Consider the following 57,671-nt stretch of genomic DNA (forward strand, 5'->3'; position numbering starts at 1 on the left):
CTCCTCCGGGAACGGGTCCAGAGCTTCCGGGATCTGCTCGTAGAGCATCTCTTGTAGAACTTGGGCGGTGATCTGCGCTCGGGCCGTTTCGATCAAGGCCAACTTCGTCGGAAAGTCCGGCTCCCGTCCGTACTCGCTCTTGAAGCGGGCCACCAACGGTCCCTGCGCCGTCCCCATCGACAGTTCGATCTGCGCCGATATTTCCGCGGTCCGCTCCTGCAGGAACTCCTGCTTCTCCGACTCCGTCATCGACTCCGGAAGACCGATCAAGTCCGTCCACACTCGACTGACCTCGGCGAATATCTGTCCGCTCATTGTGTTCCTCCATGTCGAAAAGGTCGAACTGATCGTTGTTGTTCTTGCTGGACGCCACAGCAGAGATCCCCACGAATTCCCACCGCACGGCACTCACCGACACCGAGCAGACTCAGTGCCGGCCCCGTACAGATCAACGGGCGGTGAGCACCACTACAAGGTCCCATCATGCCCGTAACCGACCCGCAGTCCCGTTTGTCGAGTCGCCGCGTCGGGGATCGAGTAGCGAGTTCTCTACTCGCCAGTAGCGTCCACATTCGTTTTCCTGTCGTCGATGCCCGAACCCCGCCCCTACCTCCCGACGAATGCAGAGGTAGAGGCAAGAGCCCTACGGGCCGGTCAGGGACTTCAAGTGCGCACTGACCACGTCCTGGACCCGCGTGGCCACGTCGACGTCCTCCCGCAGGGTGGCTGCGGCCTGGACCGCTCCCACCGTGCCCGAGCACAGATTCCATGCGAGCCGGTGCACCATCGGGCCGTCCACGCACTCACCGGCGGTGATCGCCGTTTCGACGATGTCACTGACGGCATCGACCCAGCGCGCGAAAGCTGCACCGTTGTCGATGCTGGGTTCGAGGGTCAGCTTCATCCCAGCGCGCAGGTTGGTGTCGTCAGCGATCTTGAGGGCAAGGGAAGAGAAGATCGCAGTCAACCGATCGGATCCGGTCCCTACGGCGGCATCTACCGCTGCGTCGTTGATGGATTCGTCGACCGCCAGGTTCCAGTCCGAGATGAGCTGTTGCGCGATCGCTTCCTTCGATGGGAAGTGGTAGTACATTGCGCCTTTGGCGAATTTCCCAGTGTGGGTGATGGTGTTCATGCTGGTGTGGCCGTAGCCATCGGTGTCGAAATGCCGTGCCGCAACGGCGATGATCGCTTCTCGTGTTCGGACGGCGCGTTCCTGCATTGCCGAGTTCTTGGTGCCGACAGGGCGGCCGATCCACGGGCGATTACTCACGATGGCGGCGCTTTCCGAGGTTTGTGCCGATTCGATGGGGCTGTTCACAGCGATGCTCCTTCGACCGTGCGGGCGGAGGCCGGGTCGGTTCCGCGCCATATCAGCAGCAGATCGTCGACCCGTCTGGTGATGGTGTGGTTCTCGTCGAGGCTAGCGGCAACCTGTACAGCGCCGACGAATCCGGCGCAGAGGGTGTCTGCGAGCCGCGACATGCTCTCGGCGCAGTCGAGAGCGCCGCAGCGGATCGCGTCGACGACGATCGGCGTGATCGCGTCGGTCCACGCTTCGTAGGTGGCGTGGGCCTCGCTGAGCGACTTGTCGACGCTCAGGATGAGTCCGGCGCGGACGATCGCCTCGTTTTGGGCGCGGCGGGCGAGTTCGCGGTAGATCATCAGTATTTGCCGGTCAGCGGGCTGCCCGGTCGCTGCCGCTTTCCCCACAGTCTCCGAGACGACGTTCTCCCAGCGGTGCAGCATTTCTCGGGCGATGGATTCTTTCTTCGAGAAGTGGAAGTACATCGCACCTTTGGTGGTCTCGGAGATCGCCAGGATGTCATTGATGCTGGTGCCCGCGTAACCCGTCCGGCCGAACAAGGTGGCGGAAACCTCGAGGATCGCTTCTCGGGTAATTTTCGCTCGTGGCTGCATAGGTGGTCGGCCGGTCTTTCCGTGGTCGACGCTTTCTGCGAGGTCGTTATGATCATTCATTGGTCACAGGTCCATTCTGTGGTCATCGGCCCTGACGGTGTTAGAGCACCGCCAGGGCCACCTTTTATCGGTGGGACTGGGTCAAACGGTGGTGAGTTCGTGTTCGGCGATGTTCTCGGCGGCGCGCAGGTCTGGTAGCGGCGGGCTCGTGAATCCTGCTGCACGGGCCTCTTTTTCGAACTGCTGGTAGCGGCGCCATGCAGTCGATATTGCGACAGGCGGCTTCGACTCCTGAGCGATCATCTCCCACGTGAGGCTCAGGTTCGTGAGCTTGCGGACTGCTGTGTCCTTCACGTTCGGCGCGAGATCCGACCCGGCGATGAAGGCCATGAGATCGTCTATGCCGGCATCGGTCTCGGTCTGCGTTTCTTCGGTGTCTCGGCCGCGACCGAATGCCGTACCAGTGTCTTGGGCATCAATGTCGTCGAGGCCCTCATCCGTCATTTCGTCGACGAAAAACGGCTCCGCAAAGTCCGCAACAACGTCGTGGCGGTCGGCCTGTGCATCCGCCGTTGAGGCGTCCTCGTTTCGTTTCGCTTCCACCGGATCCGCAACATCGCGGGCGATCGTGTTGCGAGGGTCGCGGATCGGTTCCCTGCCGGCGGCGAGGTCAGGCGCGACACTCTTTGCGTCCTCACTGTCGGTGGCGTTTTCAACGATCGAGCGGTAAGCGGCGTAGGCCATTCCAACTGCCTTCACCAGGATCGTGATTCCGTGCGTGAATGCTAAGACCAGGGCCGGCGGAATGATCGCAATGGCCGCTGCAATAGCCGGTGCGAGTGGGATGAACCCGAGGTCTCCCCCACCACCGATGAACTCCCGTGCGGCAATTGCTGCGTGATAGGCGTGGTACGCGTTTCCGAGGATGCTGATCACGACAACGCTGACGGCGAGTGCGATGTAGAAGCCTCGGTCGCGCTTGTTCATGTTGAGCTTGCTGATGATGACGATGGCGATGGTGGCGCCGAGGATGGCGCTGTCCACGATCGCAGGGAAAATCCAGGTCAGGTGTTCGGGGATCAGAGCTTGCCTGGCGAGGTCGCGTTGCACAGCGAAGGAAAGTACGAATGCGCCGGTGGTGATACCGAGTGCAATGACAATCGCGAGTGCGAGTGCGGCGAGCAATGCGCCTAGCTGAATACGAGCTGCCCGGAGGCTAAAGTCGGTCATGACTGGGTTCTTTCCTAATTGGTGTGTAGAAGCACGGACCGACGGGCTGCAACGCTCACGCTGGTCTGATGTTTCTGCCGGTGCACTGCCCGGCCGACTCCCGGTTTTTTCCCGGCGCACACGACGCCTTCTGGAAGAGAGACAGCGCCAGGCAGTGCACCATTCGACGTGGTGAAATGTCGTGGTACGAGCCCGCCACAGGGTCGATCTCTTCTTCTGCATTCCCGAGCCGTGAGCTCTTCGGCAGATCGAGTGCCCTGCGGTGCGCTGGTGACACGAACGGCTGGTGAGATGACGGACCGTCGAGTCCTGCAATTAGGTCGCCGCGTGCACCACACGGGTTCGCAACCTGCACATCGACATTGGGAGGCGCGGTGGGACTGTACTGCGGAATCGATTGGGCCGAAAACCATCACGACTTCGCAATCCTCAACGACCTGGGCGAAGTCGTGAGCCGGGGACGCGTCGACAACGACGCTGCCGGGTTCGCCCGGTTGCTCGAGGCATTCGCCGAAGCCGGCGACACCGCCGAAAACCTGATCCCGGTCGGGATCGAAACCGATCACGGCCTGTGGGTTGCCGGACTGCGCGCGAGTGGCCGGGTGATCTACCCGATCAATCCGCTCGCGGCCTCCCGGTACCGGTCCCGGCATTCGGTCTCCGGATCGAAATCCGATTCCGCCGACGCGGTCATGCTGGCGAATATCGTGCGCACCGACGCCGTCGCACACCGTCCGTTGCCGGCGGATACCGACAGCGCTCTGGCCATTCGGGTTCTCGCCCGCGCCCAGCAGGACGCGGTCTGGTCTCGGCAACGCTTCGGCAACGAGGTCCGCTCGCTGCTCAAGGAATATTTCCCGGCAGCGTTGACCGCGTTTCAGTCGCTCGAAGACGGGCTGACCCGCCCTGATGCCCGAAGCGTGCTCGCTGCGGCTCCGACTCCGACCGCAGCTGCCGCCCTGACCCGGCCCCAACTCAAAGCAGCACTCAAAAGAGCCGGACGTTCCCGATTCCTCGACCGAGACGTCGAACGACTGCGGGCCATCATGCGCGCCCCGGCGCTTCGCCAGCCACCGCAGATCGAAGCAGCGATGGGAATCAGTCTGATGGCCCTGTTGCGGCAGTTCGACGCTGCCTGCGCAGCCGCCGAGACCCTCGCCGCGCACGTGAGCGTGCTCTTCTCCGAACACCCGGATGCGAAGATCATCACCAGCTTCCCCGGGCTGGGGCCACTGGCCGGGGCCCGAGTTCTCGCCGAGATCGGTGACGACCGAAACAGGTTCGCCACCGCGCGCGGCCTCAAGGCCTACGCCGGCGCCGCCCCGATCACCCGTGCCAGCGGGAAAAAGACCTTCGTCCTGCACCGGCACGTCAAGAACCGAAGACTGGCTGCAGCAGGAACGATCTGGGCGTTCAGCGCCCTCCAAGCGTCCCCCGGAGCCCGACGACATTTCGATGCCCGACGCGCAGGCGGAGACTGGAACCACCAAGCTCAACGACACCTGTTCAACCGATTCCTCGGCCAACTCCACCACTGCCTCATCACCCGCGAATTCTTCGACGAACTGCACGCATTTCCACCTCCCCTCCCGATCGCGGCTTGACTCCTACACCCCGTGAGATGTCTTTCAGCGGGGTTCCCGGTCTGGAGCCTCGTCGGGTGCATCCGGCGGGGCTCCCTTTACTTCCAAGCGCTACTTCTGTTCGTCCTCGAGCAGTTGATGAATGTGCTTGATGAGCAGGTCCTGCATAGCGGTCTCGTTGCGGACCGCGTACTCCTTGAAACGTCGGTGAAGGTCTGCGTCGACGTTCACCTGGATCCTTTTCGTCCGTCCACTGGAATCGCTCATCATGTCTTCGATGGATTGTGGAGCGCGAGTGGCGGATGGTCGGCCAGCTCGGAGGTTGCCTGTCGCCATGACGTGGCCTTTCATTTCGTCAAACACTCATACACTCATACGCTCATAGCCAGTTTTGAGTTAATGAGTGAAGGTGGTTTGCCAGTTGAGTTCGCATGAACCGGGGATCTACGCCCCTCGACGTCATTGCTCGGTCATACGACGAGCTTCGCCTTTGTCTCGTCCGTCAGCCCTGCAAAGGCCGCAAGTTCACGAAAGAGCGACTTGACCTCGTCGGACGCCACCGAATCCGGTTCTGCGTCCAATACCGTCGTACCTGTGGCTGCAGTATTGGGGTAGCTGATGCGTTGAGTGATCCGCGCGTCAAGCACGGGCAGTCCGTAGTCGCGGAGCGCACCTGTCACCTCACGACCGATACGGGTGCCGGTGATCGCCCTACTGATAACAAACGCAGCCTTGAGTTTGCCGTCGGTGATCTCGATCCGCTGAAGCACGAGTTTGACCAGATCCTCTGCCGCCCAAATGTCGTACGGCGATGGCTGTACGGGAATGAGGACTACATCAGCGGCCTTTATCGCCGATACCGCCAGATCAGCCGCCTGAGGGGCTCCGTCGATAATGATGACTGGATGCGTAGTGACCCTCTTGAGGTCACGTTCGATCGTTGGTCGGTCGATCCCGACTACCGGAACAGGCTGTTCCTCGCAGGCCGCCGCCCAATCTCGCGCACTCCCCTGCGGATCGGAGTCCACGAGCAATGTTTCGTACCCGGCAAGCTGGGATGCGCGCGCCAAGTGAGTGGCGATCGTCGTCTTTCCTGCACCACCCTTTTGGTTCAGCACTGCAATGACCGTCATCTATGCCACCTCCGAGTAGATACTCACCAGCGCCCGCATTCGTTGCGGACGTACTCATAACATCTTATGCGCTATCACCCAAAGACACAAACACTCATATGAGTGTTTGTGTCTTTGGGTCGCACTCGACACTGCGTTACCGGGTCAGACACCCATTTGCGAGCACGCTCCTTGCAGGCTCGGAGCAAAGCAGTCTATGAGGGTATGAGTGTTCGAGTGTTTGAGTAAATGAGCAAAACAAAGTCCGCAAAATCGCTGGTCGATCCGCAAAGTCCCTCCGACCGGACTTGCCACAAACCGCGCACGTGGCGCGACGGCCGCCAGAACCTCGTCACATCGATCACGGACAGGAGGGGAGCCGATCGAGCGCCTGAATATAAGTCACCAATTACGGGGGAGCCGGAGAGTCATGGTGCAAGTCTCGATTGCGGATTTTGCCCATCAAGGATCGGTTTCAGTTGCCAATTGATTTCCCCGCAATGATTTTTGCGCATTCCCCGCAACTACGCCGGATGCATGCAACGACCGCAAAGCCCAAACACTCAAACACGCAAACACTCATTTAATGTTTTGTGTGTGCAGACACAGTGCCAGCAATCGCGTCGGGCCGAAGCCGTCAGGCTGCAAGGATTCGCGGAGACCTGTAGTTGGTCACGATCCGCCGTGCGGTCGCGTAGTCGGCGCGGCCGCCAATGGTGGGGAAGCGGCCGTACCTCGCTCGCGGTGATGCTTCAATCCGCAGCGCGACGGGTCAAGTCCCTGGGAGTGGTGTAGCCCTGCGTGACCCTGTCGGGTTCAGGCGGTGAGTGCGGGAATGTCCTCCTTGTCGATGTCGGCGTCGTTGGTTGCGACGATGGTCAGGCGGGACTTGGCGAGGATTTCGAGGCCGAGATAGCGGCGTCCTTCGGCCCATTCGTCGGTTTGCTCGGCAAGGACTGCGCCGACGAGGCGGATGATCGCGTCGCGGTTGGGGAAGATCCCGACGGAGTCTGTGCGGCGGCGGATCTCGCGATTGAGGCGCTCGTTGGGATTGTTCGACCAGATCTGCTGCCAGAGTCCCTCGGGGAAAGTCGTGAACGCGAGGATGTCGTCACGGGCGGCTGTGAGGTGCTCCGCGACGGCTGGCAGTTTGTCGTCGACGTAGTCGACGAGCCGGTCGAACTGGGCGGCCACCGCTGGTGCGTCGGGCTGGTCGTAGACGCTGTGGAGCATCGCCTTGACCGCCGGCCACATCGACTTCGGGGTCACGCTCATGAGGTTCGCCGCGTAGTGGGTGCGGCACCGTTGCCAGGCGGCGCCGGGCAGGTTTGCAGTGATCGCGTCCTTGAGTCCGGCGTGCGCGTCGCTGGTGACGAGTCGGACGCCGGCCAAACCGCGGGCCACGAGGTCGGCGAAGAACGTGTTCCACGCAGCCCCGGTCTCCGACGTGGCGACCTGCACTCCGAGGACTTCACGTCGTCCGTCGGCGTTGACACCGGTCGCGATCAGAACGACCGAGGCGACGACCCGGCCGCCTTCGCGGACCTTCATCGTGAGCGCGTCAGCAGCGACGAAGGTGAACGGGCCGGCGTCGCCGAGAGGCCGGTGACGGAACTCCGCAACCAACTGGTCGAGGTCGGTGGCCATCCGTGAGACCTGCGACTTCGACAGGCTGTTGATGCCCAATGTCTTGACGAGCTTGTCCATCCGGCGGGTGCTCACGCCGGCGAGGTAGCAATCGGCCACGACGGTGATCAGCGCGGTCTCAGCCCGTTTGCGACGCTCGAGCAGCCATTCCGGAAAGTAGGACCCCGCCCTGAGTTTGGGGACGGCGACGTCGATCGTGCCGACTCGGGTATCCAGGGGTCGATGCCGGTATCCGTTGCGCTGGGCCGTCCGATCAGGTGACGGGCGGCCGTACTCGGCACCGACAACAGCATCGGCATCAGCCGACAGAAGCGCGTTGATCATCGTCTGCAACAGGCTGCGCATCAGATCTGGCGAGGCATCGGCCAGAGCGTCGCCAAGCAGAGCTGCAGGGTCGACAATGTGTGGAGCGGTCATCGTTGTGTCCTCTTCAAGGTGGTTGTGAGAGATCTCTTGAAGAATCACGCGGTGGCCGCGTCCACGTCCAGCATCGGGACGATCTCGGCGACCGCGCTACACCACTATCCGGGACTCAACTGCGCGACGACTCCGGGGCGACTTAGTTTCGTATCAGTTCGCCGGCCTCACACCGACCGTAGACACTCAAACACGCAAACACTCATTTGATGTTTTGTGTGTGCAGACACAGTGCCAGCAATCGCGTCGGGCCGAAGCCGTCAGGCTGCAAGGATTCGCGGAGACCTGTAGTTGGTCACGATCCGCCGTGCGGTCGCGTAGTCGGCGCGGCCGCCAATGGTGGGGAAGCGGCCGTACCTCGCTCGCGGTGATGCTTCAATCGGCAGGGCAATCGCATCGAAGGCGTGCCTTCGGGGGCCGCTACGTTTCTTACCTGGTCGACGACGCCACTCCAGCTCGGCTGTCCACCAGGCGAACAGCTCACGCTCCGTCACATGACGTAAAGCCCTGGCGGCTAGGACCCCCGAAACGCCGATTTGCTGCGCTGCCGTGTGAAGTTGGAGTCGACGGGTCTGGTCTGTGGACCGTGTTGTCGGGAGAAGGCGCAAACGCTGAAACACACGTTTCGCCGACGCCACCGTCCTGAGCGAGTAGCCGGTCGTCGCCGCAAGCTCGCTGTCATCTTGAATCCCGGAAATCAGGTGCAGGTGAATCCGGGCATAGGCCGGCCCTAGTCCGGGTGCGGGGGTCCAGAGGTCGTGAGCGTGGTGGGTCAGGAGAGCTTCGGACAGTGCGGGAGCCGGGGCGTGAATTACTTGTGTTGCACCTGTGCAGTACTCAGTGGGCGGTTGATTCAGTTTCCATGTTGCACCGGCGGTTCCCGACCCCGCCTGGACCTGACTGATCCACGCGGACGCCTCAAGCGCCCTTAACCTTCTGGAGACGGTCGAAGCGTCCAGACCAGTGGCCCGCGCTAGTCGCCGGCAGTCGATGTCCAGGGTGGTGGTCCGAGCAGTGCGAGCGAGCTGAACTAGCGCATGGAGTATCCGTTCGTCGCTCGGGCCACCTGGCCGTGCAAACTTCGCGGACGCTTTGCACAAGCACTCAGTGATCGTGTCCAACTCAGCGTCAAGCTCGTCCGGTCTTGTCACGTTTTCATCTACTGCAGGAGCGAAGACCGCAGCTGCGGAGATTGCGCGTTCCCACTGCTTGGCGAGTGTGAAGGCATGACCGGTGGTTTTGTCTTCGTGGAGGCGAATCAGCCCTGGTGCAGTCAGTGCAGACTCAACGTCTCTGAGGGAGCGCCCGGCACCTGCCATCCCGAGAAGGATGCTGAACGCGACCGCACTACGGTCACACCCCTCGCTGAGTGGGGTCGCCATGAGGAGCTTCGTCCGCGCTGACAGCGGACGTTTCGGACGATCCAGACGAGGACCATCCACGGTCTGGATCACCCGAACCGGCGTCGACCGAGTGCCCGCTTCAGATAGGGGAGTGGTGTACGGGTGACGTGCCAGAAGCCACCCCACCACCTCAGAGGACGTCCCCTTACGCAGGGCGGCGAGCGACTCCGTGAGCGGGCGGCCGCGCAGACTCGGGAGTGCGTGCCCTCCAGCTCGGTGTGGAGCACCTGGTCCTCGTACTGCACCGGTAGTGGGGTTACACAGCGGGCTGACGTCGAGACTGGGGTAGTAAAGAGCCAGCGCATGAGCGAGCCCTTTAACGGCAGCGGGTTCAGCCGCGTCACTGAGAGCGACCCAGAGATGCTGTCCGCCAGTCGGTCCTGACGCGACGCGAAGGTGTCGTACTCCGAGTTCGGTCAGCTCGTGTGCGAGACGGTCTGCGTCTGCTAGTGCCACCTCCGGACCGTGCGCTCCGGTATCGAAATCGAATGCCAGCAGTTTGTATTGATGGTCCGAATCGGTCAGGTGAAGCGCCCATGGAACGTTCGGCGGAGCCGTCGGGGCGAGCACTGTTGCGCTGTAGTCGTGGGTGCTGGTCGGGTCGACCCGGATGCGGGTCCGCGGCGACATCCACATTGCAGTCGCATACAGGTCTGTGAGGAGTGGATCCTCATGAACGACGACACGCAGATTGATCGTAGAAATTTCATCAGGGCATGAGCTACCCTGAGACATGTCTGGCAAGACAAGTCCCTTCGGGGAATAGCAGTACCGCTGAGAAACGAGCTGGTAACTCGAATCTCACCAACTTCGATGAACCCTCGGCCTACCCGCCGGGGGTTTTTCAATTCTCAGCTGATTAGCGGCACCACAGGGGATGTGGCGGTCGGTGAGTCAGACTTTGGTCAGGTCCGCTCACGGTCGCTTTATGCGGAGAGTGGCAACACCCCCTGATCTAGTTCACGAACGAGTTCCTTATGGCCGGTGTGCAGGCACAGCAGGTCGGAGACGTACTGGCTGACAGAGCTTGCGCCAGCGTCTAATGCACGCTGCTCCAGGTCTCTGTAAACCACAGCGGGGACACGACCGAGCCGGCCACGGGGCCCTTTGCTTGGATTTGCCATCGCAGTCTCCTGTCTCTTCGTTGGTGGACGCCCCCTCATCCTGGACCAGGTTCAGGTTCCGGAGTGGTTGCGACACGCCAAAGCTGTCCAATATTCCGTAGCTCACCTGGGGTAGTTCGGGACGTTAGGGACTACTCACCCTGCTCGAAGTATGAGAGTGTGGGCAGCCTGCTTACGGCCCTTTGGCCTCAAGTTTGCGACCGGGTCCGGATCGGGAGTAGCGAGCGGAACCAGCTATCGCCATTCTTGCACAGGATTTGGCTTTAGTTTGTCTGTGTCTTTGCTTCACGGCTTTGGATGACCGGTTCATTTTGTCCGGGTTTAAGCTGTGGTCTTGGCTTGGCAGCGCGAAAGGGCCAGCTATTGGAGGTGGTGGATGTGTTTTCACAATTCACGCGCAGGGGGCGTGTCCAGGACGTGTTGTCGCAAATCCCTCTCAGCGCGCCGTGGACAGTGGGCGAGTTTCTGGACTGGATGTCCGAGCACGCCCAGAGTGAAGTCGTGCTCTCGCCGTGGAGTGGCCCACGTACGGAGTCCGGGGGCCGATGTGGACTACTGCTGGGCTCACCTGAGCGACTCATCATCAAATACGACCTGGACCACTCCGTACGGCATCAGCGGCAGCAGATATTCCACGAATGTGCGCACATTCTCTGCCAGCACGAGGGTGAGCCGTTCTGCCCGACCGAAAGCGTCCTGACCCAGGGGATCGATGTCAGATCCATTGAGTGGATGATGCGGCGTGACACTTTCGACACGCCTACGGAAAAAGAAGCCGAGGTCGTCGGAACGCAGTTGGCGATCCGTAGTAGAGGCCCGGTCGACGATTCCAGCCTCGGGGCGCTGCATCGCATCGCCGGCACCTTCGGACCTGAGGCGTGAGCGCGCAGCTCAGTCACGAGGCCACAGCGTCAATGCCGTACTGGATGACGCTTCCGATGATCACGATCCTCGCGATAATCATCGTCGCGCGGGTACTGCTGGTGTCGAAACGTCAACTCGACCGGAGCGTGACCCAAATTCTGATTTGGTGGCTCTGTGCGGCCGTCCTGCGCGAGTCTTGGTTTCAGAAGGCGGTCATTTCCCACAGTGACCTGACGTTGTCGGATATCCGGCTCGTCACCCACGCATCGGTGATCGCTTCTTCGGTCGCGGTGTATCTCGTCGTACGTTCATGGAGCCTTCGACCAGTACAGACGCGTACTGTCATCCGGCTCTATTGCGCCGGCCTGGTGGCGGCCGTCGTCCTGGGGTTCCTCAGTGCCCCAGCTCGCGCCCAAGGCATTGCAGTCGAAGAGCTTCACTCTTGGCGGACCGCTGTCTACATGATCATCTACTCGGCGCCGATGCCGTTGGCGTTGTTCGCAGTCGTGAAATGGTGTGTACGGCTCTATCGCCGTCCCGAGTCCACGCGTTCCCTTCGCGGCTGGCTCGTTATCGTGATCGCTGCTTGCACCGTCTCGCTCTACGACCACCTTTCACGGATGGCGAATGGCATCATGCTGTCACTGAACTGGCACAACGCGCTCACTGAGCTGCGATCCCAGTCCAACGACATCCTGTTTTTGCCAGCTGCGACATCGATGGCGATCGTGCTGGCAATCCCTGCCATCGCAGAGGCCAAAGTTCGCCTGCGTTCGGATTCCTCGTCACGAGCAGTCCGGCGTCTGGAGGACATGTGGAACGACCTCGTGACTATGGAACCCAAGGTGTCCGTCGAGAGCGTCGGAGTGTTCCACAGCAGCATCGAACTTGAGCACCGGATGTTGATCGAGTGCGAGGACGCTCTGTTCCTCGTCCTGCCGTATATGAGCCCTGAGGCTCTATCTGGAGACGCCGCGACGGAGGACCGGGTTCAAGCCATAGCTGACGCGATGCGTCTGTACAAAGCCGGTGATAGTGACCGTGCGCCAGTGGCTCCGCCGGAGTGGCTGGTCGACGAAGAGGAAATGCTCCGTATCGCGGATGCATGGGCTCGAATGTAAGACAACTGGAGGGGACCTGTATGCCCAGTACGACGACGATCCCGCACCCGCCTCGTCGGGTGCCAATTCTGGGGGATGTTTTCGGAATCGATCCGGAGACTCCCAACCAGACCACGCTCGTTCGGTTCGAGGAGCTTGGACCGATTTATCGGCGATCGATTCTCGGTACCGACCTGACCTTTGTCGGTTCGCCGGATCTCGCCGCTGAGATATTCGACGAGTCGACGTGGGAAAAGTTCGTCGGCCGGCCGCTTGAGCAACTGCGCCCTCTGATCGGTGACGGCCTGTTCACGGCCTACAGCTGGGAGTCGAATTGGTCGAAGGCCCACGAAGTTCTGATGCCGGCCTTCACAAAGGAGTCGATGGTCAGTTACCACGACACGATGGTCGCTGTCACTGACGAACTCTGTGCCCATCTCTCGTCTCAGGAGGGGGCACCGGTTCCGGTCGTTGACGCAATGGGAGGACTGACGCTGGAAGTCATCGGACGGTGCGGTTTCGGCTACTCGTTCGATTCGTTCCACCACTCGGACCATCCGTTCGTTGCAGCGTTGACGCGGTCGCTCACGTACGCCCAAAAGAGCGGGATACCGATTCCATTCATCGGCAAGTTGCTTCGTCGCACCGAGGAGAAGCAGAACACTGCTGATCGGGCGCTCCTCGTCGAGACTGTGGACGGAGTGATTGCTGAGCGGCAGCGAACGGGGGAGCGCCGCAACGATCTGCTGGATCGGATGTTGCATCCCGAGGGGGATGTGACGCTCGATCCGGAGAACATCCGAAATCAGGTGTTGACGTTCCTGATCGCCGGTCATGAGACCTCGGTGAACTCGCTGAGCTTCGCATTTCACTTCCTGGCCCAGCATCCTGATGTCGCGGAGAAAGTTCGCGCCGAAGCGTCGCAGGTATTCGGTGAGAGTGTCCCGAAGTACGAGGATGTTGCGCGGCTTCGCTACACACGCCAAGTCATCTCGGAAGCGATGAGGATCTGGCCAGCGGCACCGGGATTCTTTCGCGCTGCGAAGCGGGACACCACGGTCGGGGAGTATGCCTTCGCGGAAGGTGAGTGGGCATTTGTCCTGCTCCTGGCCGTTCAACGGGATAAGAAGGCGTGGGGTGAAGACGCTGACCAGTTCAATCCGGATCGGTTCAGCCCCGAAAATGCCCGAGGCAGAGCGCCAGAACTTTTCAAGCCGTTCGGAACTGGCATCCGATCATGTATCGGTCGCCAATTCGCTTTGCACGAGATGGCGCTGGCGATCGCGACTGTTCTGACCCAGTTCTCTGTAACAGCGGAACCGGGTTATGAGCTCGAAGTCGAAGAAACCTTGACTCTTCGGCCGAAGAACCTGAAGTTGAGTTTTACGCCTCGTTGACTGCGGTCGCCGGAGCGGCGGTCATGGTGCTGACCTGCGCGATCAGTTCTTCGAAGTCTGCTCGTGTCAGGTCAGCACTGCGGGCAGCGAAGTGATTCAGCCCGCGGTCGCGGATGAGAATCCAAAGACGTAGGCGCTGGTCGATGTCGATGTCGATGTCGCCGCTCAAGCGCAGGTATTCCCGGTCGACACCGATCGTGTCGCAAATTGCGTCTGCCACGGGTACGGGCAGGTTCTCGATTTCGCCACTCTGAACGCCTTCGAGTAGCTCAAGGGGAACGATCTCCTTGACCTTCTGCCCGACGACTGTTGCCAGCGCCTGCAACGTCAAGGCGGGCTCGTCACGGTGGTGATAGAAGTCCAGGAGCCGAGCAAGCTTCTGTGCTGTTGTCGGTGCTAGGTGCTTCATCGAGTCTTCTCCTGACGTGATTGCCACTGGGCGATAAAGGATTGCTCGGTCGCTTCATCGATGTCCCCGGCATGTCCGGTTAGCCATCGCAGGTACTGAAGTTCTCGCGCATCTTGTGCGGTGGGTGGCTCTGCCGCTCGGTTGAGATAGTCGCCAATTAGCATTTCGACCATCGGCTCTACCTGAATTGGCCCTGGCGGCGCTGTCTTGGACTCGACCTGGGCAATGAGCCAAGCTCGCAGTATCCGGTCGACGACAAGATCCAACTCACTGTTGATAGATCGCAGTTTGTCAGCTGTCGTTACGTCCGTCGTTGATTCGTACAGCTTCTCGTAGCGCTTGGCGATCTCGGAGATCGAGATGACGACGCTCAAAGGCAGCGTCACGGAGTCTTCGTTCGCGTCGACAACGCGTGCCACCGGCCTTGATCCCGGGACATCTTCTAGTGGAACTGGGTTGTCCCCGATGAAAGCTCGTGCGGCGGACCCTTCTGTCCACCGCAATCCTGCATCCAGTTTCTTGAACGTATTGACACTCGGTTGTTCGACCTGCGCTCGCTCGATTTTGCCCGTTGTCACATCTGACGGACCGCCGGCGGCCTGTAGTTGATCCAAGGTCAAGTTGAGCCAAGCCCGACGCTCCGAGACTATGCGCGCAAAACGCTGCCGAAGCTCACTCATTGTCAACACCTTACCGGCGACATGTTCCAGGAACACATCACGGGACAGGGAACTAGCTGGGGTTTCGCGCTCAAACGGCAGCACCGCTACGGTCACCTCCCACCACTCACCTTCGTGCTTTTTTTGCTTGGTTTTTGCTTCGACTCAGTATATAGTTTGCCATGTATTGGCGAACACCGATTCGGGATTTGACCGTACCGGGTGCGTCGTAGGCAAGAGACACAGGTGGGGGGTTCGCGATGTCACGCTCAGGCGGACAAGGAACCGGACGTGCGGCATTTGCCGATTCCGCATCAGCTGAGACTCGATCCCTTTGCGTATGGGAAGTCCGTTGCCCATGCCGACCGGTCGGGTACGCCTGTGTCCCATTCTGTGTGCCTAGAACGCGGACCTGCCCTCTCGGACATTCGCTAGTCCCCTACGGCGCAGCAGTCTTCGGCGGTGGGCGATGACCTCCCAAGCCCGCTCAGTAGTGCCGCGCGTCGACACATCAGCTTCCCAACGCCGTTCCGGCTGCGGGATCAACGACCACGCTGCTCCTGCCGCGCTGGTTTCCGTTTTCGCCCCGACTCTTGCGTTCCATCGCAAACACATTGAAGGAGAAGTGTTTTGACGAATCACCGTAATCGCGCCGGTACCGGTAGGCACCGGGCCGCACAACGCTCGGCAGTGGCAGGGGTGACATTCACCGCTCTGACCGCTCTGGTGGTTGGCAATGCAGGTGGGGCGCTGGCCGCTCCAGGTCAGCCCGGTGTGACTGCTCCCGCTCAGCAGCCGGGTGTCACCTCGCCGTCGCAGCAGCCTGGCGTCACCACCGAACAGACGGCGCCGCCTGCCGCTCCCGTTCAGACGTGGGTTCCGGCTCCTGTCGAGTACACGGCGCAGCCTGCGAAGCCGCTTCCGAACTGGGATTACGACACCAACGAGTACGTCGCGCCGACGTACAGCAACAACGACAACTATGTGGCACCGATCGACTACACGACGATCCACCTTCCTACCCAGCTCGATACGTTCACTGCACCGATTCAAGCTCCCGAGGACAAGATCCGAATCGGCCGGTATATCGCCGACCGTGAGGATTGGATTTCGAAGGACACCGCCGACCGAACCAACGGTCAGACAGCGATCATCGAAGCTCAGGTCACCGACTTCTGGCGCTCGACCGGCCTCGAAACGGACCAGGCTGAGCGTCTTGCTGCCGCACAGCTCGGTGGAGCCGCTGCGGGCGCTCTCGCGGGCGCTACCGCAGCTGGCGTTCCTGCTGCAACTGTGGGCGCATTGGTCGGTGGAACCATCGGCGGCACTTCAGCTTTGACCTTGTTCTCCCCGATCCTGACCCCGATCGGCGCGGTCCCTGCAGGCGTGGTCGGAACGGCAACGGGCGCGGGTATCGGCGCAGCTGTGCTCGGCGTTCCCGCCGCAATCGGCGGCGCTGTCGTCGGCGGCGCTGGCGGAGCACTTGCCGCATCCGCTTACGGTGCAGGCGATCTGGGCGAGCCGATCGAGTTCGATATTCCAGCGATTGATCAGCCTGCAATCACCGCGCAGACCGAAACCGTGCTCGATCAATGGTCGGCTAGCCCGCCGGTCGGAACCGCTGCCGCTGACACCGTCCGCAACGCCGTCGCCTCTGCGCCGGTTGTCGATCAGCAGATCCGCGACGCGGTCACCTCGCTGCCGGGCGGTGAAGGTGCTGTAGCTGCATTCGACCAGGCAGTGACCGATTTCCAGGCGAACACCGCCGTTCCCGGACTGCCGCTCGGAATGATCGCCGACGCCATCGGCGCTGGCATCCCGGCCTGATCGTCGCCCGCTACCAGTCAAGGAAGGAAACCGCATCGTGACGGATGAACGCCAACCATCGAAGTCGGTGCCTCCGCGTCGGCCTGGTGCTCGGCCATGGGAGCGTCCGGTTCAACCTGGAAACAGGGCGAACGGTGCTCCTGTGCGGGGAGCGGTGGCGAAGACTCCCGCCGCGCCCAAGCCTGCACCGGCTCAGGCTCCGGCGGCGAAAGCTTCGGCGGCAGCGCCGTCTTCACGGCTCGGGTCTCCTTCCCCTCGGATTACCGCCACACCTCGTCGTTCTCGTCGACCGCTCATCATCGGCGGCGCAATCACGGCCGCGATCGTGGTTCTCGGGGCGACGGGGTGGGCGGTGTCGTCGTCCTTCTCGGGCGAGAGCAGCGACGGTAGCGATTCCTTCATGGAGGGCATGGCTCCGCTGATGTCGACCACGTCAGCGGTGGCGACGACGCCTGCTTCACCGACCCCGGCTGCGCCCGCCGCGTGTGCGGAGAAGACAGAAAACGGTGTGGTCACCAGCGCAGGTCCTGGTGGGAACACCTCCGGTCCTGGAGTGATCGAAGCGTTCCAATACGGGTTCTACGTCCTGCGCGATGCAGTGAAGGCCCGCGAGGTGGTGGCCCCCGACGCCCGCGTGACACCGGTTGCCGACATTCAGGCAGGAATCAATGCCACCCCTGTCGGTACCACGCACTGCCTGACGATCACACCGCGTGAAAACGGCGTCTACGCAGTGGCTCTGACACAGACCGAACCCGGCGGCACCCCGGTGACTTGGTACCAGCTCGTCACCACAGCCCCGGCCGGAGACCGCACCACCATCACGGCGATCACCGCAGATACGGAGATGACACGATGAACGAAACCCTTGTTCCACCAGCACTTTCGGGAAGGTCCCCGCGCCCCTGGGCGCGTACCCAGCGAGTGGTGGTCAGCGCTGCGACCGTCTCGATCTTCATCGCGGCCGGCACCACCGGGGCACTCGCGCAGCCTTCGACGACGACCAGCCCGACCGCCTCGGCGTCGACGACCGCTCCGACGTCGTCGAGCACGACCACGTCCTCCAGTAGCGGAAACGTGCAGTGCTCGGTCCTGCATACGGTCATCGACCAAGGAACCACCGAATCGAACGAACAGACCGACCCGAAATCCGACTCGGGCACCTTGTCCGCCGCCGTGATTCCGGTCTTTCAGGAGTTCGGCAACGACAAAGCCAAATTCGACCGCACCTACGTGCCGTACCCGGCTGACTTCGGTTTCCAGGGAACGCCGTATGCGCAGTCCGCACAAACCGGTGTCGAGAACACCTTCGCCGTCATCGAGAAGATCAGCTCGGATTGCCCCGAAACACAGTTCGCGATCATCGGTTACTCCCAGGGCGCGCAGGTCGCATCGACTGTTCTTCGCCTGATCGGAGCTGGTCAGGGTCCGATCCCGTCGTCGAAGGTCGCCATGGGCATGTTGCTGTCCGACCCGTCGCGCCAGGAAGGATCGGCGCTCTTCCCCGGCCGTAGCGCCTCGCAGGTCACTCCCGATCCTGCTCCTGGAACCTCGGGGGCTGAGGTCAAAACAGTCGCCGCAGCGCCGCAATCAATCCCGGCTGGTGCAGGTATCGCACCGCCTCTCGACAACGCACCTTCCACGTTCGGGCAGTTGACGGGCCGGGTTGCCTCGAAGTGCGCAACAGGTGATCTCGCCTGCGACACACCCGCTGACGCACCTCTTGCACGACTGGTTGCCAATGTCGGTGGCCAGCTCAACCTCAACGGATCCGATCCGGTCGGGGTGCTGTCCTCCGTCGCGAACGTCTTCGGAACCACCGCGATCAAAACCGCTGCCGACGTCGTGAACAAGGACCTCACCTCGACGGACGGCACTCTCGCCGGCCTCGACTACCGCCCGTCGACGTCCCTGAGCGAGCGCGCCGCCACGGCATCCGATCCCGGATACGAAACAGACGTACTCGCAGCAGTGAGCAAGGTCGTCGGCCTCGGCGTGAACACAGCGATCACGTTGGCCCGCAAGGTGGTCACCCCGGAGAACATCGCACAGATCGCGGCAGTCGGCTTGGCTAATCCCGCCGCAGGTCTGGCGCTGTTCGGCGCCAAGCTCGGTCAGGCGACGTTCGAGATGCTGCCGGCCAACATCGCGGACCGAACCGCAACGACCGCGGTGAAGTTCATCAAGGACAACATCTCCGACAACGCCGGTCTGATCAAAATGGCGACCGACACGAAGTACTGGCAGGTCCAGGCCAATCACGGTTCCTACATGTCCGACGCCGTCACCAATGCCGGCGGCTCGACCATCGACTACGCGGCGCAGTGGTTGACCGCTCTCGTCAAGGACCTCACTCGCACCGACTCGTCGGCATCCACCGCAGATGCTGGTGCCTTCACCCGCACGGTCCCGGTCTCAGGACAGGGCTCTTACCAGGGACTTCCCGGCCTGAACATGCCTGTTTCCGGTACCGAAACCGGCGCAGTCTACGACCCGTTCAACACCTCGCAGAAGACCCCGGCGGCGACCACGCAGTACACATCCACCCCCGGTACGGCCTCGTCCACGACGTCGGCCCAACCCACCAGTGGGGTCGTGTGGCCGTCCTCGACGCAGACAACGTCGAGCACGTTCGTGTGGCCGTCCAGCACTGCTGCTGCGACGCCCACCAACTGAAAACGGAGTAGTCATGACCAACCCAGGATGGCTCGACGGACTCATGGACGAGTCGGAGAGCACCACCGACACCAACACAGCCGAAGCAGTCACCGAGGACACCGATACGGACGAGTTGCAACTGTTCGAGGGCTCGCCCGCAACGGATTCCGACCCTGATAGTGCGAACGAGACCCCGGCGAACGTGGTCCCGTTCGACCACAGCCCTGCCCGCGTTGTGTCATCGCAGCGCGGGCCGGTCCCGGCGTACCTCGCCGAACTTGCTGACCCCGACCTTGCTGCACCTGCAGTAACCGAACGCCCCTCGACGCCGACTGCGGTTGGCGCCGGGGGAGCGCCCGCCCGACGTCCGGCGGTTGTTGCCGGTGGCGACTTCGGTCGTCGACCGGGGATCGAGGAGTCTCTGCTCGTCGAGCAGGTTCGCCCGATTCCGGCGTCCGGATGGCGTCGGGTGCTCTACCGGGCTTCGTTCGGGACGATCAATCGGGGCGAGAATCCCGCCGACGTCCGTGAACGGCTCGTCGACGAACAGATCAGCGCCCCGATCCGCACCGACCACAAGGTCGCAGTCGTCTCCCTCAAGGGTGGCACCGGGAAGACCACGGTCACCGTCGGTATCGGCCACGCATTCGCCGACGCCCGCAACGATCGAGTCCTGGCAGTGGACGCCAACCCGGACGCCGGTGCCCTTGCCGACCGCATCAACCGGGTCGGTACGCACCCGGATACCGAACTGATCCCGACCGTCTACGACTTGATCGAGGACGGTCGGGGCGATCGCTACTCCGACATCCGCGCCTACACCCTCGAATCGGAAACCGGCCTCCAGGTTCTGGCCTCGCACGACGATCCGGCACGGTCCGAAGCATTCAGTGAAGCGGACTATCGCGACACCATGAAGCTCGTCCAGGACCACTACCAGGTGATTCTCTCGGACTGTGGCACCGGAATCACGCACCCGGCGATGAACGGGGTCCTCGATCTCGCGGACACCATCATCACCACCACCCGGCTCGATGTCGCATCCGTCCAACGTGCCGTTGCGGTTCTCGATTGGTTGGATGCCCACCAATACGGCGATCTCGTCGCCCGCTCGGTGCTGGTCATCAGCCACTTCGCACCGGGCAAGACACCGGTCTCCGAGCAGCAGGTCCGCGACTACTTCGGCACTCGCGTCCGAGCCGTGGTCACCGTGCCCTACGACCGTCACCTCGCCGAAGGCGACGCCGTGGTGTGGTCCCTGCTGCACAAACGCACCCGCGCAGCGTTCCGCGACCTCGCGTCGACCGTAGCCATCGACTTCCCCCGCGCAACAACCGCCGAGCGATTGGGACGGTTGGCCCGATGAGCACCGCCGCCGATTCCGGCTACCCGAGCGGGCCGATTCCCCAGGTGCACGGCGCCGACCCTGTGGGCCTGGTCCTGCCGCCGTCAGCGGATCGTCTTGTCGAGGTGTGGCCGGAACCGGTGTGGGTTCCCGAAGGCGAACGCCCACCGTCATGGTGGTTGATCGGCGCACACGGGGGAGCGGGAGTGTCGATGCTTGCCAGTTCCTGGTCGATCGCCGGCGATGCCATGGGAGCTTTCCCCGGCGGGTTCGAGGAAGAATCCCCGTTCCTGGTGGTCGTGGCCCGCGAATCGGCGTGGGGTCTGGACCGTGCCCATGATCTGTTGACCCAGCACCTGTCCGGATACGGCGGCGCCGGAATCCTCCTCGGACTGGTCACCGTCGCGGCGCATCCCGGCAAGATCCACCCCCGTCTGCGTCAACGCCGAGAAGTGATCGGCGGCCTCGTCGACGACCGGCTCTGGCGAATCCCCTGGATCGAGGACTGGATCTCGATGACCGCGGCCGAGCTCCCCGTCTGGACCCCGGCCACCCCGATCAGCACCGGACGTAAACGAGAACCAGCAGCGATCGCGGTACCTCGTGAAGTCGCCGAAGTCGGCGCAGACATCCGAGCCACGATCCTCGACCACCTCAGAGCCACCCAATGAACGCGCCACACAACGTCTTTGAAACTTCAGGAGAACCGACATGATCAGCCAACTCGCCCTCGACGCCGTCACCCTCGCCGAGAACGTTGAACAACCTCCCATCGCCACATCCGCACCCGACCTGATGTGGTTCGTCCAAGTCCTCCTGATCGCTGCCGCAGTCGTGGCCCTCTGCGCGGTGCTATTCGGCCTGGCAGTGGTAGCCGACGCCGCACAAGCACGTCGCACCGACCGCAAACCTCGCTTCTCCCCGAATATCGACGGCTGGCGTCTGGTGTCCGCCGCACTGGTCGGCCTCGTCATGGCCGTCGTTGCAACCGTGACCGTCACTTTCGTCGTCTGACGCGAATGGCCGTCCTCCCCAACCCTGTCTAGCGCCAACTCACGAAAAGGAAGAAAACATGTACACCCAACTCGCACTCGATCTGAGCAACCTCGCAATCGATCAGCCCGCGCCCGTGCAGCCACCCGGAGGCGACAAGATCCTCAAGATCGTCGGAATCATCTTGTGGGGCTTGGTTATCGGCGCAGTCGTCGGTGTGATGATCGGCGGCGGCGTGATGTGGATGGACCACGCGAACGGGCACGGAGCCACCGGCGGTAAAGGCATCAAGATCGTCGGCGGCGCATTGGTCGGCGTCGTGGTCATCTCCTCCGCTGCCGCCCTCGTGACGTTCGTGCTCTGACGATGCTCCACATGCAACCGGCACCGCCGAGCACTCCGATGCCCGAGGTGGCAACCGAAGCGATGGGCCAGCTTCTGGGCTTTCTCTTCTGGTTCGGGATCATCACTCTCGTTGCGGCTTTGATGATCGCCGGCGGCGTTCTCTGGCACGCCTTCCTGCATGGAACCGTCACCCGAGCGTCCCAGCGCATCTTCTGGATTCTCGGCTGCGCCGCAGCTCTCGGCGCCTCAGCAGCCATCGCCAACATGATCTTGCGCTGACACCGCATCCACACACCGTTAAGGACGACACCCACATGACTTCGACACTGCGACACCGGCTCCTGACGGCCGCGATCCTGTCCGCCACCGTTCTCGGTGTCGGCGCATGCTCGTCCGACCCGGCCGACGACACCGGCGCCGGAACGACATCGACCTCCGTCGACCCGTCGGCCGCACCGGCTGACATTTCCTGGAACTCCTGGCAGGGGGTGAACCTGCCGACCTCCGCTGTCGACGGACCGACCACGGTCGACGGTGATGTCGCCGCCGGATACGCGCACTCTCCGCAAGGCGCTGCGTTGGCCGCGATCCAGGGCACCCTGCGCCTGGCTATGGCGCCCGACACGAGCTGGCCTGCGGTCGCGAACAGCGTCGCTGCACCGGGCGAGGGACGCGACAGTTACGCCGTCAACCGGGCTCTGGTCACCGTGACCGGCCCTGCCCCGGCAGGCAGCGCACCGCAGGTCAAGGGATTCCGAGTCCAGGACTACACCCCGACCCGCACCGTGGTGAACATCGCTGCAGCGCAGCCTGATACCACCCTGGTCGCTGCTACACAGACCATGGTCTGGTCCGGTGAGGACTGGAAGATCCTCCTGCCCGCCCCCGGCTCCGAGACTGCACCGCAGACCTTGAGCGACCTGTCGGGCTACACAGTCCTCGAGGCCACCTCGTGAGCGCCAGGGAAGAGCAGAAGACCCGCAATCCGCTGGTGACCTTCGCCGCGATGGGATTCGTCGTTCTCATCGTGATTTGCATCGGAATCGCGGTGTGGCTGCGCACTTCCGGCGATGATTCACCTGCGCCGTCACAGCCGATCGCCACCGAAACCGCGCACCCCACTTCCGGACCCAAGCCTGGTTCGAGTGGAGATTCCGCCAACGAAGGATTGGGCACGCCGACGATCGATCGTCTCGGCCGACGCGTCGACGTTCCGAAGTGGATCGGCGGTTGGGCGTTGCCGCAAGAGTCGATCGAGCGAGGACCGTTCAACCGGGCCGTTGCCGTCGATCCGCCTGCCGGGATGATGTGGCAGAAGGTCAACGACGGTGCGATCGTGCCGTTTTCGACCTCGGACGGGCCGATCTCCGTGGACGGGTTGACCGCGATCGGTTTCGCGCACACCCCGCAGGGCGCAGCGCTGGCCGCATGGCAGATCGTCAGTCGGATCGCGGCAACGAACAACGAGACCGCACAGGGCATCTACGACCGCCAGGTGGTCATGACGGCCGATCAGCGTGCACAGGTGAACAAGGATCTCGCGGCGCAGGGACCGAGCTACCGGGGGCTGTCGTCGACCGCGCTGTCGTACATGACTCAAGCGGACGCCTTCCGAATCCGCGACTACGCCGACGATTTCGCGATCATCGAATTCGCCACCCCGGCCGAAAAGGCCGATGCATCCACACCGCAGTGGATGACGACCCGGCTTCTGACGACATGGGAGGGCGGCGACTGGAAGCTGCGCTTCCCCGAAACCCTGGCAGATCCCACCGGATCTACCACCGACCTCTCGGGGTGGACACGATGGTGAAGGCAGCACTGCGAACCGTCGCCGGGCTCATCGTGGCCGTGTTGCTCTCGGCACTGATGGTCATGGCGGCACCGATCGCCTCAGCACAGGAACCCGCACCGGCTCCCATTCCTGCTGCGCCGGAGGGCTTCACACTCGTCGACGAGGAACAGCGCACGGCGAACGACCTACCCGAAGGGGCACTGCTCCTCGGAGACGGTGTGCGGCCCCCTGCCGGATACACCAGCGTTCAGCGTCAGGTCGCCGGCACATGCCGCTCGATTCCCCTGGGCAACGGTGCATCGACGCAGGTGTGCAAAAGCTTCAGCTACGCCATTCCGGAGAACGGTCCCACCGGTGCGCCGGTACCCGAGACCGGGGGAGCAGCGCCGGGCACGCCCGCGTTGCCCGCAGTGGGAACGGGCGATCCGGGTTCGGGAACCTACGGTTTCGACGAGACCTGCGAAGACATGACCAAGGACACGGGCAGCTGGCTCAGCCCTTCCCAGGCGGCGTTGAAGATTTTCGCCAACGTCACCGAGCAGGGCTGCAAGGTCGCCAACGTCATCACTCACCCCGGCGATGCGCTGGCGAAGATGTGGGACTCCCAGTTCGGCAAGACCGTGAAGTCGATGATCGCCGGTGTCGCGGACGGGTTCGGAACGCTCTTGAACTGGTGGTTCTCGATCCCGACGCCGAAGCTCGCGAACGCGGACTACCTGACCGTGCTGCAGGCGTACATGCTTCCGATTCAAGCCGGGGTGCTTCTGGCCTCGATCATGATCGCCGTCATCCGTGTCGTGCTCGCCCATTCCGGTGGTGAGGGCGCGGCCTCTCAGGAACTGACCAAGATCATCGTCCGCACGATTTTCGCCTCTGCACTCTTCGGTGTCGCGATCACGGCCGGAACGACCATCGCGGACTCGGTCAGCTTGTGGCTTCTCAACGAGTCCAGTGGCGGTGACCTCGGCGAAAAGGTCAAAGCGATGCTCCTCGACGACAACTCGACGTGGGGTCCAGGCTGGATCTTGTTGATCTCGATACTCGGTATGGCCGGGGCACTGTTCCAGGCGCTGTTGCTGGTGATCCGGCAGGCGTTCCTGATTGTGATCGTCGGGTTCTTGCCGATGGCCGCCTCGGGATCGGGAACGGGCATGGGCTCGAGTGCCTATCAGAAGATGATCAATTGGACGGTCGCGTTCATCCTGTTCAAGCCGGTCGCGGCCGGAATCATGGCCACCGCGTTCTGGGCGGCTGACCCCGGTTCGGATGCCAGCAAGCTCCAAGGGCTGATGCTGCTCTCCGTCGCGGCCGTCGCATTGCCCGCAGTGATGCGCGTGCTCGGTGTCAGTTCCTCGAACAGTGGTTCCGGACTCGGGGCAGCAGGCCCGATGCTCGCCGGTGCAGGTATGGCAGCGGCAGTAGCCAGCGGCGGCACGTCGTTGGCAGTCAAGGCCGGAATGAGCGGCGGCAAGGCAGCTCTCGGCGGTCTGAGCGGCGGCGGCGGTTCACAGGGCGGCTACAGCGGCCAAGCTGCCGGTAGCGGTGCCCGCCAGATGTCCGCGGCCTCGGTGGGCAACACCTCGAGCCGTGGTGGCAGCGGAAACGGCGGAGGCGGTTCCCGGCCGCCGAGTAAACCCTCGACCCCGGCAGGTGGCGGCACACGTCCCGCCGGCCGCGGATCGACTGCCAAGGCCGCGGCATCGAACGCTCGCGCAGGACTGACCTCGGCAGCGCAAGGCGCCAATCACGCCGCCGCTGACATCAGCAACGACATTCCCCAACGAAGCATGGGATCGAACGAGGTGCCGCAATGAGTTCACGCGATCAAAAGCACTACATCGGCTGGTCACGACCGAAGTCCTCGTTCCTGTGGGGCATGGGCCGGGTGGCGAGCGTCTACTTCCTCGTCAGCGCGGTCGTCTCGATGCTCACGATCTTCAAATTGGGACCGCGAGCTCTCCTGGTCGCGCTCGCCTTCGCGCTCATCGGAGCGCCTCTGATCCTCAAATACAACGGCAAAACGCTCTACGAGTGGGCCGTCCTTTACAAGCAATGGCGCAAGCACGTCAGGAAAGGCGAAAACATGTATCGCTCTGGACTCTTCTCCCGCGTTCCTGGTCGAACCTGCCGACTTCCCGGCGTGGCCTACGAATCTGTCATGCACGAAGGCTGGGTGCAGCACGAGTCCCGCCAGACGTACGGCGTCATCGAATTCCCCAAGACCCACCAGACCACCGTCGTCATCGAGTGCTGGCCCCAGGGCAACGAAGCGATCGACCAGGACGCCGTGGACACCTCGGTGTTCAACTGGGCGAACTTCATGAACTTCGTCGGCCAATCCGGCGACGTCGACGGTGCAACCGTCGTCATCGAGACCGGACCCGAAACCGGAAACCGGTTGCGGCGCGAGGTCGTCGAAATGGGCCGGGGCGCCCTGGTCGGCGGAGCACTACCAGCGGCGATGATGTCCGAAGCTGCCACTCACCTTCCGCACGGTTCGGTGCGTATGTGGGCACGGGTGGCGATCACCTTCCGCGCCACGACGCCGCAGCGCCGCAACGATCCGAGCGAGCAGATCAAAGAACTCTCGCGCCGAATGGGCGGCATCTTGACCGTCCTGAACGAGGCCAACCTCAACCCGCGTCTCCTCCCACCCGAAGAGATCGTCTCGTTCACCAAGCGCGGCTACGCCCCTGCCACCCTCAACGACCTCGAACTCGGTGAGATGGAAGGCGGTCACGACGTGGGATGGGAAGACGCCGGTCCGATGGGCCACCAGGAATGGATCTCGACGTACTACCACGACGGTTGCTACTCCACGACGTGGGAGATGGCGGAAGCACCGAAAATGGCTGTCACAGAAACGGTTCTGCGCCCCCTCCTCGACGTCAACGGTGAACTCGTCCGCAAGCGGGTAGCGATCTGCTACCGCCCGCACTCACCGTCCGAGGCAGTCGACATCGTCGAATCCGATTACAAGAACGCCATTTCCGGCCGCAACTCCCAGCGCGGCGTCGGTTCCGTCGAAGCAGACATGCGCGTCGATGCCACCGAACAGCAGCGCGAAGAACAAGGACGCGGACACGGCCTGACCCGCCTCGGCATCCTCGTCACCGTCACCACCCCCGAAGACGGCGACCGTCCCCGCGCGGACTCGCTGACCAAGGAACTCGGCGTCCGGTCCCGATTGCTCTTGCGCAGAGTCTATTTCGATCAGGCAGCGGCATTCGCGGCCACGTTGGGTATCGGTGTCCTGATCCCCGAGCATGTCAGTGTCGACAAGAAGCTGGCGGGCTGAGCCATGTCATTGCATTCCCCCCAGAAGCCGTGGCAGCGCGCCACACACCGCCGCCGCGACACCTCGCACCTACCGGCGCACCGCGATGACGAGTTCACCGGCCACACTGTGGCCAGCGACCGTAAGGGACCGAAGCCACTGACACTGCTCGATCCGATCGAGCGCGCCGAGCTGCTTGCGGCAACCAAGTCGAAGAACAAGTTCATTGCCTTCAAAGCGCAGACACTGATCAAGTTCGACGACAACCGACGCATCGAGATGGCCCGGCGCAGCGCCGCACTCGGTGGACTGAGCCCCCTCAAGGGCAGCGATCGAGGACTGATCGGTGAGCGCGGCGGCCGGGTCGGACCGGTCAGCCCGCTCGTCGAGTACCGGGCCACGACGATCGCCGCCGCTGGTCTGTGGCCGTTCCCGGTCGGTGCCGGCGCACCGCTCGTCGGTGTCCCGGTCGGCTCGCACCTCTACACCGGCGCCCCGGTGTGCTTCGATCCCCTGTCGTGGATGACGCGGGCGAAGTTTCTGCATCAGCCGTCGATGATGCTGCTCGGGCTACCCGGTTTCGGGAAGTCCACGTTGGCACGCAAAATCATGCTCGGCCTGATCTACAACGGTGTCACCGCCCTCGTCCTGGGCGACCTCAAGCCGGACTACGTCAAACTCGTCGAGACCATCGACGGCGGTCAGAACATCAAACTCGGGCTCGGACTCGGGCAGATGAATCCCCTCGACATGGGTCCACTCGGGCAGATCCTTCCCGTGCTCGACGCGGCGGCTCGCGACGAATCCCGTCCTGCCGAGATGTGCGAGAAGGCCGCAGCGACGGCGCTGATCGTGCGTGCCCGTATCGGCGGCGACCGGCTCAGCCGCACCAAGGCTCTACTCGAACTGACCCGTAACCGGACGATCGAGGACTTCGAGGAAGCGGCACTGAGTGCGGCATTGGAGTTCTTGAACGAGACGATCACCGATCGTCAGCCGTTGCTCGAGGATCTGCTCGGTATTCTCAAGAACCCGCCCGCGAGCGTCGTCGATGCGTACCAAGAAGAGACACAACTCGACTACCTGCGCGAGTGCAAGCCGCTGCGCCGCACCCTCAATGCCCTGATGAAGGGCGCATTCGGTGAGGTGTTCAACGGACACACCACCGAACCGATCAACATCAATGCCCCGGCCGTGTGCGTGGACGTCTCGGGTATCTCGCGAGGCGCCCGCAAGCTCAAGGGCGCAGTCCTGCTCACCTGCTGGGAGCACGGTTTCGCCGCTACCGATGCCGCGCACTATCTCTCCGACGCAGGGCTCGGACCCAAGCGCAATTTCCTCGTCGTGCTCGACGAGATGTGGCAGGTCCTTCGCGCAGGCGTGGGCATGGTCGAACGAGTCGACGAACTCACCCGACTCAACCGCGTCTGGGGCACAGCACTGTTGATGTGCACCCACACCGTCTCGGACTTGCAGTCACTGCCCGATCCGGCAGATGTGGAGATCGCGAAGGGATTCGTCGAGCGTGCCGGCGCTCTCGTCGTGGGCGCGTTGCCTCGAAAGGAGATGGCGCGTCTGGCGGACATCAAACCGTTCACCGAAACGGAGATTGCGGACATCACCTCGTGGTCGTCTCCGCCCGCGTTGACCGGCGATTCTCGATCGCACAGTGCACCGCCCGGTCAGGGGAAGTTCTTCATCAAGGTCGGTGAGCAGGGCGCGCCCGGTATTCCACTGCGCACCGTGCTGTTCCCGAGCGAGATTGCTTCCGGCGTCCACGACACCAACACCCGTTTCGATCTCGATCGCGAGTGGGAGAAGGAATACGAATCCATGTGGGCGGCGGCGTGATGATGGGTCGACGTCGATACTCCGAGGACTTCCGTGCCCGCTGCTTGGCCATGGTCGAGGAATTGCTCGCCGAACGCGGGTCCTCACGTGAAGAAGTTGTCGTCGCCGTGGCCACGGCGATGGGGATGCCGGTCACGACCCTGCGGAACTGGGTCCGTGAAGAACGCGGCCCTGCTCGCGCCGGGGTCGTGCCCGCCGACAGCGAGCTTGTGGTCCGGCAGCTCGAACAGAAGGTTCGTGATCTCGTCCTCGCCAATCGGCATCTGAACGAATTGGCGGGGAGCTGATCGTATGAAGAGTTCCTCGTCGAAGGCCGTCGTCACCGGCCTGTGCCTCATTGCCGCGTTAGTGGTGTTGTTCACGATCATTCTCTCGCCCGAAGACGAAACGTCGACTTCGTGCGGCGGGCCGGGGATCTCGTCGACGGCACCGAACTTGCCTGCCGGCACCAAGGTCAAGCCGATGAAGGAGGGCACTTACCAGCTCACCTCTCCGTTCGGCCCTCGATGGGGAACCAACCACAACGGCCAGGACTTCGGGTCCGAGGCCGGAACACCGATCTACGCCTCCGCAGACGGCGTGGTCGCCGAAGCCGGACCCGCCAGCGGGTTCGGTGTGTGGATCGTCCTCGATCACAACATCGACGGCCAGGTCTGGTCGACGGTCTACGGCCACATGTTCGAGAAGGACTTGCTGGTCAAGACCGGCGATCAGGTCAAAGCAGGACAGCAGATCGCCAGCGTCGGCTACAACGGCGAAGTGTCCCCGCCCGGCCCCGGTGGCGCTCACCTGCACTTCGAGACGTGGCAAGGTGGACGCCTCTCCGGCGGCACCGCCGTCGATCCTGCACCGTGGGTGGCGGCCTCGACCGACATCGGCGCGGCACCGTCCGCTCCGAGCGACTCCTCGGTCAATGCGCTTCCGCCCTCGACCGGTGGGGATCTTCCTCCGCTCCCGGCGTCGATGGGATCGGAAGAGCACTGGCAGGTCGACACCATCCGTGTGGCCCGTGCGGTGGCGCAGAAGTTCCCCGAACTCAAGACCATCGGAGGATGGCGCGAGTTCGACGCCTTCGACGATCACCCGTCCGGCCGCGCGGCCGACATCATGATCCCGGACTACGACACCGGCGCCGGCAAAGAACTCGGAGACCGGATCGCCGAATATGTCGTGGCGAACAAAGACGCCTTCCACGTCGAATACGTCATCTGGCGGCAGGTCTACATCCCCGCTGACGGTCCCAGCAATCAGATGGACGACCGGGGCAGCCCCACCCAGAATCACTACGACCACGTTCACGTCACCACCGTCGGCGGCGGCCACCCGAACGAGCTGACCAGCTACGGATCTGCCCCTGGAGCGCAGGGAACCGCCGGTTCCGTTGCTGCCAAGTGCGCCCCGAACTCGTCGGTGAGCGGGGGAGAGAACAACCTCCAGGCCGGGAAAGTGCCGCCGGAGTTCGAACCGTGGATCATCAAGGCCGGCACCATGTGCCCGCAGATCAAGTCGAGTTTGATCGCTGCTCAGATCCAGCAGGAATCAGGATTCAACGTCAACGCCGTCAGCGAAACCGGCGCCCAAGGCCCGGCGCAGTTCATGCCAGGCACCTGGCCCGGATACGGCCAGGACGACGACGGAAACGGCACCGTCTCGCCCTACGACATCGGGGACGCCGTGATGGCCCAGGGACGGTACATGTGCGAACTGGCCGGACAGGTCGACGCCGGAATCGCCGCGGGAACCATCTCCGCACCGAACGGGCCGGTCGAGCTCTACCTCGCCGGATACAACGCTGGATTCGGCGCAGTCCAATCCAGCGGCGGATTCCCGACCGGCTCATCCGATTACGTCAACCAGACCCGCCCCTACGCCGACAAGATCCAGGCGTCGGCCCAGCAGTACGAACTCGCGGCCTGACAGTGCGTCCCGACAATAGGACACCATGGGCTAGCATTGGGACATCCCTAAGTTCGAGCATTCCTTCGCCGGACGACAGCAAAGGACGGGCTGATGAGCATCAACGAGAAAGCGAAGAAATAGCATGGGGAAAGTCGGAATTCTCACGGAAAAGCCCTCGGCAGCACGCAACTTCGCTGCTGCGTTGGGCGGCATGACCGGTACGTTCGACGGCACGGACTACGTGATCGTCAATGCCCGCGGGCATCTACTGGGGTTGAAGGACCCCTCGGCGATGGTTCCCGCGCCGCTCTCCGAGCGATACAAGAGCTGGGACCTGGAGCATCTGCCGTGGAATGCCGCCGACTTCCGGTGGGAGCGTGAGGTCCGGCGGAAGGTCTCTGGAAAGAAGCTGATCACCGACCCGGATGCGAAGAGTCTGCTCGACGAACTCGAATCCACTTTGTCGACGTGCGAGACGATCTGCAACGCCGCCGACCTCGACCCGACCGGCGAAGGTTCCCTGCTGGGCTGGGAAATCGTGGAATACCTGGGCCTGGAAGGCAAGAAGCTCGAACGGATGGAGTTCCTCGACGAAACGCCGACGTCACTGCGGAAAGCGTTCAGCGCCCGCCGATCGGTGACCTCGATCAAGGACGAGGGCGACTACCGCAAGGCCGACTTCCGCGACAAGTGGGACATGCTGTCGATGCAATTCACGCGGCTCGCGACAAAGGTGTCCAACTCGGGCACGGTATTACGCAACGGCCGACTCAAATCCGCGATGGTCGTGATCGTCGGTGACGGCCTCGACGCGCACAAGAGTTACGTGAAGAAACCCTTCTACGAGAACCGATTTCGAGACGAAAACGGCGTCACCTACACCGATCCCGACATCGACAGGTTCGTCGACAAAGGCGATGTCCCCGGCGGGCTGGAGTCCTCTCCAGTGGTTCACGACGGCACCACTCGCAAGAAAACCGCGCCGCCGAAGCTGATGGACCTCGCGGGTCTGTCCTCATTGCTGTCGAAGAAGAGCTTCGCCGCGAAGGATGTCCTCGCGACCTACCAGCGGATGTACGAGGCGCAGGTCGTGTCCTACCCTCGCACCGAGGACAAGTTCATCTCCGAGGAACAGTTCAACGAACTGCTACCGCTGGTCGACACGATCGCTGCCGTCGTCGGCGTGGACCCCGGAGTGCTCAGCCACCGAACCCCGCGCAAGAGCCACATCAAGTCCGGCGGCGCGCACGGTGCGAACCGCCCCGGTCCCAACGTCCCCCAAAGCTTGGCCGACGTCGCCGAAAAGTTCGGTGAACTGGGCAAAGAAATCTACGAACTCCTCGCCAGGAACTATCTGACGATGCTTGCTCCGGACTACGAGTACGACCAGCACCGCGGGCACGTCGAGAAGTACCCGAGTTTCGTCGGTTCACTGAACGTCCCCGCAGTGCTCGGCTGGAAAGGCGTGTTCGTAGCCGAGGACGACGAAGACGAACAGGACGAAACAACATCAGGTGCGACGGCTCTCGGGACGATCGCGAAACCGTTCGTCCACGAGGGATTTCCGACGCGGCCGCCGCACCCGACGATGGGGTGGCTGATGAAGCAGCTGGAAAAACGCAGCGTGGGCACCGGTGCCACCCGCACGAGCACCTACGCGGAAGTCACCAACAACGCCACAGGCAAGGCGCTGATGATCGAGCAGCGCGGCAAAATCACGCTCAGCGCGATCGGCGAACTCAACCACCGGATTCTGCCGGGCACGCACATCGGCGATCTGACGATCACCGAGCAGGTTTTCGAGCAGATGACCCAGGTCGAGGCAGGTACGAGTGCGGCTACCGAATTCCTGGCACTGGTGGAAGACCTGGTTCGCCACGACCTCGAGAAGATGAAAACGAACGCGAGCAGGTTGCCGGCCGAACTCAAAGAGCGAATGGCCAAGGCTGGAGTGACACGGCCGCCTGTCGAGAACATCACCTTGCCGCCTGCGCTGCACTTCACCCACGGCGACGCCGTGGTCACCACCGCGAAGCGCGTGTTCTGCGGGCACCGATTCACCGATGCCGAGGTGGCTGCACTCCTTGCTGGTCAGATCATCGAGATCACGGCGATAAGTCCCAAGTCGGGAAAGCCGTTCACCTGCAAGGGCACGCTCGAAGCCGCAGTGACGGAAAAGGGCCATCCGTTCGTCGGCTTCAAACCACAGTTCGAGGAACGTCCGCCGCGAACAGACCTGGTCAGCGGAGTGTGGAAGGGCAAGAAAGTCGAGTTCAAGGGACGCGGCTGGGGAGCCAACGCGCACTGGGCCGGCAAAGACTTCACCGAGCAGGAACTGGCAAAGCTGTTGGCCGGGGAGACCATCGAATTCGAGGCCACGAGTAAGGACGGCAAGAAGTACACGGCCAAGGGCGCGTTGGCGGTGAGTACTCACAACGGATACAAGAATTTCGGCTTCACCCTCAAATTCGACGACCGCGCGCCCGGAACCAAGACCAGGAGACGCAAGGCCACCAGGTAGCTGCGGCCGGCGGGCAGAGAGTTGCTGCCCGCTGGACGAATGACCCCACCGATCCGAATGACAAATCGCTTCTGAGCCGACGAGGAACCGCCATGACCACTTCACCTGCCATCCCTGCACGTGGTTCGAAAGAACCCTGGCGCAGCGACGATCACTGGAAAGCCGGCGACAAGGCCTGGTGGATCTCCCTGACCGGAGGCGGAGTCAGCAGGACGATGGTCGACATCGTCGATCCTGCAGAAGGAACGGTCCGCGACCCGCGCGTCACCTACAACGACGGAGTGTTCCGCCTTGCCGACAGGTTCGCAAGCGTTCGACACCGCGAAGGCTCGTGTACCTCCTGCGCCGACTCTGTGCTCGAATTACTCGCCGCTCGGCCGTGCAACGGAAAGAGTGAAAACTGATGACCACCAAACCGAGCACCGACGTACCCAATGGCGCCAGGCCCCGACGAGGCTGCCGATCACGGCTGACTGCGTTCGTCGCTTGTTCGGTCGCGGCGTTGGGCATCGCGTTGGCCGGATGCGGAACTGACCAGGCACCGGAAGTGAGCGGCACCGACGCTCACGTACACGTCGACGACGGCACACCAGAGACAGCGTCACCCGAAACGGTCGCAGGCCGCGCACTCTCCGCGATGTTCTCCTGGCAGCCCGTCATCGACCCGTCACCCGGCGCAGCCATGGGGCGGGCATTGCCGTGGCTCGGCGGTGACCTGGCTACAGAGGCGTCGATGCCGCCTGCAGAAGGAATCCGCCCGCTTCCATCCTGGCAGCTGTGGAAACAGTCCGGCGACGTGATCTCGGCATCGGCCACCGTCGAACCCGAACCGGTCCACAGCACTCCCGAGAAGCAGACGTGGCGCGTTCAGGTACGCCAGACAGTGCTCCACGCGGACGGATCGTCAACGCCGTACTCGCATCAGACGATGAGCGCGGACCTCGAGCACACCGATTCCGGATGGCGACTGGTCTCGTACAACGTCGTTCCCGGTTGACCCCTACCGCCGCTACGCAAGGAACACCTGACGTGAGCACCACCGTCACTCGATCGAACGGAGCCGACCATGGCACAAGCACGTAAGCACAAGACGAGCACCAACCGGACCGAACTGTTCAAAGTCCTCGCGCTCGTGGGCGTGATCGGCCTGGGCCTGACGGTGTGGGGAGCGTTGTCCGCCGGCAGCGCGATGGCAGGACTCGAAGTCAACCCGAATCCTCCGGCCGCGCTGCTCGAAGCCGTATCCGGTCGACGTCCATGGCCGTGGCAGTCCACGATGCTGATGGTCGTCTTCGCCGTGGTGGTCGCCGCAATCGCGGTCGTCGTCGTCCGGATGCGCCCGAAGGACCGCCGCCAGATCGACGATGCTGCCAGGACCATGGCATCACCGCGAGAGTTGGTGGAAATGACCGGCAAGGACGCCGAAAAGAAGTCCCGCCGCCTACGCCCGGACGCCGACCCCAGCGCGCACAAGAAGCCGGGTATCGAACTGGGACCGCTGGTGTGGGGGAGAACCTCGATCTGGATGAGCTGGGAAGACAACCTTGTCGGAGTCGGTGGCCAACGTACGGGTAAGTCAGCGGCCGTGGTGATTCCCACCATCGCCGAGGCGCCTGGAGCCTCATTGACATGCGGAAACAAGCCGGATGTCTATCAGGCGACGCGCGTGATCTGTGAGGAACGCGGCACGGTGTGGCTGTTCGATCTGCAAGGAGTGACCGGCCAACGAACCACCAACTTCTGGTGGAATCCGTTGCGGAGGATCGAACGGCTGGGCTCGGCTCGCGAACTAGCCGGATTCTTCGTCAGCGCATCGAAAGAGCCTGGTGCCCGCGCCGACGCGTACTTCGACGGCGGGGCGCAAGAATTGCTGGCGCTGTACATCCTCGCCGCTGCTGGAGTAGGCGGGGACCTGCTTCACGTTGTCGATTGGCTGGGCCGGGACCAGGACCCCACTCCGGCAGTCATCCTCGAATCGACCGGAAAGCGTCGTGCAGCTGCACGTATCCGCGACACTCAAGCTCTGACCTCGAAGCAGCGCGACGGACTGTACGACATGGCTCGCCGGTTCCTCAACGTCCTCTCCGACGACGACTACGCGCTTGCAGTCACGCCGCCGGTACGCCGAAAGATCATCGTCGAGAACACCCTCCATTCGTCCACCGGCTCTGCCACGGACAGCGATTCCGCGAGCGTACGGACGGAGACGGGTGAATACATGCACGCGCTACCGGAATTCGATCCGGTCGCGTTCGTGTCCTCGACCGACACTCTGTACGCCTTGTCGATGGAAGGTCCCGACTCGACAGCGCCGCTGACGACGGCGTTGATCGGACAGGTTCTGGCCGGCGCGGTGGAATTGAGCTTGAAGTCTCGCGGCGGTCGGTTGAAGGTTCCGTTCGTGGCGATGCTCGACGAGGCTGCGAATATCTGCCCGTTGAAGGATCTTCCGAAGTGGTACTCGCACTTCGGTTCCCGCGGAATCATTCTCGGCACGTTCTTGCAGTCGACGAAACAGGGCGTCCGGGTGTGGGGCAAGGAAGACACCGACGCGATGATCGCCGGTGCAATCCACTACTACGGCGGCAACGTCCAGGACACCGACTATCTGCGCACGCTCTCGGATCTCGTCGGCACCCACGAGGTGCCGGTGGAAAGCCGAAACCACGGCTCCGGAAGCAACAGCAGCTCGCTCTCGTACCGCACCGAACCGATCCTGTCCGTCAAAGACCTCGCCGCCCTGCCCGGCGATCGGGCGCTGGTGCGATTCCCGAAGAACCCGCCAGTTCTGATCCGAAAGGCGTTCTACTTCAACGGCCCTCACGCGGCCAAAATTCAGGAATCGAACGAGAAGTACGGCAATCCGGAGGGGCTGATCGACGTCGACCTCGACGGCACGGTCACCGTTCCGGCAGACGTTGATTCCACCGACGAACCGTACGAGTGGTGATGACCGATGGATGACTTCGGAGACCTCGAAACCTTGAACGACGGACTCGACGACCACGAAGACTTCGAAAACCTGGGCGAGATCGATGGTCTCGAAGACGACTACATGCCTGTCACAGCAGAGCCAGTAGCGGAGGAGCCGGTCGCGGAGAAGGTCGAACCGGTGTACTTCGGTGTCGAGGACTTCGTCACCGACTACCTCGCGGCCAACATCAACCGCAAGCTCTCCACCAAGCCTGGCAAAGGTCTGATGTGGGATGCGTACTGGTGGCGACACGACGAAGTGGTCGCACGACTGACCGCGCTGTGGTTCGCGTGGGAAGAAGCGTATGCGGACACCGATGATGCAGCAGCGGTGTCCGCATGGTGGATCCAGCACTGCGAGCCTCATATGCGGGTGCTCTTCGACGGCGAAACCGGACCGATGTCCGGTGCCCTGCCTGACGGAACCTGGAAGGGGCACGGTCCGCTACGGTCCGTGCCCGCACCTGCGGGGATACTTCCGGACGAGCCATGGAGATTCGAGGAGATCGAGCCCGTCTTCTCGGGCGTGGAGCAGTTCGTCAACGGCTATTTCGCCCGTGTCGTGAACCGCAACCTCTCCCCGGCCGCCGGTCGAGGGCTGATCTGGGACGCGAGATGGTGGCGATACCGGGAGGTCGTCACTCGTCTGACGACGCTGTGGCACGCATGGGAGAACGCCCGCGCCTCCGAAGACGGTTCAGCGATGTCGGCGTGGTGGATTCACCACGCCGACCCGCACCTACGGATTTTGTTGGACGGGGACACCGGGCCGATGTCCGGGTCGAGCAGCGACGGAACCTGGAGGGACCATGGTGCCCTGCCGTCGATCCAAGCACCGAGCGATCATTTCTCTGTGTGATTGGTTCGGTGCGGTTTTTAGGCTCCAAAGCGTAGTCCGGGTGTATCGAAGCTGTCGCCTCGACACACCCTCAAGATGGTACAGAAACCACCCGCAGAATCGCGGACAGTGCTTGGAATGCGCATACCACGGACCATCTATTTCTCAACTAGGTACATCAACTATCAATCAACGTGATGATTCACACCTCAGGGTGCTTGTGCAGCAATTCTTTGAGCGTGTTTCTGCATCTATTTCGCGTCTCGGACTTCTCGGCTAGAGCCACGATCGTGGGCTACGATTCGCTAGTGTTTGGGAGAAAATTACGGAGGGACACGGCTGGGTCCCCGCTTGCTGCGATGACGTCCAGCAAAACCTATGAGTACGCCATATTTCTCTCTTATGCGCACGAGGATGTGGTTGTTGCGCACGCAATACAGAGAGGGCTCCACAAACTCAAACGGCGATTCGGTGAACTTCGCGCGTTGCGTGTCTTCCGCGATACCACAGATATGGTCAATGGTCCTGACATCTGGAGTGACGCCGCGGCGGCGATGGACAAATCCCAATACATGATCGTGTTGTTGTCGCCGATTTCGGTTAAAAAGAAGTGGGTGACCGATGAGATCAACTACTGGCTAGAGACCCGAGGGTCTGCGTCGATGCTATTCGCGGTCTATGGGGGGGAGGTGCGGTGGAATCGTCAAACACAGAGTTTCGACCCGCAGGTTGCGCAGAATGTCGCACCTACGCCCCTCACACAGTACGGGGTTCTACCTACCGAACCGTTGTATGTCGACGTCACACATGACGCACCGTGGAGTCTTCGTACGCCACAGTTCAAAGAGAAGATCGCAAGCCTCGCGGCACGCCCTCATGGAAAGACGAAAGAGGAGCTCATCAGCGAAGACGCCGATGAACAGCGTAGAACACTGCGAAGGTGGCGACTCGCCTTTACCGGAACGACTCTTGGCTTAGTGATCGCACTAGTGTTCGCCTTCGTAGCCGCTGATCAGCAGCGATCTGCTATCGAGCAGCGTGATCAGGCACTGACACTTTCTCTCATATCACAAGCTCAAGCAATGTTCGCTGACGCGAGAGCAGGTGGGGATGTACGCGCGTTGCAACAACTACTCGCGGCGCAAGAGATAGCCGACAACGCGGAGCGCGGCGGAATTCTCAACGCCTTGTATTCAGCCGTCGGCTCTGGGGATTCTACAATTGATTTCGACAAGGGCGTACTGCTCGATGCGGTTCTCGCTCGCAGAAACACCTCGAAGATTGCCGAGGCCGAATCCCCAGTCAATGGCATCGCGTTGAGCCCAGATGCTCGGCGAATTGCTTCTGGTGAACGGAACGGCACGATAACCCTTTGGGACACGGCTACTGTGCAACCTGTTGAGCGGCAATCTACGGAAATTGGATCTGTTTCCGATGTGGCATTCAGCCCTAATGGCGAGTCCATCGTGGCCCTCGGCAATGACGGGACTGTTCAATTGTGGAAGGCCGACCTAAGCAGTCTCTTTGCATCACTGAGGCCTCAGGGGGAGGGAGCCAGCAGCGTGGCTTTCAGCCCAGACAGCCGGCGCATCGTCATCGGTGGCCGCGACGGTGCAATAACCATCCGCAACGCCAGCCAGATAGGCAAGATATGGCAATCTGCGGTTACTCATGACAGTTGGGTGAGTAGTGTGTCGTTCAGTCCCGACGGAGAAAGGATCTTGTCCACCAGCGCGGACCGCACTCTTCGCCTATGGGACGCGAACAGCGGCGCGCCAATCGGAGAGCCATTCACCGGCCACCAGTCGGAGGTTTTCAGCGCGGCGTTCAGCCCGGACGGCCTTCGCGCGGTCAGTACCGGTAACGACGACACCCTCCGACTGTGGGACACATCAACTAATACTCAGCTCGGGCAATCAATTGCCGCCCACGATGATTGGGTGAGCAGCGTTTCATTCAGTCCCGATGGCGCACGCATCTTGTCGACCAGCGCAGACCGGACCCTGCGACAGTGGGATGCCGCGACGGGAAGATCGATCGGACGACCGCTCGTAGGACACAGTGATTTCGTCAACGATGCCGTCTACACCTCTGATGGGAAGAGTGTTATTTCGGGAGGGGCTGACAGCACCATCAGAATATGGTCGACCGACCCTGCACACGAGGTCGGCGAGTCGTTGCGAGGCAACGAAGAAATGGTATGGAAGTCGGCTTTGAACCAGGACGCTTGGAATATGGTTATTGCCGGACCCGACGGCCGTCTTCAGCAAGTCGACCCCATTTCCGGTGAGAAAAGCGGCAAGCAGATCGATGGACCTGCCACAGATCTGACCAGCGTCGCAGTCAGCCCAGACGGAACGACAGCAATTACCGGCAGCGGAGACGGAGCCATTCAGCGTTGGAACTTGACTGATGCACGCCCCCTTGGTGTTGGCATCCATACCGGTCGATCTGGTGTTTCATCCCTCGCCTTCGCCCCAGATGGAAGACGCTTCGCCTCAGGAAGCGCCGATGGAACAATCCGTATGTGGGACACAGCTACTGGCAAACCGATCGGGAAGCCTCTCGTAGGCCATCCGATAATGGTGCTGGGCATCGCATTCAGCCCGGATGGTAAGTATCTTGCCTCGGCGGGTGGCGACGTCCGCCTTTGGGACGCCCGCATTCTGGAACAAGTCGGATCAGAGAAGGAGTCATCGCTGGGCGCGCTTAGTGTCGCGTTCAGCCCCGACAGCGACCACCTCGCGGCCGGTGATGTAGATGGCAGCGTTCTGATGTGGAATGTCTTCGACGAAAGCTCACCAGATCAGCTTCTCCTCGGACACCAAAATGAAGTTTGGGCTGTTTCTTTCAGCCCAGATGCGCAGTACGTCGTATCGGGGGGTGCGGATGGAACTGTTCGGCTGTGGGATGCAACAACTGGCCAGTCCATCGGATCACCGATGAGTGGTCACCGCGCCGAAATCCACAACGTCGCTTTCAGTGTGGATGGACAGCACGTCATATCGACAAGCAGTGACGGCGGGGCACGTATATGGCCGGGCCCCGGAATGTGGAGGTGGGAAATCTGCGACAAACTAACATCAAATATCACGGTTCGGGACTGGAAGGACTGGGTTTCAACCGATCTCGGATATAAGGAACTCTGTCCAGGGCTGCCAATACCGAAGTAAGCTCCAATCCGCTCGTTGCGGATGCCCTTGCAATGCCTCCGCCCACTCGGAGGTGTGCGGGTCAGTACAGCAATGAAAACTCCCGACTACCCACATAAGAGACATTCTTAGTCCTCGGGAATCTGTTCCCATTTCACCGCGATGTGCTTGATCTCGCGGGCACTGATACCGAACAAGGATGCGTCGAGAAGTTGTTCGTCGTAAGCAGACCCACCACTGGGCGTGGGTGTCTTCCTTATGATCGGTTCAATCAGTGTGAGTTCACGGTCTGCGTGTTCGTCGATCTCGGGGCTAAACGTATACAGCTCCCCGCAGTAGACGACATCGTTTTCGGTCGTGATGTCGACCATGACGCGCACTGGTTCGTCTTCAGAAACCTTCGGTTTAAACAAGATCCACCAAGCCGGAACAGTCTCGATGATCTGCTTGGTCTTGAAGGCTTCGGCTAACTTGCCATTGGAGATCCGCTCGAAATGTTCCGTGGTCGACAGTCGGCTCCAGCCCCATGCCAGGGTGCATGCAAGTGCTAGAGTTGCCAATCCCCACCACGTGACTGACACGTAGTGTTGGGTGAGGTAGCTGTGAGGTTCTCGCACTAGTGACCCAACATCGGGAGTGCTCTGCGGAAAAACCTTCCGAACGATTCCCATCCCGCACGCGGCAACGATCAAACTGATCAGAGACCGGAAAATGATTCCTGCAATTTCCCGTAGTGCGGTGGGTTTAGCAACTGGTTTTTTCCGCGGACCGGTCTGGATTGCCACCAAACCTGGTGCTAAAAGTGCAACGAAGAGAACAAGTCCGAGTAGAGAGTTTGGAACACTCACGTGGCTGTCGGCTGCTCGGGTTCAGCGGACGGAGTGTCCGGTGAGGGCGTCTCCTGTGACTGCCCGCTGCTAGCCGGCCGTATCACCGGTCGACGAGTTGAAACCTGTACTTGACTGAAATGGTCGTCAGTGTGCTTCGATGTGGGTCGAGAGTTCATTCGTCGCTTTGCTTTCCGTGCTCTTCGCTCTTCGACTGTGGCTGGGCAGGGGTCTTCGGAGCGGGCTTCCGGACAACGGGACGACGAGTGGACGAGTAGATCTGACCACCCCGTTCAATCCGTTCCGGCCGATATGGCTGAGTTCGCTCAGTCTCTACGCTCATCGCGTCACCTACCCCTTGCTGTTTATGGCGAATTCTACCTGGAAACAACGAGGACAGCGGCCGGACTGCACTCTGACGCATCGGACATAGTCAGGAGCATCGAGCGAAGCCGGGCTTGGTGGGTAATTGCGATTGTTAAACCAGGCTCGCGCATCGTCGCCGGCTCGCATTCGGATGCGCGTACCCGTCCGCCTTTCGTCACCTTTGGAGCGACCGTTCAAGCAAGCGGAACAATGTGTGCACTACTGTCGACGGACTCCCTGTGGCCACAGGATGCACACTGTGCGACCGAGTCGTTCGGCGTGCGCGACGGCATCTGCTGTGCCGCCCAGTCCCCGAGCCGGTAGGCCGTCCCATACTGCGATCAGGAGTTCACATTGCTCGGCGACCCACAGCCCGGCAGCGTTGTAGGCGGGCTCGTCAGAATGCTCGAACTCTAGGTGGGTCACCTCGGACGCTTGTGCGAGAAAGCGGCGGTAGTGCCCGGCGTCCTCGTCCGAGAACGTCGTTTCGTAATCGGCCGCGGGAACAACCACGTGGAGCTGTCCGCCCGCAGCGACGAGTTCTCTCGCGAAGAGCTGATCAGCGCCTGAGGCCAGGCTGCTGACACCTACCAGCGGCCGCTCGGCCCTGGCCAAAACGTCCCGAATGCCGCTGACTGCGTAGTCGATCGCCACCTCGGGCATCTGCTGATGTCCGGTGATACCAATCCTTGTCATATTTGCTCAGCACCAACGAGATTTCGGTAATGCTTGCCGAGTGCGGTGAGCTCACATCCAGTTGATTTCATTGCGGCATAGTATAAGTGGTCCTCTCCGACTGGTTCTATGAGTCGACATGCTCGCAGCTTCTGGAGCCCGGAGAAGACCGCCTCGTTCTCCACATTGCGTGGTTCTTCTGTTGGTTCGTAGGAGGGGTCCAAGGCAAACACGTAGTCTGGTGTCGGGAACCACGTCGAGAGGTTTCGCAGTACGGGAAGCGGTATTCGGGGGTCGCATTTGCGGACGTCGTGCAGGCGATCGATATTCGCTTTGAACGTGGGGCGCTGTTCCCAAGCACCGAAAGATTCGGAAAGATATGCGTACAACCCAGAGACGTTGACATGCCCGAGTACATCAGCGGCACCGCCGTCGAGGGCGCCTTCGAAATAGGTTGAGAATTGTCCCCGCCCTGCCTCGGTTTCCATCGACACCTGTTCACCACGGCTGGCAGTAAGCACGGACAAGCCAGATCTGAGCACTGCAGCATCGCCAATCAGAGCGGGAACGGCAGTCGCTCCGCCTGAGAAGCAGCAATCGAGGATCACAATGACCTCTTTCACCCGGCTGGCACCGATCTTCTCCAGGATTTCAGTGAACCTCACACCCGGGGTGATGGCTGTGCCGTCGGAGGTCGCCAACGACACATCCCCACCTGACTGCGCTCCATGTCCTGCGAAATAGAAGAGGGCAAAATCCGCGCCCGGAGCAAGAAGTTCCTCGATTCCTTCCAGCAAAACGTCTCTTTTTAGAGCGCTGCTCTCGTCACTGGCCGTCTCGATTCGACACGAGAAGTTCGGAGAATCGTCCTCGTTACGAGAGAGTAGCGGACGCAAAGCCGCCACATCGTTGACGCAGCCTGAAAGCGAATCGAACTCGGAGTAGTAGTCGATACCGACTAGAAGTGCCCGCTTCACTATGCATTCTTTCCTTCAGTCATCATCTGATCGACGGCAGCTGCGATGTCGCGCCAGTTCCACGCAATGGTCCGATTACGTTGCAAACCTGTTGGTAACGTGCTCAAGGTGCCGGCACCCCCGACGTAGACCCCGAATACTGGCACATCCAATTCGGAAGCCATAGCGATTTCTTTGTTCACTCCTGTCGCCGAGGCCATGTACTTCCCGACCAGGACGATCAACATGTTGGTCTGAGCTATTTTCGCTTTGATCAGCGCTTCCCATTGCGCCTGCGGCAGAGCCGATTTACTGGACCAGTCCTGCACGGTAAACGGCGTCGGCGACGTACTCTTTGCCTGCCCCGCGAACAACATCTTCTCCGTGGCATTGTTGTCGAAATCGAAACTTGCGAAGGCTCTGGGGTCGGCCATGTGGTCCTCATTCATCAGGGTACTAGTGACTCAAGTGTAGGTAGCGGCGCCGACACAATACGCCAAACAGTAGTTTTTGGTCTGTGTCGCTACCAACCAATCGAAAGAGCCGCCCTCAGGAAATCAACGCAAGATTGGCCGTATTCACTTGTGGTAGCGCGCCGGAACATCTAACAATGGCTTCGATCTTACGCGTATACCGCCCAAAGCCAGAACGAAACGAAACCACGCGCACGAAGCCTCTTGCGGCACATGAGGAATGATTCAGAAATGCCGTCCCGCCCCGTGCCAACAGAATCTGTGAAAACGCCACGGTTCCAGTACCTGATCGCCTTAGCCGCAGCAACTTTCGCTCTCACAAGTTGCGCCAACACAAGTATCGATAGAAACAGCCCGGCCGCGTCGAATTCGTCGCTTCCACCACTGACGGGCGGAACACACATCACGATGGACGACGTCACAGCCACGCTCCCACCAATACTTGCCCAGAACAGCATCTGCTCACAAGGATCGAACACCGAAGCCGGCGACCTCTACCTTTTTTGCACTGTCTCCTCCGTATCACCACTGAGCCGAGGTCTCGCCGACAACGGGATCGTCTACCTCGTCTGGGTGAACACAATCGAAGCCGAACGAATACTCCAGGACTGGCGGGAAGGTGACCGACCCGAACTCATCACCGAAAACACCGCACGTACCGCGGCAGCTCGCCTCGAATACCGCGATGCCGTCAACTCCGTGCGTTACGTCAACGCTGTCAACGGCATCAACATCGACATCAGCGCGGGTAGTCTCCCAACAGCCGAAGCTGCGACAACCTTCCTGCACCGCGCAGACCTCATGAACTGAAAAAACTACCGACCATCACACGAATTCCCAGGCCAGCCGCACAGCTTGGTACTGACTGCTGATCGATACCCGCCACAACGAGAGCCCTTGCCACAGTTTCAACGGTTGTGCCAATGCCGTAGACGCTAAGTCCCTACTAACGGATCTCATGTCGACTGTCCCTACGAGCAACTATCCGAGCGCTGTCGCATAACCTCATCGAGGTGACCTACGACCTCGCTCGGCTTGGCAGCAACCGTTTCGAGCACCTTGTACAGGCGCTCGCCCTCGACCATCTTGGCCATGGAGTCGATATCTTCGGCTCCGGCCCAGATGGCGGCCGTGAGGCGACCTTTCGTGGCAAGGTCAATATGGAGGGCAAGGGCAAATGGAACGGATACGGTGTTATCCAAGCGAAGTATCGAGAGCGGCTGACCACCACCGCAGCCGATCAATCCTGGTTCTTCGAACAGGTGACTACCGAGCTTGATGCATGGATTGACCAAAAGAAGAAACGTCATCTGAACAAACCTGACTATCTGGTCCTCGTCACCAATGTCCCACTCACTTCTGTTGCATATTCGGGTGGGTTGGACCGCCTAGACAGACTGTTCGCGCACTATCGCGACTTGACCGAGGAGATCCATTATCCAGTAAGGAAGAAGATCAAGATCGGAATGCCGGAGTTCCGAGATTACGCTGTGTGGCACGCTGAATACCTGGACCGTTTGTTGGAGAACAATGGTGAGGTGCGGCGTAGCTACGCGGATCTGGTGCTCCCAGGTGATGTGATCTCACGACTTTACGAGCAGGTCACTGATTCCGACGAGCGGATCGCTCATGCGTGGATCGGTCATGTCACCCGCACACTTAATAGCGACATCAAGGTCGAACTTGGAGAGTCTGGTGACAGCACGAATTCACCGTTATCACTCGCGGAAGTTGCTGTTGACCTTCCAGCTTCCCTTGATCCTCGGCGCGGTGTGCCCTCACAGGCGTTGAAGCTGCTCATAGAGCGAGGCGATCAGATTCTATCCCCCTCACTCCGGCCCGTTGCACGCGATCGTATGGTGATCTTGGGCGGTCCGGGTTCTGGGAAGTCCACGTTATCTCGACTGCTATGCCAGATGTATCGCGTTGCGTTGGTGCAGGAAGCGGCGTCAGGACGGGTCACGCAGCAGATCGCGGAGCGGGCGGGACAGATCCGTGAAGCGCTCGATACCGCCGGTCTACCTAACCCGACCTTGCATCGGCTTCCTGTTCGGGTAGTACTAAGTACCTTCGCGGATGCAGTAAACCGCTCCAAGAACCTGACGCTGCTGCAGCATATTCTCGACGTGATCAACCACCGCGGCTCAGATTCCATCACGGTTCAAGAGGTAAAGCGGCTGCTGACGGTCTGGCCTTTACTTTTGGTTCTCGATGGCATGGACGAAGTCGCATCTGCCGACAACCGCAGTGAGGTGTCTACTCGGATCTCGGATTTCTTGAACGAAATGGCTGCGCTGAAGGCAGACGTCTTCACCATATGCACGTCACGGCCGATTGGGTTCGAACGTGATCCGGATATCGACTATCAAGAGCTGCACCTGGCTCCGCTGGCGCCGAAAGACGCGCTGCACTATGCCTCGCGGCTGTTGGGAAACAGATTTGCAGATGACCCTGATCGGCAAGAACAGACGCTTGATCGGTTGGACGCAGCGTCGCGACGTCCAGAGACAGCTCGCCTGATGACGTCGCCTCTACAGGTGACGATCTTGAGCCTTCTGCTCGAGCAACGCCGACAGGCTCCCGCGAGCCGGTACTCGCTCTTCAAGAGCTACTACGACGTCATCTATGCGCGCGAGTGCAATAAGCCCGCGGGAATTAGTGATGTACTGGATACCTATCGACCGCAGTTCGATCAACTTCACGAACAGTGCGGACTTGCCATACATGCTAGTGCCGAGCTCGCTGGCGAGGCCGAATCCATCCTGGCGGTGGAGGAACTCGAGGCTATCGCCCGCCGCATTCTCGAATCTGATGGGTACCGTGAATCGGACCGAGACGAATTAATCAAGAACATACTGCATCTCGCACAGCAGCGATTGGTGCTCTTGGTCCCACGGATGGACGGTCTAGCGTTCGAAGTCCGAAGCCTCGCTGAATTCTTTGCCGCTCGGTGTCTGATGGCGGGCGAAGACGCTGCCGATAAACTGGAGCTGCTGATTCCATCGGCCCACTGGCGCCACACATGGTTGCTCGCTGCTGGCTATATCTTCGCGGAAAGGCTCTATCTGCGAGACACGGTTCTGTCGCGATTGACGGCTTCGAATCACAGTAATGCGGTGAACCGACTGGTAATGCCTGGATCAGGGTTGGCAATCGATGCTCTCGAGGATGGGTTCGCGGCCAACACTCCGAGATTTGAAATCGAACTGGTCGTCACCGCACTTCGGCTTGTAACCGGCCCCATCGGTAGCCACACAACGCGGCTCGCCGACGCACTGGTTCCGTTCATGGAGCAGTCCGAGGATCTGAACCGAACGGTGTGGCGTGAACTAGATGCCCTGCTGGCTGATCAGAACGCAGGATCCACGCGAGCATTCCTCGTCAGTCTTGCGGCGACAGATTCAGATGCTATAGCGACGCGTGCGGCCAACACCCTGGAGAAGCACGCCGAACGGTTTGCCACAGCTTTCCCGCCAGGGGGAACCGACGATGCGTCGACAATGGAAGCGATCTGGGAAAAACTTGTCGAGGCTGGACTGGTTGCCCCCGGTCGAGCAGACGCGCAGGTGCTAAATACCCTCGCCCTCAAGAGTTTCGACGGAAGCGAATCCGAGCGGTCACTATTCGAGGCGCGGGAGCTCATTGTCGAGATCTGTCAGGGTAGCCCCAGCAGCAGATCGAAGTTTCGTGCATCTCTAGCCGAAGCGCTAGAACACGACAATGTCGGCCACGCCCTATAAGTACAGAAGGTATGGCGTATCTCATTTCACGGGCAGTAGCGCCAATCGGACTCGACTCCGAGCCACCGACCTGTGGCTGCCTCTGCACTCTGCCCGTGGCTCACGCATCGAATTGGATGATCCGTGGCCACGTTCCGACTAGGTGGGGCAAACTGATGGTTCCTGGTGTCGCGAGAAGTTTTCCGGCGCCCGATACGAATGGAGCGAAGGTCAGATGAGTGACGATCAACTCTCGGACAAAATTCTGCGGATGGTCCGACCAGACGAGCCCGACACTATTCTGGGCTCGATCGACTCGCTGACTGACGAAAGCCCAGTGGTCGTGCGTGATCAGGAACGAAGTCTCGGCCCGAATGAGACCGATGCAGAGCGTTGGCACGACTTCGACGACTGATCGGTGACTCCTAGTTCGTGGTTTACCGTCCTGGCCTTCTTCTTGTTCGTTGCCCCCGGACTTCTATATGACCTGTGCAGTGCGCACAAACGGATCAAACGCCGCGAATCGACGTTCACCGAGATCAGTCGCGTCGCCTTGGTATCCACATTGTGCAGTTCTGTCGCGATGGGCGTGCTTGTCCTCACCGGTGCCCTTGCGAAAAAGTGGTGGAACAAGCAACCCTTCCCGAACCCGGGGGCGTTGGTGCGCGGAGGCAGCGCCTACGTTGCCGATCACTTCGCTGCACTTGTCTGGGCATGTGCGCTCGGGCTAGTTGTGTCTTTGGCAGCAGCCTTACTGCTTTTCTGGGCCACGCATTTCAAGGAGACCGCCACGATCGCATACCGGTCGGCGTGGCAGGTCGTCTTTCGCGACCACAAACCTGACACGGCTACTGCTGTCTACGTCCGAATCAAGCTTCGGGACGGAACAGTGTGGAGGGGCCGCGTTGCTCAGTATTCTCCAGATATGGAACTCGCGGATCGAGAGATCGTTTTGTCCCATCCGATAGCAGTGAAGCCATCATCGGGCGGAACAAGCAATACTCTTCATCCGGACTGGTCGAGGGTAGTCCTGACCGGTTCCGAAATCGTCACCCTGACAGTGATGTACGGCGATACACCCTAAGTGTGAAGCAAGATCTCGAGCTATAGCTGCTCCGGTGACAGGGGCGGCGTCCTTGTTGGATTCCGCCCCCTGCCTGTTGAGCTATTCAGCTACATCTCGACTTCTGCTCCACGGTCGATTTCCGGGACCATGACCGGCTCGCTGCCGCTGTCGGGTCTGGTGGAGGGTTCGGCGTTGAGTAGTTCACCGATCTCACGTGGGTGCGCGAGGGCGATGACCTCGGATTGGGGAGCATTCGAGACAGCGCTCGCATCGTCGAAATCTGGTGGCACGTCGTAGATGTCGACGGGCGGTTCCTGGTTGGGGTCGAAACCGTAGTCGGTGTCCGGTGCGGGCGCGTCCAATGCTGCTGCCTGGTCGACGCCGATTTCAGTCTCCGGGTCGGAGGCGAAATGCTGTTCGGCTTCGGCTGCTGCATAGGCCAACGCCAGCGTGGCAACTGCTTTGCCGGCCACGGACAGTGACGTGTCGAAGTTCGGGTCGTAGTCCGCTTTGGTGTCTTTGGCGCGTTGCTCGGCTGCGGCAGCGCGTTGCTCGGATTCGGCTGCTCGGGCGTTGGCTTCGCGGGCCTCCTGCGCGAGAGCTTTCTGATCGGCGGTGTTCGGGTCGGGTACCGGGAACCCTTCTTTCCGAACTTCGGTGTCGGCGGTGCGGGCGGCGTCAGGGTTGCGGTCTCGCCGGAAGTTGGCGACGGCCCACTTCGCTGCGAGGGTGGCGCGGCGGCGGTGTTGAGTGGGGATTCGAGCGGAGACAGCCGCTGGGGTGGACCTGCTTCGGATTCGGCCGGACTGGCGCGAGGCGCGGATGAGTGCCTGCTGCGCTGCCTGTGTCATCGCGGTGAACTCGCGAATGAGGTCTTCTTCGATCGGCTCGGTCATAGCTGCGGGCCTTCCTGTCCGTGATCGCGCGCGGTTTCGGGTGCGTCCACTCCGCGGGTGTTCTTGGGCGGTGCGGTGCGGGTGGGCGGATTGGTGATGCGCCATTGCTGCTCGGCGCTCTGGGTGGCGGGGTCGAGGGTTCGCCGGCGGTGTTGTTCCGCGGTGAGGGTGTCGACGGTCTGCTCGGTGGTCTCGACCTGCTGTTGTGCGGTGGCCACGCGTGCTTGTGCAGCGGTTCGTGCGACGTTGTCTTCACGTTCGGCCGCGTCGAGGATCGCTTGCTGGTTGGCTGCGGTTTCGCGCAGCTTGTTCCACTGATTTCGCGGCGGGGCCTGCGAGGTGGCGGTGCTCCATGCGGCCTCTGCTGCTCGGGCGGCTGCGCGGGCGGCGTCGACGGTGGAGGCGTGTTCCGCGAGTTCTTGGACGATTCTCCGCCTGGTGGGGGAGAGCTTGCTCGTCTCGTCGAGAGTGCGTTGCAGTCCCGCCAGTTCGGTGTGCGCTTGGGCGAGTTCTGCGTGTGCGGCCGTGCGGACTGTTTCCGCGTGTGCGGCCTGGTCGACGGCGGTCAGGTCGCGGTCGACGGTGCGCAGGTGCTCGTGGGCGCGAGTGGTGGCGGGCTGTTCTTCCGCTCGCAGCAGTTGCGCTTTCGCGGCAGCGAGTTCGGAGCGGGTGGTCGATTGGCGGACCTGGGACTTCTTGATCCGTGCGGTCAGCTCGGCGTTGGTGAGCTGGCGTGCGGGGTCGGCGTTCATCTCGGCCGCGATGTCGGGGGTGTTCAGTGCGGTCAGGGCGGCACGGATACGGGCGGCGGCGCGATCGTCGTCGTGGGCGCCGGCCAACGGTTCCGCCTCGGTGTCCGGAACGTCGTTGAGGTGCCGCCAGGTGGCGATGGCGTCGACGACGGTCCGTGCCTGCGGCGTCGATGTTTCCGAGACGGCGTCCAGCCATGCGGGGTGTTCGTCGAGCGCGGTCTCACCGAAGGCATGTGCTTGCTGCTCGATCTGTTCGTGCAGGTCCAGGATGCTGCGGTCCAGGTCGGCATCCGATTCCGGTGTGGCCGGGAGCGGCAGAGGGAGGGCCAGGAGGTCTGCGGTGTCGAGTCGTGGGGTGGTCGGTGTACTGCGGGCGTAGTCGATGACGGTCTGGGGGAAGCGTCGGGCGGTGGCCGTCGCGGCGGATGCTGCGGCGGTGTGGGCGTCGATGCCGGTGTTCTGGACTCGGGACAGTATGGCGGCGACTCGGTTCCAGTCGTCGGAGTTTTCGAGGGCTCGGGCGAGGTCCTCGGGGACGGCCGTGTGCAGGACGCTTCGGGCGAAGGCGTCGCCTTGGCGGCCGGTGGCGAGCTCGTACCGTTCGATCGTGTCGGTCATGCTCGGGCGTTCGAGGACTGCGGTCGCGGTCGGCGTCATCGATGTTTGCGCGCTGTCTGTGGATGGGCTGGTGGCCTCGCGCGTGGGGGGCAGCGGCTGGGAGTACAGGGCGTCGACGGCGTCGTCAGCCAGAGCCTTGGCGGCGCGCATTTCTGCGCGCCAGACCTGGTTCTCGAGCGCACGGTAGGTGGCGCGGGCCTCGTTGAGGGCGAGGTTGTCGAGTTCTCCGGCCATGAGTCGGACCTGCTCGGCGTCGGTCGAGGTGACAATTCGGGTCACACCACCGGCGGCGTCTTCGAGAGCCTGTTGTGCGAGTTCGTATTCGGCGTGGGCGCGTTCGGCTTCGGTGGTTGCCGCGCTGGCGATGATCTGTTCGAGCGCCAACTGCGAGTCCAGGTCCGCGGCGAGGTCGTCGTTTCCTTCTGCTCGTGCGGCGCTGGATTCGGTGCCGAGTCGAGCGACTTCGTTGCCGCCGATTTCGGCGCGTATGGAGGCATCCACCCAGCGTTGATGGGCGTAGGCGGCCTCGGAGGCGTAGGGGCGCTGGGTGTCGGCGCGGCTGTGGATTTCTGCGATCATCGGCAGAACCGCCACCAGGTGTTCGCTGGTTCCGTCGAGCATCGCAGCCCACAAGGCGTCCTTGTGTTCGCGGGCAGCGTCGAGGTCGTCGCGCAGTCGAGCGAGCTGTTCGGCGGGTTCGAGATCGCTGTAGCGGGTGGCGACGACAGGGTCGCCGGTCCACGTCTCGACCTCGAAGTCCTCCGGCGCGTACTCCAGGTCGGCTGCTGTCTCCTCGCCTGGGTAGTAGCCGAAGTCGTCACCAAACGCGGTGCCGGCGTCGTCGAAGTCTGGTTCGGTGCGCTCTCCTGCGTCCTCGTACGACGGTGCTTGTGCGTCGAATTCCGCGAGAGCGGCGGCGTCGTCGAAGTAGGTCTCGTAGGAACCGGCCGCTGCGGCGGCGGCTTCTTCGGCGTCGAGATCGAGCGGCTCGGGCGGTAGGTCATCAGCCGAGTAGGCGGTCGACGCTTCCACGATTGCCTCGACACGCCGCGCGAGTGCGGCGGCAAGGTGATCGGCGGGCATCGGTGCGTCCGCGTGCGCTTCTGCGAGCAGGTCGTGGGCGACGGTGAGGAGGTCGGCGGCGTTCCACTGCTCGGGGTCTGCGGCGTTGATCGCTGCGACCAGCTGCGGCCACGCGGCGTCGTCGATGACGCGTTGCGCGTTCTCACCGAACAGTTCGCGAAGGTGCGGTGTCCAGACCGGTTCCAGGCCACCGGTCGCGTCCTTCGACGTTTCGGTGGTGTCGAGGTGACGCGAAAGTCTCCACCAGAGTGCTGCTGCGGGCATCTCGTCGGGGAGCGGCTTGTCGCCGCTGACCAGTCGCACGAGGGAGGGAACGTCGACGCCGGCTGTTTGCGCGGCGCTGAGCTGTTCGGCGAGTACAGGCCAGTAGGGATCGTTGACCAGTCGCGGTTCGACCTTGTGTGCCAGCGATTCCCACACCTTCGCGGCGGCGGCGGGATCTCCGAGCACGGTCGCGGCTCGGGTGCGCAGCACCGTCTGTGCGCGGCGGTCCGCGACCGCGAACTGATCCGGTCCGGTGGGTCGAAGGTCGATGTCTTCGACACCGTGCGCTGCCCGCCAGACCGCAAGATCGGACAGGAGTTCTCGGTCGGTGTCGAGCAATCCACGCGCCCACAGGGGAGTGCTGTCGGGGGAGTAGTCGGCGGCGCGGGTGCGCACGTCGGCGGCGAGTTCGGAGACGAGATCGGCTCGCGCGTTGAGGTAGGTGCCCCACTTCTTGTGGGTGCTCAAGCTCGCCGGGACGGCGGGCAGCCAGGACAACGGTCCGGACCCGCCGGAGTGAGCGCCGCTGGGGTCCAGACGCCAGTCGAGGACCGCGGCGACGTCGAGAGCGGTGTCGAGTTCGCGGCTTCGGGCAGCGGATTCGAGAGTCTGGACCGGGTCGGCACCGTTCGCGGCCAGGATCGCGAGATGCTTTCGCAGTACCGGGTATGCCGGTTCGCTGGACAGTCCGGCGACGAGTTTCTCGGCGGCCTTGTCGATGCGGCGCAACGCTCTCTTGCCGAGTAGGTGTTCGGCGGCCGTACCGACGGCGTCGTCGTAAGCGGCGGCAGCGTGGGCGAGACGCAGGTGCGGATCTTCGAGTCGACGTTGAGCGGAGGTGGCCGATTCTTGAGCACCGTCGCGACCGAGAATGCGGGAGAACAAGTCCACTGCCGTCGGTGGCGTGATGCCGTCCGGAGTGACGACGGAGTGTTCGTCACCGTCCCCGGCCGTGGCCAGGTACAAGTGGTTGTCGAGCTTTCCTCGGGTCAGTGCGACGTAGGCGAGTTGGCGGGATTCTCCGCCGGTGCCCACGGTGTGGCAGCTGTCGGCGGTGATGCCCTGGGCGCCGTGGATCGTTCGGGCGTACCCGAGTTGCACGTTCTTCCGGACGTATCCGGAAGGCAGGGTGATCTTGCGTCCGGAGGCGAGGTGGGTGACGTGCAGGCTTCCGTCGCTGCGAACGTCGGTGACGGTCCAGCGGTCACCGTTGCGGACGAAGTCGGTGGCGCTGGTGCGTAGTCGACGGTTGTTCTTGCGGGTGGTGATGATGTCACCGGTCGAGGCGGAACTGCCGTCCGAGAGCGCCACCTCGGGGCCGGTCGGGCGTCCGTCGAGGGCGAGTCGGTCGGCTCGGGCGCGCTCGTTGAGGTTGCGGACCATGTCCCTGGTCGGGGCAAGCATGACGGCGTCGAGACCGGCGGCGCGGTCCGCTGACCATCCCGCGTAGGCGAGGTCTTCGGCGGCGACGGTGTCTCCGACGTGGACGCGTCCATGGTCGATGTAGAAGCCGATCGCGGCCGGATCACCGTCACGCAAGGCCAGCGATGCGTAGCCTTCGGCAGCGTCAGCGAAGCGCACGACGTCGGTGAGCGTGACCGCGCCGCTGGTCTGCGCGATGTCCCGCAACGCGCCGCCGGAGCTGACCGAGGCCAGCTGTTGATCGTCACCGACGAGTCTGACGCTGCCACCCTTGGCGAGGATGTGCGAGACCACAGCGTCGAGGTCGGCGGTGCCGGCCATGCCTGCTTCGTCGATGACGACCAGGGTGCTGTCGTCGATGTTCTGGACCCACTCGGGTACGTCGACGGCCTGATCCGGGTTGGTCGCCGCTGCCGCAAGTTCTTCGAGAACATGCGTCAGTTTGTTCATGGTGTCGGTAGTCGCGTCGAGGTCCTTGCGGAGCGCGGCGGCGGCAGCTGCGGTCGGTGCAAGACCGATAACCCGGCCGCCTTCCGCTTCCCAGGAGCGCGCAAGGACAGCCATTGCGGTTGTCTTACCGGTGCCGGCGGGAGCGAGCGCGAGTTGGAGTCGAGCGCCGGAGGTAGCGAGTTCTCGGACGAGTTTCGCCTGTCCCGCGTTGAGTTCGAAGTCGTTCGCTGCTTGCTCGAGCAACGCAATATCGACGGTGGACGAGTCGACGCTGCGACCGTCCATCAGCTGCGAGGCGGCGACCAGACGCTCTTCGGCGGCCATGATTGCTTCGGAGGTGTACATCGTCGTTCCGGCTGTGCTGTACACGCTCGAACCGTCCGCGCGGCATAGCTCTGCCGGGTCCGACAGTCCCTCGTCGACACCCAGCGATACGGATCGCTCGGGTCCGAGCGCGGCGGCGACGATACGGTCGACGACCTTGTCCATCTTGCGTCGACTGAGGTTTGCCGAGCGTGCAATGCGTTCCGCTTCGGCGCGTACATGGCATTCCTGCCACCGGGCGCGGGACGCCGAAATGGTCTCCAGGACGGCTTCGGCCGAGTGGTCGATCCACCGTTGATTCGTCCGAATGCGGCTGCTCGAACGTGGGGGATGGGTGGCTACTCGGATCATCTCCGAGAGCGCGTGTTCACTGCCCAGAACCTCCAGGGCGGTTGCTCGCCAGGCTGCTCGCTGCTCGGCCAGCGAGCGAGGTTCGTGCTTTGCGTCGCGGGTCTCGAGGGTGGCCTGTTGCGCTAGCTCCAGCGCCTCGATGGAGCTGGGTTCGCGTCCGTGGTCGGCTTGGAACTGCGCGGCGAGCTCACCCCGACGCGACTCGATTGCGGCCCTGCGCGAGGACCAGACTTTCATCAGTGCGGGGTCGACACCGACGATCTCGCGGACGGGACGCTTGCTGGGATCGGTACCTTCTCGTTCGGCGAACCGCAGTCCCAAGCGCTCGCGAAGGTGTCCTTCGAGGCGGGAGTTGTACATCTCGGATGCGGCGACTGCTGCCTTGTGGAGCGGGCGGCCGTCGAGTGCGAGCCAGCGCTCTTCGCCGCGCACTTTGACCTTGTTGGAGATCGCGACGTGGGTGTGGAAATCGGGGTCGCCGGCGCGGGAGTCTCGGTGCTTGAAGGCGGCTGCGATCAGCCCTTCGGTGTCGAGCTGCTGGACTCCGTTGGTGCCCGAGCGTGTGTAGATCGCAGTCTTTTCGAGGTGGGCGATCACGTCCGCCACCGCAGCGTCATGGCAGGCGATGATGGCCTCGGCCAGCTCGCGCGGGGCAACGGCGGCGAGGGTGCTGACGGACTTCACAGGGCTGAACGTGAGGTCGTATCCCGCGACGGCGGAGGTCTTCGGCCGCGAGTTCTTGGCGACGAATCCGCTGACTTCGCGGTCGTCGAGTGCGGGTCGACCGAACTCGGCCTCGAACATCTGGTTCGCAACTTTGGTGCGGATCTCGGACCGGATCTCGGGGTCGATCACGGTGTTCCAGGCTTCGCCGCGCGCGACGTTGAACTCGGAGAATTCCTTGGCGACGGCGGTCCGGAACTCGCTCGCGCCTTCGTAGATCCGGTACGGCTGCCCCAGTCGCGTGGCTGCCAATGCCTGCTCGGCGGCGGCGGCCGGTTCGAGTCCTCGTGCGATCGCGGCGGCGCTGATTCGGGCCTCGATGGCATCGGCGTCGGGGTGCCGGCCTTCGCCGAACAATGCCTTCATTTGCGCCTCGGATACGTGGTCGCCACGGGTCATCGAGTCGAGTGCGCTCAGCCCTGATCCGATCCACTGACCTGGCGATTCACCTTTCGAGGAGTAGTAGTCCGCAAGGGAAGACGGTCCGCGTTCGGTGGCGTCGGCCGCAGCGACTTGCCGGGTCAGGTACGTGTACCCGTCTCCGGCTGTCAGCTTGTGCAGCGACATCATGAGGCAATCATAGCGGACGTTATCATTTCGTGACCTGAATGCAAGAGGTGTGATGGTTGTAAATCTTTGGAATAGAGGGGTTCGCTATTGAGACTCGCGAATGAGTTTCACACTGGCGCCTGTCGAGAAAAATGCAGACTGATGGGTTGGTTTTTGCTTCATTTCTGGCAATGCGTTGAATCTCGCAGTAGTCTTGCGATATGGCTACCTCGAAGAAGTCCGCTGTCAGTGCTCGTGACCGCGCACGCAATGCGAGTGCGGCTCGTCTCGCGGAAGAGCAGAAGCGAGTCAAGCTCAACGAAGATGATCTGGTCAGCTTCTTTCAAGCAGATCAGTCGATCTCCACGATCAGCGACGATCTCACTCTCAAGATCGAGAAACTTCGCCGTGAGAGCGCCGACAAAATTCGTGAGGCAGAGTCCGATCGCCAGCGCGCAGTCCTGGCATTGAAAGAACGCGGCGAGACGGTTTCCTCGATCGCGACCATGACGGAGCTGAGTCCCTCGGAGGTCAATCGACTCTTGAAGTCTGCGCGTGCAGAACTGAAGGAAGCCGATCCGAAGAAGAGTGAAAAGTCGGAAGACAAAAAGCCCGCTGCGATCGTCGAATCGTCGACTCCGGATACGTTAGGTTCTGCCGAACCTATTTCTGCGGCGTCTTGACCGCAGTGCGTTATGCGTGAACCGTTGAGCGTCGACCCGTCTCGTCGACGCGAACTCGAACGGTTCACCCGATACGTCGTCAAGGGTCCGGGACCGTCATGCTGGATCTGGACCGGCGCGATCGCAGACGACGGATACGGACGCTTTTGGATATCTCGTAACGGTCGCCAACGAGTCGTCCGGCCACACCGATATGCGCTCGCACTCGAACTCGGCCGGCCGCTGACTGAGGATATCAACGCTCTTCACGAAGTGTGCGACAACCCGATCTGTGTTCGCGCCTCGGATGCGTTAGGTCGTCCCCACGTTGTCGCGGGAACGCAAGCGGAGAACCTCGCGACGATGGGTGCCAAAGGGCGCGGCGGCGGTCGTCCCAGTTTTCAGTGGTACGGCGCGGACAAAGCAGCTCGCGCCGCCCGATCGCGTGCACTACGTGAGGCAGTGCGCGGCGGTTGGAATCAACGCGCGGTCGACTTGGCACTCCTGGCGTCGGATGAACCGACGCTCTTCTGACTTCGACGAGAGACCGAACTCCGATGGATGACGCGGAACTTCAACGGCGCAAAGACTTGTGCACCGCAACGATCGAAAGAATCGCCCGCGATGTCCCGGCGCAACGGCCGGCCCCCAGCATTCGATACGTCGACAAGCTCTCCGCACACGGGCGGTTCGTGGCCGGCAAGAACGAGATTCAGATCGGCATCGTCGGCGATCTGGGTGACCCAGCTTTCGACGACGGCATGATCGAGGCGTTGGCTGCCCACGAGATGGGCCACTGGGCCGATCCGACGCTCGACGCAACGATGCGGCGCTCACAGATCGTTTGCAATACACCCTTCGCGGTCGGGGTGTTGGCCGGTCTCGCCATCGCCGTCCATGCGGCGATCACGGCCAATGCGGATCAGGTGTACGCGGCCGTTGCGGCCCTCGTCTTCGGTGTCATGCTGCAAGTGATGTTCTCTCCGTTTTTCGATTGGAAGGGAGAGTTCTTTGCCGACCGTTTCGCAGCGGTGCATACCTCGCCGGACAAGGTCGTTGCTTTGCTCGCGCGATTCGGTACGCGTTGGATGTGGATTCCGACGCCCACCCATCCGAGTCGCGCCCAGCGTGTACGCGCCGTCATGCGCATGCCGGT

General features: G+C 62.1%; 48 protein-coding genes (2 of these 48 only partly in view). 32 read left to right on the top strand and 16 right to left on the bottom strand.

Annotated features, from left to right (window positions below):
• The 4 genes from ATN38_RS20095 to ATN38_RS20110 all read right to left on the bottom strand — a co-directional run.
• Positions 1-315 carry the 5' portion of a hypothetical protein gene (locus ATN38_RS20095; protein WP_218748467.1) on the bottom strand. 315 nt of this gene lie to the left of the window's left edge, so only the first 315 of its 630 coding nucleotides appear in the window; it begins with the start codon at positions 313-315; its stop codon lies beyond the left edge, outside the window.
• A gap of 328 nt (positions 316-643) precedes the next feature.
• Positions 644-1,321, bottom strand: coding sequence for a TetR/AcrR family transcriptional regulator (locus tag ATN38_RS20100; RefSeq protein ID WP_218748469.1), 678 nt, complete (start codon positions 1,319-1,321; stop codon positions 644-646).
• Entirely contained in the window at positions 1,318-1,980 is a 663-nt protein-coding gene (locus tag ATN38_RS20105; RefSeq protein WP_256932014.1) for a TetR/AcrR family transcriptional regulator, read from the bottom strand. The genes ATN38_RS20100 and ATN38_RS20105 overlap by 4 nt, the downstream gene beginning before the upstream one ends.
• Before the next feature lie 81 nt (positions 1,981-2,061).
• Positions 2,062-3,150, bottom strand: coding sequence for a DUF2637 domain-containing protein (locus ATN38_RS20110; protein ID WP_218748470.1), 1,089 nt, complete (start codon positions 3,148-3,150; stop codon positions 2,062-2,064).
• Positions 3,151-3,524: 374 nt separating this feature from the next.
• On the opposite strand from ATN38_RS20110, the gene ATN38_RS20115 reads away from it, so the two are divergent.
• On the top strand, positions 3,525-4,754 hold the full coding sequence (locus ATN38_RS20115; protein ID WP_218748472.1) for an IS110 family transposase: 1,230 nt from the start codon (positions 3,525-3,527) through the stop codon (positions 4,752-4,754).
• A 90-nt stretch (positions 4,755-4,844) separates the two neighbouring features.
• Here the strand turns inward: ATN38_RS20115 and ATN38_RS20120 are convergent, their stop codons facing one another.
• From ATN38_RS20120 to ATN38_RS20130, 3 genes are all read right to left on the bottom strand, one after another.
• A complete protein-coding gene (locus ATN38_RS20120; protein WP_080712781.1) occupies positions 4,845-5,084 on the bottom strand; it encodes a plasmid partition protein ParG in 240 nt (79 codons plus the stop codon).
• Positions 5,085-5,203: 119 nt separating this feature from the next.
• Entirely contained in the window at positions 5,204-5,866 is a 663-nt protein-coding gene (gene parA, locus ATN38_RS20125) for a ParA family partition ATPase (RefSeq protein WP_030537278.1), read from the bottom strand.
• A 795-nt stretch (positions 5,867-6,661) separates the two neighbouring features.
• A complete protein-coding gene (locus ATN38_RS20130) occupies positions 6,662-7,909 on the bottom strand; it encodes an IS256 family transposase (protein ID WP_030538129.1) in 1,248 nt (415 codons plus the stop codon).
• Between the two features lie 2,905 nt (positions 7,910-10,814).
• Between ATN38_RS20130 and ATN38_RS20135 the strand changes: the two genes are divergently transcribed.
• The 3 genes from ATN38_RS20135 to ATN38_RS20145 are packed head-to-tail and all read left to right on the top strand — an operon-like array spanning position 10,815 to position 13,797.
• A complete protein-coding gene (locus tag ATN38_RS20135; protein WP_030537276.1) occupies positions 10,815-11,318 on the top strand; it encodes an ImmA/IrrE family metallo-endopeptidase in 504 nt (167 codons plus the stop codon).
• On the top strand, positions 11,315-12,421 hold the full coding sequence (locus ATN38_RS20140; protein ID WP_218748473.1) for a DUF6545 domain-containing protein: 1,107 nt from the start codon (positions 11,315-11,317) through the stop codon (positions 12,419-12,421). Before ATN38_RS20135 ends, ATN38_RS20140 begins: the two co-directional genes overlap by 4 nt.
• Positions 12,422-12,441: 20 nt before the next feature.
• The gene (locus ATN38_RS20145; protein WP_030537274.1) at positions 12,442-13,797 is read left to right on the top strand and encodes a cytochrome P450; all 1,356 of its coding nucleotides are present in this window, start codon (positions 12,442-12,444) and stop codon (positions 13,795-13,797) included.
• On the opposite strand, the gene ATN38_RS20150 is transcribed toward ATN38_RS20145, so the two are convergent.
• Both ATN38_RS20150 and ATN38_RS20155 read right to left on the bottom strand, forming a co-directional pair.
• Entirely contained in the window at positions 13,784-14,206 is a 423-nt protein-coding gene (locus tag ATN38_RS20150; RefSeq protein ID WP_030537273.1) for a hypothetical protein, read from the bottom strand. The genes ATN38_RS20145 and ATN38_RS20150 overlap by 14 nt on opposite strands.
• A complete protein-coding gene (locus tag ATN38_RS20155) occupies positions 14,203-14,982 on the bottom strand; it encodes a hypothetical protein (protein ID WP_142006782.1) in 780 nt (259 codons plus the stop codon). Before ATN38_RS20155 ends, ATN38_RS20150 begins: the two co-directional genes overlap by 4 nt.
• Before the next feature lie 513 nt (positions 14,983-15,495).
• Here ATN38_RS20155 and ATN38_RS20160 point away from each other — a divergent pair.
• Positions 15,496-16,692 carry a hypothetical protein gene (locus tag ATN38_RS20160; protein WP_030537272.1) on the top strand — a complete coding sequence of 399 codons (1,197 nt, stop codon included), beginning with the start codon at positions 15,496-15,498 and terminating at the stop codon, positions 16,690-16,692.
• Between the two features lie 192 nt (positions 16,693-16,884).
• Here the strand turns inward: ATN38_RS20160 and ATN38_RS20165 are convergent, their stop codons facing one another.
• Positions 16,885-17,208, bottom strand: a complete 324-nt coding sequence (locus ATN38_RS20165; RefSeq protein ID WP_218748475.1) for a hypothetical protein — start codon at positions 17,206-17,208, stop codon at positions 16,885-16,887.
• A 37-nt stretch (positions 17,209-17,245) separates the two neighbouring features.
• On the opposite strand from ATN38_RS20165, the gene ATN38_RS20170 reads away from it, so the two are divergent.
• The 20 genes from ATN38_RS20170 (at position 17,246) to ATN38_RS20265 (ending at position 40,360) form a co-directional block, all read left to right on the top strand.
• Positions 17,246-17,551 carry a hypothetical protein gene (locus tag ATN38_RS20170; protein ID WP_073513116.1) on the top strand — a complete coding sequence of 102 codons (306 nt, stop codon included), beginning with the start codon at positions 17,246-17,248 and terminating at the stop codon, positions 17,549-17,551.
• Positions 17,548-19,368 carry a cutinase family protein gene (locus ATN38_RS20175; protein WP_218748477.1) on the top strand — a complete coding sequence of 607 codons (1,821 nt, stop codon included), beginning with the start codon at positions 17,548-17,550 and terminating at the stop codon, positions 19,366-19,368. Before ATN38_RS20170 ends, ATN38_RS20175 begins: the two co-directional genes overlap by 4 nt.
• Before the next feature lie 13 nt (positions 19,369-19,381).
• Entirely contained in the window at positions 19,382-20,716 is a 1,335-nt protein-coding gene (locus ATN38_RS20180) for a MinD/ParA family protein (RefSeq protein WP_218748479.1), read from the top strand.
• Positions 20,713-21,366 (top strand): hypothetical protein, encoded by a 654-nt coding sequence (locus tag ATN38_RS20185; protein ID WP_218748481.1) that lies wholly within the window; start codon positions 20,713-20,715, stop codon positions 21,364-21,366. Before ATN38_RS20180 ends, ATN38_RS20185 begins: the two co-directional genes overlap by 4 nt.
• A gap of 40 nt (positions 21,367-21,406) precedes the next feature.
• Positions 21,407-21,709, top strand: coding sequence for a hypothetical protein (locus ATN38_RS20190; protein ID WP_116057546.1), 303 nt, complete (start codon positions 21,407-21,409; stop codon positions 21,707-21,709).
• A gap of 58 nt (positions 21,710-21,767) precedes the next feature.
• Positions 21,768-22,052, top strand: a complete 285-nt coding sequence (locus ATN38_RS20195) for a hypothetical protein (RefSeq protein WP_030537265.1) — start codon at positions 21,768-21,770, stop codon at positions 22,050-22,052.
• Positions 22,053-22,063: 11 nt separating this feature from the next.
• Positions 22,064-22,312, top strand: coding sequence for a hypothetical protein (locus tag ATN38_RS20200; RefSeq protein ID WP_143173103.1), 249 nt, complete (start codon positions 22,064-22,066; stop codon positions 22,310-22,312).
• 35 nt (positions 22,313-22,347) lie between these two features.
• Positions 22,348-22,989 carry a hypothetical protein gene (locus ATN38_RS20205; RefSeq protein WP_116057547.1) on the top strand — a complete coding sequence of 214 codons (642 nt, stop codon included), beginning with the start codon at positions 22,348-22,350 and terminating at the stop codon, positions 22,987-22,989.
• Positions 22,986-23,846: a hypothetical protein gene (locus tag ATN38_RS20210; protein ID WP_218748483.1), complete on the top strand. Its 861-nt coding sequence runs from the start codon at positions 22,986-22,988 to the stop codon at positions 23,844-23,846. Before ATN38_RS20205 ends, ATN38_RS20210 begins: the two co-directional genes overlap by 4 nt.
• Positions 23,840-25,642, top strand: a complete 1,803-nt coding sequence (locus ATN38_RS20215; RefSeq protein WP_218748485.1) for a hypothetical protein — start codon at positions 23,840-23,842, stop codon at positions 25,640-25,642. The genes ATN38_RS20210 and ATN38_RS20215 overlap by 7 nt, the downstream gene beginning before the upstream one ends.
• Complete coding sequence (locus tag ATN38_RS20220; RefSeq protein ID WP_073513128.1) at positions 25,639-27,126, top strand: SCO6880 family protein; 1,488 nt, start codon at positions 25,639-25,641, stop codon at positions 27,124-27,126. The genes ATN38_RS20215 and ATN38_RS20220 overlap by 4 nt, the downstream gene beginning before the upstream one ends.
• A gap of 3 nt (positions 27,127-27,129) precedes the next feature.
• A complete protein-coding gene (locus ATN38_RS20225) occupies positions 27,130-28,956 on the top strand; it encodes a hypothetical protein (protein ID WP_218748486.1) in 1,827 nt (608 codons plus the stop codon).
• Positions 28,941-29,243, top strand: a complete 303-nt coding sequence (locus ATN38_RS20230; protein WP_218748487.1) for a transposase — start codon at positions 28,941-28,943, stop codon at positions 29,241-29,243. Before ATN38_RS20225 ends, ATN38_RS20230 begins: the two co-directional genes overlap by 16 nt.
• A gap of 4 nt (positions 29,244-29,247) precedes the next feature.
• A complete protein-coding gene (locus tag ATN38_RS20235; RefSeq protein WP_218748488.1) occupies positions 29,248-30,873 on the top strand; it encodes a M23 family metallopeptidase in 1,626 nt (541 codons plus the stop codon).
• Positions 30,874-30,997: 124 nt separating this feature from the next.
• The gene (locus ATN38_RS20240) at positions 30,998-33,376 is read left to right on the top strand and encodes a DNA topoisomerase (protein WP_218748490.1); all 2,379 of its coding nucleotides are present in this window, start codon (positions 30,998-31,000) and stop codon (positions 33,374-33,376) included.
• A gap of 92 nt (positions 33,377-33,468) precedes the next feature.
• Entirely contained in the window at positions 33,469-33,780 is a 312-nt protein-coding gene (locus ATN38_RS20245; protein WP_218748491.1) for a hypothetical protein, read from the top strand.
• Positions 33,780-34,373, top strand: coding sequence for a hypothetical protein (locus ATN38_RS20250; protein WP_218748492.1), 594 nt, complete (start codon positions 33,780-33,782; stop codon positions 34,371-34,373). Before ATN38_RS20245 ends, ATN38_RS20250 begins: the two co-directional genes overlap by 1 nt.
• A gap of 69 nt (positions 34,374-34,442) precedes the next feature.
• On the top strand, positions 34,443-36,326 hold the full coding sequence (locus ATN38_RS20255) for a type IV secretory system conjugative DNA transfer family protein (RefSeq protein ID WP_218748493.1): 1,884 nt from the start codon (positions 34,443-34,445) through the stop codon (positions 36,324-36,326).
• Between the two features lie 6 nt (positions 36,327-36,332).
• On the top strand, positions 36,333-37,208 hold the full coding sequence (locus tag ATN38_RS20260; RefSeq protein WP_218748495.1) for a DUF4913 domain-containing protein: 876 nt from the start codon (positions 36,333-36,335) through the stop codon (positions 37,206-37,208).
• Positions 37,209-37,546: 338 nt separating this feature from the next.
• Positions 37,547-40,360, top strand: coding sequence for a TIR domain-containing protein (locus ATN38_RS20265; protein WP_218748496.1), 2,814 nt, complete (start codon positions 37,547-37,549; stop codon positions 40,358-40,360).
• 107 nt (positions 40,361-40,467) lie between these two features.
• Here the strand turns inward: ATN38_RS20265 and ATN38_RS20270 are convergent, their stop codons facing one another.
• From ATN38_RS20270 to ATN38_RS20285, 4 genes are all read right to left on the bottom strand, one after another.
• Positions 40,468-41,187: a DUF6338 family protein gene (locus tag ATN38_RS20270; protein ID WP_308256381.1), complete on the bottom strand. Its 720-nt coding sequence runs from the start codon at positions 41,185-41,187 to the stop codon at positions 40,468-40,470.
• 564 nt (positions 41,188-41,751) lie between these two features.
• Positions 41,752-42,228 (bottom strand): hypothetical protein, encoded by a 477-nt coding sequence (locus ATN38_RS20275; protein ID WP_218748500.1) that lies wholly within the window; start codon positions 42,226-42,228, stop codon positions 41,752-41,754.
• Positions 42,225-43,184: a caspase domain-containing protein gene (locus ATN38_RS20280; protein WP_218748502.1), complete on the bottom strand. Its 960-nt coding sequence runs from the start codon at positions 43,182-43,184 to the stop codon at positions 42,225-42,227. Before ATN38_RS20280 ends, ATN38_RS20275 begins: the two co-directional genes overlap by 4 nt.
• Positions 43,184-43,597: a TIR domain-containing protein gene (locus ATN38_RS20285; protein WP_218748504.1), complete on the bottom strand. Its 414-nt coding sequence runs from the start codon at positions 43,595-43,597 to the stop codon at positions 43,184-43,186. Before ATN38_RS20285 ends, ATN38_RS20280 begins: the two co-directional genes overlap by 1 nt.
• Positions 43,598-44,044: 447 nt before the next feature.
• On the opposite strand from ATN38_RS20285, the gene ATN38_RS20290 reads away from it, so the two are divergent.
• The 4 genes from ATN38_RS20290 to ATN38_RS20305 all read left to right on the top strand — a co-directional run bounded on the left by ATN38_RS20290 (position 44,045) and on the right by ATN38_RS20305 (position 48,439).
• A complete protein-coding gene (locus ATN38_RS20290) occupies positions 44,045-44,446 on the top strand; it encodes a hypothetical protein (RefSeq protein ID WP_218748511.1) in 402 nt (133 codons plus the stop codon).
• Positions 44,447-44,649: 203 nt separating this feature from the next.
• Positions 44,650-47,376 carry an NACHT domain-containing NTPase gene (locus tag ATN38_RS20295; protein ID WP_218748512.1) on the top strand — a complete coding sequence of 909 codons (2,727 nt, stop codon included), beginning with the start codon at positions 44,650-44,652 and terminating at the stop codon, positions 47,374-47,376.
• Positions 47,377-47,590: 214 nt separating this feature from the next.
• Positions 47,591-47,770, top strand: coding sequence for a hypothetical protein (locus ATN38_RS20300; protein WP_218748514.1), 180 nt, complete (start codon positions 47,591-47,593; stop codon positions 47,768-47,770).
• Between the two features lie 3 nt (positions 47,771-47,773).
• Positions 47,774-48,439: a DUF6338 family protein gene (locus ATN38_RS20305; RefSeq protein ID WP_218748516.1), complete on the top strand. Its 666-nt coding sequence runs from the start codon at positions 47,774-47,776 to the stop codon at positions 48,437-48,439.
• An 89-nt stretch (positions 48,440-48,528) separates the two neighbouring features.
• On the opposite strand, the gene ATN38_RS20310 is transcribed toward ATN38_RS20305, so the two are convergent.
• Together ATN38_RS20310 and mobF are read right to left on the bottom strand one after the other, a co-directional pair.
• Positions 48,529-49,317 (bottom strand): hypothetical protein, encoded by a 789-nt coding sequence (locus tag ATN38_RS20310; protein WP_218748518.1) that lies wholly within the window; start codon positions 49,315-49,317, stop codon positions 48,529-48,531.
• Positions 49,314-55,874 carry a MobF family relaxase gene (gene mobF, locus ATN38_RS20315; RefSeq protein ID WP_218748520.1) on the bottom strand — a complete coding sequence of 2,187 codons (6,561 nt, stop codon included), beginning with the start codon at positions 55,872-55,874 and terminating at the stop codon, positions 49,314-49,316. The genes ATN38_RS20310 and mobF overlap by 4 nt, the downstream gene beginning before the upstream one ends.
• A 200-nt stretch (positions 55,875-56,074) precedes the next feature.
• On the opposite strand from mobF, the gene ATN38_RS20320 reads away from it, so the two are divergent.
• The 3 genes in view from ATN38_RS20320 to ATN38_RS20330 are tightly spaced (at most 23 nt apart) and all read left to right on the top strand, a layout consistent with a single transcriptional unit that may run on beyond the window.
• On the top strand, positions 56,075-56,536 hold the full coding sequence (locus tag ATN38_RS20320; protein ID WP_218748522.1) for a hypothetical protein: 462 nt from the start codon (positions 56,075-56,077) through the stop codon (positions 56,534-56,536).
• 12 nt (positions 56,537-56,548) lie between these two features.
• A complete protein-coding gene (locus ATN38_RS20325) occupies positions 56,549-57,049 on the top strand; it encodes a hypothetical protein (RefSeq protein ID WP_218748523.1) in 501 nt (166 codons plus the stop codon).
• Positions 57,050-57,072: 23 nt separating this feature from the next.
• Positions 57,073-57,671, top strand: the 5' portion of a protein-coding gene (locus ATN38_RS20330) for a M48 family metalloprotease (protein ID WP_218748524.1). 13 nt of this gene lie beyond the right edge of the window; 599 of the gene's 612 nt are visible here — the first part of the coding sequence; the start codon lies at positions 57,073-57,075; its stop codon lies off the right edge, out of view.

This window comes from Rhodococcus sp. FH8, assembly GCF_019266085.1.
Classification (GTDB): Bacteria; Actinomycetota; Actinomycetes; order Mycobacteriales; family Mycobacteriaceae; genus Rhodococcus_F; species Rhodococcus_F qingshengii.

What these genes read in the sequence shown, in the direction of transcription:
- ATN38_RS20105 (WP_256932014.1), bottom strand. Translation starts at nt 1,980, where the DNA reads ATGAATGATCATAACGACCTCGCAGAAAGCGTCGACCACGGAAAGACC.
- ATN38_RS20110 (WP_218748470.1), bottom strand. Translation starts at nt 3,150, where the DNA reads ATGACCGACTTTAGCCTCCGGGCAGCTCGTATTCAGCTAGGCGCATTG.
- ATN38_RS20120 (WP_080712781.1), bottom strand. Translation starts at nt 5,084, where the DNA reads ATGAAAGGCCACGTCATGGCGACAGGCAACCTCCGAGCTGGCCGACCA.
- parA (WP_030537278.1), bottom strand. Translation starts at nt 5,866, where the DNA reads ATGACGGTCATTGCAGTGCTGAACCAAAAGGGTGGTGCAGGAAAGACG.
- ATN38_RS20130 (WP_030538129.1), bottom strand. Translation starts at nt 7,909, where the DNA reads ATGACCGCTCCACACATTGTCGACCCTGCAGCTCTGCTTGGCGACGCT.
- ATN38_RS20145 (WP_030537274.1), top strand. Translation starts at nt 12,442, where the DNA reads ATGCCCAGTACGACGACGATCCCGCACCCGCCTCGTCGGGTGCCAATT.
- ATN38_RS20150 (WP_030537273.1), bottom strand. Translation starts at nt 14,206, where the DNA reads ATGAAGCACCTAGCACCGACAACAGCACAGAAGCTTGCTCGGCTCCTG.
- ATN38_RS20175 (WP_218748477.1), top strand. Translation starts at nt 17,548, where the DNA reads ATGAACGAAACCCTTGTTCCACCAGCACTTTCGGGAAGGTCCCCGCGC.
- ATN38_RS20180 (WP_218748479.1), top strand. Translation starts at nt 19,382, where the DNA reads ATGACCAACCCAGGATGGCTCGACGGACTCATGGACGAGTCGGAGAGC.
- ATN38_RS20185 (WP_218748481.1), top strand. Translation starts at nt 20,713, where the DNA reads ATGAGCACCGCCGCCGATTCCGGCTACCCGAGCGGGCCGATTCCCCAG.
- ATN38_RS20190 (WP_116057546.1), top strand. Translation starts at nt 21,407, where the DNA reads ATGATCAGCCAACTCGCCCTCGACGCCGTCACCCTCGCCGAGAACGTT.
- ATN38_RS20195 (WP_030537265.1), top strand. Translation starts at nt 21,768, where the DNA reads ATGTACACCCAACTCGCACTCGATCTGAGCAACCTCGCAATCGATCAG.
- ATN38_RS20200 (WP_143173103.1), top strand. Translation starts at nt 22,064, where the DNA reads ATGCAACCGGCACCGCCGAGCACTCCGATGCCCGAGGTGGCAACCGAA.
- ATN38_RS20205 (WP_116057547.1), top strand. Translation starts at nt 22,348, where the DNA reads ATGACTTCGACACTGCGACACCGGCTCCTGACGGCCGCGATCCTGTCC.
- ATN38_RS20215 (WP_218748485.1), top strand. Translation starts at nt 23,840, where the DNA reads ATGGTGAAGGCAGCACTGCGAACCGTCGCCGGGCTCATCGTGGCCGTG.
- ATN38_RS20220 (WP_073513128.1), top strand. Translation starts at nt 25,639, where the DNA reads ATGAGTTCACGCGATCAAAAGCACTACATCGGCTGGTCACGACCGAAG.
- ATN38_RS20225 (WP_218748486.1), top strand. Translation starts at nt 27,130, where the DNA reads ATGTCATTGCATTCCCCCCAGAAGCCGTGGCAGCGCGCCACACACCGC.
- ATN38_RS20235 (WP_218748488.1), top strand. Translation starts at nt 29,248, where the DNA reads ATGAAGAGTTCCTCGTCGAAGGCCGTCGTCACCGGCCTGTGCCTCATT.
- ATN38_RS20240 (WP_218748490.1), top strand. Translation starts at nt 30,998, where the DNA reads ATGGGGAAAGTCGGAATTCTCACGGAAAAGCCCTCGGCAGCACGCAAC.
- ATN38_RS20245 (WP_218748491.1), top strand. Translation starts at nt 33,469, where the DNA reads ATGACCACTTCACCTGCCATCCCTGCACGTGGTTCGAAAGAACCCTGG.
- ATN38_RS20250 (WP_218748492.1), top strand. Translation starts at nt 33,780, where the DNA reads ATGACCACCAAACCGAGCACCGACGTACCCAATGGCGCCAGGCCCCGA.
- ATN38_RS20255 (WP_218748493.1), top strand. Translation starts at nt 34,443, where the DNA reads ATGGCACAAGCACGTAAGCACAAGACGAGCACCAACCGGACCGAACTG.
- ATN38_RS20260 (WP_218748495.1), top strand. Translation starts at nt 36,333, where the DNA reads ATGGATGACTTCGGAGACCTCGAAACCTTGAACGACGGACTCGACGAC.
- ATN38_RS20265 (WP_218748496.1), top strand. Translation starts at nt 37,547, where the DNA reads ATGACGTCCAGCAAAACCTATGAGTACGCCATATTTCTCTCTTATGCG.
- ATN38_RS20275 (WP_218748500.1), bottom strand. Translation starts at nt 42,228, where the DNA reads ATGACAAGGATTGGTATCACCGGACATCAGCAGATGCCCGAGGTGGCG.
- ATN38_RS20285 (WP_218748504.1), bottom strand. Translation starts at nt 43,597, where the DNA reads ATGGCCGACCCCAGAGCCTTCGCAAGTTTCGATTTCGACAACAATGCC.
- ATN38_RS20290 (WP_218748511.1), top strand. Translation starts at nt 44,045, where the DNA reads ATGGACGACGTCACAGCCACGCTCCCACCAATACTTGCCCAGAACAGC.
- ATN38_RS20300 (WP_218748514.1), top strand. Translation starts at nt 47,591, where the DNA reads ATGAGTGACGATCAACTCTCGGACAAAATTCTGCGGATGGTCCGACCA.
- ATN38_RS20310 (WP_218748518.1), bottom strand. Translation starts at nt 49,317, where the DNA reads ATGACCGAGCCGATCGAAGAAGACCTCATTCGCGAGTTCACCGCGATG.
- mobF (WP_218748520.1), bottom strand. Translation starts at nt 55,874, where the DNA reads ATGATGTCGCTGCACAAGCTGACAGCCGGAGACGGGTACACGTACCTG.
- ATN38_RS20320 (WP_218748522.1), top strand. Translation starts at nt 56,075, where the DNA reads ATGGCTACCTCGAAGAAGTCCGCTGTCAGTGCTCGTGACCGCGCACGC.
- ATN38_RS20325 (WP_218748523.1), top strand. Translation starts at nt 56,549, where the DNA reads ATGCGTGAACCGTTGAGCGTCGACCCGTCTCGTCGACGCGAACTCGAA.